55 protein-coding genes and 1 tRNA gene (2 of these 56 cut by a window edge) are annotated in these 56,021 nt (G+C 69.7%); 23 read left to right on the top strand and 33 right to left on the bottom strand.

Features of this window, described 5'->3' with window-relative positions; genetic code table 11:
- On the top strand, positions 1-410 hold the final stretch of the coding sequence (locus ACQPZX_RS48495; RefSeq protein WP_433371945.1) for a discoidin domain-containing protein. Its footprint begins 1,477 nt before the window's first position; 410 of the gene's 1,887 nt are visible here — the last part of the coding sequence; its start codon lies beyond the left edge, outside the window; it ends in the stop codon at positions 408-410.
- On the opposite strand, the gene ACQPZX_RS48490 is transcribed toward ACQPZX_RS48495, so the two are convergent.
- From ACQPZX_RS48490 to ACQPZX_RS48470, 5 genes are read right to left on the bottom strand one after another with little or no spacing between them, the layout of a single operon-like run.
- Complete coding sequence (locus tag ACQPZX_RS48490; protein ID WP_433371943.1) at positions 395-958, bottom strand: SDR family NAD(P)-dependent oxidoreductase; 564 nt, start codon at positions 956-958, stop codon at positions 395-397. The two genes, ACQPZX_RS48495 and ACQPZX_RS48490, sit on opposite strands and share 16 nt — an antisense overlap.
- Before the next feature lie 32 nt (positions 959-990).
- Positions 991-1,326, bottom strand: a complete 336-nt coding sequence (locus tag ACQPZX_RS48485) for a cupin domain-containing protein (protein ID WP_433371941.1) — start codon at positions 1,324-1,326, stop codon at positions 991-993.
- 14 nt (positions 1,327-1,340) lie between these two features.
- Complete coding sequence (locus tag ACQPZX_RS48480; protein WP_433371938.1) at positions 1,341-6,179, bottom strand: DNA repair ATPase; 4,839 nt, start codon at positions 6,177-6,179, stop codon at positions 1,341-1,343.
- Entirely contained in the window at positions 6,176-8,104 is a 1,929-nt protein-coding gene (locus ACQPZX_RS48475) for a flotillin family protein (RefSeq protein ID WP_433371935.1), read from the bottom strand. Before ACQPZX_RS48475 ends, ACQPZX_RS48480 begins: the two co-directional genes overlap by 4 nt.
- On the bottom strand, positions 8,104-8,601 hold the full coding sequence (locus tag ACQPZX_RS48470; RefSeq protein WP_433371932.1) for a hypothetical protein: 498 nt from the start codon (positions 8,599-8,601) through the stop codon (positions 8,104-8,106). The genes ACQPZX_RS48475 and ACQPZX_RS48470 overlap by 1 nt, the downstream gene beginning before the upstream one ends.
- Before the next feature lie 232 nt (positions 8,602-8,833).
- Between ACQPZX_RS48470 and ACQPZX_RS48465 the strand changes: the two genes are divergently transcribed.
- The gene (locus tag ACQPZX_RS48465; protein WP_433371929.1) at positions 8,834-10,054 is read left to right on the top strand and encodes an acyltransferase family protein; all 1,221 of its coding nucleotides are present in this window, start codon (positions 8,834-8,836) and stop codon (positions 10,052-10,054) included.
- Between the two features lie 118 nt (positions 10,055-10,172).
- Entirely contained in the window at positions 10,173-11,015 is an 843-nt protein-coding gene (locus tag ACQPZX_RS48460) for an SGNH hydrolase domain-containing protein (protein ID WP_433371926.1), read from the top strand.
- On the opposite strand, the gene ACQPZX_RS48455 is transcribed toward ACQPZX_RS48460, so the two are convergent.
- Positions 10,957-11,370 carry a phage holin family protein gene (locus tag ACQPZX_RS48455; RefSeq protein ID WP_433371923.1) on the bottom strand — a complete coding sequence of 138 codons (414 nt, stop codon included), beginning with the start codon at positions 11,368-11,370 and terminating at the stop codon, positions 10,957-10,959. The genes ACQPZX_RS48460 and ACQPZX_RS48455 overlap by 59 nt on opposite strands.
- 36 nt (positions 11,371-11,406) lie before the next feature.
- A complete protein-coding gene (locus ACQPZX_RS48450; protein WP_433371920.1) occupies positions 11,407-11,976 on the bottom strand; it encodes a DNA mismatch repair protein MutL in 570 nt (189 codons plus the stop codon).
- Between the two features lie 36 nt (positions 11,977-12,012).
- Here ACQPZX_RS48450 and ACQPZX_RS48445 point away from each other — a divergent pair, with 36 nt between their 5' ends.
- The 4 genes from ACQPZX_RS48445 to ACQPZX_RS48430 are packed head-to-tail and all read left to right on the top strand — an operon-like array spanning position 12,013 to position 15,378.
- The gene (locus tag ACQPZX_RS48445; RefSeq protein ID WP_433371919.1) at positions 12,013-12,699 is read left to right on the top strand and encodes a response regulator transcription factor; all 687 of its coding nucleotides are present in this window, start codon (positions 12,013-12,015) and stop codon (positions 12,697-12,699) included.
- 10 nt (positions 12,700-12,709) lie between these two features.
- Complete coding sequence (locus ACQPZX_RS48440) at positions 12,710-13,978, top strand: HAMP domain-containing protein (RefSeq protein WP_433371916.1); 1,269 nt, start codon at positions 12,710-12,712, stop codon at positions 13,976-13,978.
- Between the two features lie 54 nt (positions 13,979-14,032).
- Positions 14,033-14,797: a lytic polysaccharide monooxygenase gene (locus tag ACQPZX_RS48435; RefSeq protein WP_433371914.1), complete on the top strand. Its 765-nt coding sequence runs from the start codon at positions 14,033-14,035 to the stop codon at positions 14,795-14,797.
- Positions 14,794-15,378 (top strand): DUF305 domain-containing protein, encoded by a 585-nt coding sequence (locus tag ACQPZX_RS48430; protein WP_433371911.1) that lies wholly within the window; start codon positions 14,794-14,796, stop codon positions 15,376-15,378. The genes ACQPZX_RS48435 and ACQPZX_RS48430 overlap by 4 nt, the downstream gene beginning before the upstream one ends.
- Positions 15,379-15,647: 269 nt before the next feature.
- On the opposite strand, the gene ACQPZX_RS48425 is transcribed toward ACQPZX_RS48430, so the two are convergent.
- Both ACQPZX_RS48425 and ACQPZX_RS48420 read right to left on the bottom strand, forming a co-directional pair.
- On the bottom strand, positions 15,648-16,526 hold the full coding sequence (locus ACQPZX_RS48425; protein WP_433371908.1) for a YDG/SRA domain-containing protein: 879 nt from the start codon (positions 16,524-16,526) through the stop codon (positions 15,648-15,650).
- A gap of 44 nt (positions 16,527-16,570) precedes the next feature.
- Complete coding sequence (locus tag ACQPZX_RS48420) at positions 16,571-19,675, bottom strand: DUF3427 domain-containing protein (protein ID WP_433371906.1); 3,105 nt, start codon at positions 19,673-19,675, stop codon at positions 16,571-16,573.
- 126 nt (positions 19,676-19,801) lie between these two features.
- Here ACQPZX_RS48420 and ACQPZX_RS48415 point away from each other — a divergent pair, with 126 nt between their 5' ends.
- On the top strand, positions 19,802-20,641 hold the full coding sequence (locus tag ACQPZX_RS48415; protein ID WP_433371903.1) for a phosphoribosylaminoimidazolesuccinocarboxamide synthase: 840 nt from the start codon (positions 19,802-19,804) through the stop codon (positions 20,639-20,641).
- Here the strand turns inward: ACQPZX_RS48415 and ACQPZX_RS48410 are convergent.
- A complete protein-coding gene (locus ACQPZX_RS48410) occupies positions 20,628-20,927 on the bottom strand; it encodes a DUF3040 domain-containing protein (protein ID WP_433371900.1) in 300 nt (99 codons plus the stop codon). The two genes, ACQPZX_RS48415 and ACQPZX_RS48410, sit on opposite strands and share 14 nt — an antisense overlap.
- A gap of 123 nt (positions 20,928-21,050) precedes the next feature.
- Between ACQPZX_RS48410 and ACQPZX_RS48405 the strand changes: the two genes are divergently transcribed.
- Both ACQPZX_RS48405 and ACQPZX_RS48400 read left to right on the top strand, forming a co-directional pair.
- On the top strand, positions 21,051-21,794 hold the full coding sequence (locus tag ACQPZX_RS48405) for a potassium channel family protein (RefSeq protein ID WP_433371897.1): 744 nt from the start codon (positions 21,051-21,053) through the stop codon (positions 21,792-21,794).
- Positions 21,795-21,868: 74 nt separating this feature from the next.
- Positions 21,869-24,085 carry an LLM class flavin-dependent oxidoreductase gene (locus ACQPZX_RS48400; protein WP_433371894.1) on the top strand — a complete coding sequence of 739 codons (2,217 nt, stop codon included), beginning with the start codon at positions 21,869-21,871 and terminating at the stop codon, positions 24,083-24,085.
- Positions 24,086-24,283: 198 nt separating this feature from the next.
- On the opposite strand, the gene ACQPZX_RS48395 is transcribed toward ACQPZX_RS48400, so the two are convergent.
- Positions 24,284-24,472 (bottom strand): hypothetical protein, encoded by a 189-nt coding sequence (locus ACQPZX_RS48395; RefSeq protein ID WP_433371891.1) that lies wholly within the window; start codon positions 24,470-24,472, stop codon positions 24,284-24,286.
- Positions 24,469-24,807, bottom strand: coding sequence for a hypothetical protein (locus ACQPZX_RS48390; protein ID WP_433371888.1), 339 nt, complete (start codon positions 24,805-24,807; stop codon positions 24,469-24,471). Before ACQPZX_RS48390 ends, ACQPZX_RS48395 begins: the two co-directional genes overlap by 4 nt.
- Before the next feature lie 312 nt (positions 24,808-25,119).
- On the opposite strand from ACQPZX_RS48390, the gene ACQPZX_RS48385 reads away from it, so the two are divergent.
- A complete protein-coding gene (locus ACQPZX_RS48385; RefSeq protein WP_433371885.1) occupies positions 25,120-26,025 on the top strand; it encodes a Scr1 family TA system antitoxin-like transcriptional regulator in 906 nt (301 codons plus the stop codon).
- Between the two features lie 182 nt (positions 26,026-26,207).
- Here ACQPZX_RS48385 and ACQPZX_RS48380 read toward each other — a convergent pair whose 3' ends face one another.
- Positions 26,208-26,444 (bottom strand): DUF397 domain-containing protein, encoded by a 237-nt coding sequence (locus ACQPZX_RS48380; protein ID WP_378974874.1) that lies wholly within the window; start codon positions 26,442-26,444, stop codon positions 26,208-26,210.
- Positions 26,445-26,704: 260 nt separating this feature from the next.
- On the opposite strand from ACQPZX_RS48380, the gene ACQPZX_RS48375 reads away from it, so the two are divergent.
- Together ACQPZX_RS48375 and ACQPZX_RS48370 are read left to right on the top strand one after the other, a co-directional pair.
- The gene (locus ACQPZX_RS48375) at positions 26,705-26,959 is read left to right on the top strand and encodes a hypothetical protein (protein ID WP_433371882.1); all 255 of its coding nucleotides are present in this window, start codon (positions 26,705-26,707) and stop codon (positions 26,957-26,959) included.
- Positions 26,960-27,011: 52 nt separating this feature from the next.
- A complete protein-coding gene (locus ACQPZX_RS48370) occupies positions 27,012-27,338 on the top strand; it encodes a hypothetical protein (RefSeq protein WP_433371879.1) in 327 nt (108 codons plus the stop codon).
- 156 nt (positions 27,339-27,494) lie between these two features.
- Here ACQPZX_RS48370 and ACQPZX_RS48365 read toward each other — a convergent pair whose 3' ends face one another.
- The 3 genes from ACQPZX_RS48365 to ACQPZX_RS48355 all read right to left on the bottom strand — a co-directional run bounded on the left by ACQPZX_RS48365 (position 27,495) and on the right by ACQPZX_RS48355 (position 31,815).
- Entirely contained in the window at positions 27,495-28,259 is a 765-nt protein-coding gene (locus ACQPZX_RS48365; protein ID WP_433385973.1) for an SAM-dependent methyltransferase, read from the bottom strand.
- A 137-nt stretch (positions 28,260-28,396) separates the two neighbouring features.
- Positions 28,397-29,965 (bottom strand): diguanylate cyclase, encoded by a 1,569-nt coding sequence (locus ACQPZX_RS48360; protein ID WP_433371876.1) that lies wholly within the window; start codon positions 29,963-29,965, stop codon positions 28,397-28,399.
- A gap of 206 nt (positions 29,966-30,171) precedes the next feature.
- Positions 30,172-31,815, bottom strand: coding sequence for an MDR family MFS transporter (locus tag ACQPZX_RS48355; protein WP_433371873.1), 1,644 nt, complete (start codon positions 31,813-31,815; stop codon positions 30,172-30,174).
- Between the two features lie 108 nt (positions 31,816-31,923).
- Between ACQPZX_RS48355 and ACQPZX_RS48350 the strand changes: the two genes are divergently transcribed.
- A complete protein-coding gene (locus ACQPZX_RS48350; protein ID WP_433371870.1) occupies positions 31,924-32,523 on the top strand; it encodes a TetR/AcrR family transcriptional regulator in 600 nt (199 codons plus the stop codon).
- Positions 32,524-32,599: 76 nt separating this feature from the next.
- On the opposite strand, the gene ACQPZX_RS48345 is transcribed toward ACQPZX_RS48350, so the two are convergent.
- On the bottom strand, positions 32,600-34,054 hold the full coding sequence (locus ACQPZX_RS48345; RefSeq protein ID WP_433371868.1) for a cellulose binding domain-containing protein: 1,455 nt from the start codon (positions 34,052-34,054) through the stop codon (positions 32,600-32,602).
- 97 nt (positions 34,055-34,151) lie between these two features.
- Positions 34,152-34,709 (bottom strand): TetR/AcrR family transcriptional regulator, encoded by a 558-nt coding sequence (locus ACQPZX_RS48340; protein ID WP_433371865.1) that lies wholly within the window; start codon positions 34,707-34,709, stop codon positions 34,152-34,154.
- 58 nt (positions 34,710-34,767) lie between these two features.
- On the opposite strand from ACQPZX_RS48340, the gene ACQPZX_RS48335 reads away from it, so the two are divergent.
- A complete protein-coding gene (locus ACQPZX_RS48335; protein WP_433371862.1) occupies positions 34,768-35,523 on the top strand; it encodes a dienelactone hydrolase family protein in 756 nt (251 codons plus the stop codon).
- Here the strand turns inward: ACQPZX_RS48335 and ACQPZX_RS48330 are convergent.
- From ACQPZX_RS48330 to ACQPZX_RS48280, 11 genes are all read right to left on the bottom strand, one after another.
- Positions 35,516-35,953, bottom strand: coding sequence for a VOC family protein (locus ACQPZX_RS48330; protein ID WP_433371859.1), 438 nt, complete (start codon positions 35,951-35,953; stop codon positions 35,516-35,518). The two genes, ACQPZX_RS48335 and ACQPZX_RS48330, sit on opposite strands and share 8 nt — an antisense overlap.
- A 198-nt stretch (positions 35,954-36,151) precedes the next feature.
- On the bottom strand, positions 36,152-36,502 hold the full coding sequence (locus ACQPZX_RS48325; protein WP_433371856.1) for a hypothetical protein: 351 nt from the start codon (positions 36,500-36,502) through the stop codon (positions 36,152-36,154).
- A gap of 11 nt (positions 36,503-36,513) precedes the next feature.
- Positions 36,514-37,548, bottom strand: a complete 1,035-nt coding sequence (locus ACQPZX_RS48320) for a UDP-N-acetylglucosamine 2-epimerase (RefSeq protein ID WP_433371853.1) — start codon at positions 37,546-37,548, stop codon at positions 36,514-36,516.
- Between the two features lie 194 nt (positions 37,549-37,742).
- The gene (locus tag ACQPZX_RS48315; RefSeq protein ID WP_433371850.1) at positions 37,743-38,759 is read right to left on the bottom strand and encodes a hypothetical protein; all 1,017 of its coding nucleotides are present in this window, start codon (positions 38,757-38,759) and stop codon (positions 37,743-37,745) included.
- A gap of 92 nt (positions 38,760-38,851) precedes the next feature.
- Positions 38,852-39,481, bottom strand: coding sequence for a GTP-binding protein (locus tag ACQPZX_RS48310; protein WP_433371847.1), 630 nt, complete (start codon positions 39,479-39,481; stop codon positions 38,852-38,854).
- Positions 39,459-39,917, bottom strand: coding sequence for a DUF742 domain-containing protein (locus ACQPZX_RS48305; protein ID WP_433371844.1), 459 nt, complete (start codon positions 39,915-39,917; stop codon positions 39,459-39,461). Before ACQPZX_RS48305 ends, ACQPZX_RS48310 begins: the two co-directional genes overlap by 23 nt.
- A complete protein-coding gene (locus ACQPZX_RS48300) occupies positions 39,914-40,378 on the bottom strand; it encodes a roadblock/LC7 domain-containing protein (protein ID WP_433371841.1) in 465 nt (154 codons plus the stop codon). The genes ACQPZX_RS48305 and ACQPZX_RS48300 overlap by 4 nt, the downstream gene beginning before the upstream one ends.
- Positions 40,375-43,395, bottom strand: a complete 3,021-nt coding sequence (locus ACQPZX_RS48295) for an ATP-binding protein (RefSeq protein WP_433371838.1) — start codon at positions 43,393-43,395, stop codon at positions 40,375-40,377. The genes ACQPZX_RS48300 and ACQPZX_RS48295 overlap by 4 nt, the downstream gene beginning before the upstream one ends.
- The gene (locus ACQPZX_RS48290; RefSeq protein WP_433371835.1) at positions 43,382-44,479 is read right to left on the bottom strand and encodes a hypothetical protein; all 1,098 of its coding nucleotides are present in this window, start codon (positions 44,477-44,479) and stop codon (positions 43,382-43,384) included. Before ACQPZX_RS48290 ends, ACQPZX_RS48295 begins: the two co-directional genes overlap by 14 nt.
- 484 nt (positions 44,480-44,963) lie before the next feature.
- Positions 44,964-46,634, bottom strand: a complete 1,671-nt coding sequence (locus ACQPZX_RS48285; protein ID WP_433371832.1) for a DUF885 domain-containing protein — start codon at positions 46,632-46,634, stop codon at positions 44,964-44,966.
- 26 nt (positions 46,635-46,660) lie between these two features.
- Positions 46,661-47,719, bottom strand: a complete 1,059-nt coding sequence (locus ACQPZX_RS48280) for a PHP domain-containing protein (protein ID WP_433371829.1) — start codon at positions 47,717-47,719, stop codon at positions 46,661-46,663.
- Between the two features lie 32 nt (positions 47,720-47,751).
- Here ACQPZX_RS48280 and mtnA point away from each other — a divergent pair, with 32 nt between their 5' ends.
- Positions 47,752-48,696 carry an S-methyl-5-thioribose-1-phosphate isomerase gene (mtnA, locus tag ACQPZX_RS48275; protein ID WP_433371826.1) on the top strand — a complete coding sequence of 315 codons (945 nt, stop codon included), beginning with the start codon at positions 47,752-47,754 and terminating at the stop codon, positions 48,694-48,696.
- Here mtnA and ACQPZX_RS48270 read toward each other — a convergent pair.
- Positions 48,686-49,258, bottom strand: coding sequence for a DinB family protein (locus ACQPZX_RS48270; RefSeq protein ID WP_433371823.1), 573 nt, complete (start codon positions 49,256-49,258; stop codon positions 48,686-48,688). The genes mtnA and ACQPZX_RS48270 overlap by 11 nt on opposite strands.
- A gap of 26 nt (positions 49,259-49,284) precedes the next feature.
- The gene (locus ACQPZX_RS48265) at positions 49,285-50,241 is read right to left on the bottom strand and encodes a prephenate dehydrogenase (RefSeq protein WP_433371820.1); all 957 of its coding nucleotides are present in this window, start codon (positions 50,239-50,241) and stop codon (positions 49,285-49,287) included.
- Between the two features lie 125 nt (positions 50,242-50,366).
- On the opposite strand from ACQPZX_RS48265, the gene ACQPZX_RS48260 reads away from it, so the two are divergent.
- Positions 50,367-51,509 (top strand): PQQ-binding-like beta-propeller repeat protein, encoded by a 1,143-nt coding sequence (locus ACQPZX_RS48260; protein WP_433371817.1) that lies wholly within the window; start codon positions 50,367-50,369, stop codon positions 51,507-51,509.
- Between the two features lie 95 nt (positions 51,510-51,604).
- Here ACQPZX_RS48260 and ACQPZX_RS48255 read toward each other — a convergent pair whose 3' ends face one another.
- On the bottom strand, positions 51,605-52,300 hold the full coding sequence (locus ACQPZX_RS48255; RefSeq protein ID WP_433385970.1) for a M23 family metallopeptidase: 696 nt from the start codon (positions 52,298-52,300) through the stop codon (positions 51,605-51,607).
- A 131-nt stretch (positions 52,301-52,431) separates the two neighbouring features.
- Between ACQPZX_RS48255 and ACQPZX_RS48250 the strand changes: the two genes are divergently transcribed.
- The 4 genes from ACQPZX_RS48250 to ACQPZX_RS48235 all read left to right on the top strand — a co-directional run bounded on the left by ACQPZX_RS48250 (position 52,432) and on the right by ACQPZX_RS48235 (position 54,511).
- Positions 52,432-53,178: a hypothetical protein gene (locus ACQPZX_RS48250; protein WP_433371814.1), complete on the top strand. Its 747-nt coding sequence runs from the start codon at positions 52,432-52,434 to the stop codon at positions 53,176-53,178.
- 25 nt (positions 53,179-53,203) lie between these two features.
- Positions 53,204-53,437, top strand: a complete 234-nt coding sequence (locus ACQPZX_RS48245) for a hypothetical protein (protein ID WP_433371812.1) — start codon at positions 53,204-53,206, stop codon at positions 53,435-53,437.
- Positions 53,438-53,529: 92 nt separating this feature from the next.
- On the top strand, positions 53,530-54,048 hold the full coding sequence (locus ACQPZX_RS48240) for a tRNA adenosine deaminase-associated protein (protein WP_433371809.1): 519 nt from the start codon (positions 53,530-53,532) through the stop codon (positions 54,046-54,048).
- Between the two features lie 40 nt (positions 54,049-54,088).
- On the top strand, positions 54,089-54,511 hold the full coding sequence (locus tag ACQPZX_RS48235; RefSeq protein WP_433371806.1) for a nucleoside deaminase: 423 nt from the start codon (positions 54,089-54,091) through the stop codon (positions 54,509-54,511).
- A gap of 138 nt (positions 54,512-54,649) precedes the next feature.
- On the opposite strand, the gene deoD is transcribed toward ACQPZX_RS48235, so the two are convergent.
- Positions 54,650-55,366 (bottom strand): purine-nucleoside phosphorylase, encoded by a 717-nt coding sequence (gene deoD / locus ACQPZX_RS48230; RefSeq protein ID WP_433371803.1) that lies wholly within the window; start codon positions 55,364-55,366, stop codon positions 54,650-54,652.
- 115 nt (positions 55,367-55,481) lie between these two features.
- Between deoD and ACQPZX_RS48225 the strand changes: the two genes are divergently transcribed.
- Together ACQPZX_RS48225 and ACQPZX_RS48220 are read left to right on the top strand one after the other, a co-directional pair.
- A tRNA-Ser gene (locus ACQPZX_RS48225) sits at positions 55,482-55,571 on the top strand.
- Between the two features lie 390 nt (positions 55,572-55,961).
- A protein-coding gene (locus ACQPZX_RS48220; RefSeq protein WP_433371801.1) for a hypothetical protein crosses the window boundary here: on the top strand, positions 55,962-56,021 show its 5' portion. 150 nt of this gene lie beyond the right edge of the window; the window shows 60 of its 210 coding nt (coding positions 1-60); the start codon lies at positions 55,962-55,964; the stop codon falls past the right edge of the window.

Here is a 56,021-nt window from a genome sequence, read left to right as displayed (position 1 = left end):
GCCACAGCGACGACCGCACGATCGCGCCCACCGGCTGGACGGCCACCGCCTCCGGCTCGGCCGTGGGCGACGTGCCGGCCAACGCCGTCGACGACGACGCCAGCACCCGGTTCAGCACCGGCGCGGCCCAGCAACCGGGCCAGTATCTGCAGGTCGACCTGGGCCGGCGGCAGCCGATCGGCCGGATCGTCTTCGACACCGGCGCCTCGACCGGCGACTACCCGCGGGCTTACACGATCACCGCGTCGACTGACGGCATTACCTGGGGGCCGGTGCGGTCGGTCGGCGCGGGTCAGTTCGTGACCGGTGACCTGCGCGGTCGCTCGGTCCGCTACGTCCGGATCACCCTGACCGGGGAGTCCGGCAGCTGGTGGTCGGTGGCCGACGTGCGCGCCTATCGGAACTGGTAGAACTCACTCGGGTCGGACGCGACCGACGCCTTGACGGTCGCGCTCCACTCGTCGGCCAGCACTTCCAGCCGGTTCGCCTCGATCCCGTCGAGGGCCGCCGCCACGACGTCGGCCGGCGCCGCCTTGGGGCCGTCGTACCGGGCCATCATGTCGGTGTCGGCCGCACCCAGGTGCAGGCCGGTGACGAGCGTCTTCTGGGCGGCCAGCTCCAGGCGTACGCCATTGGTCAGATTCCACTCCGCGGCCTTGGCCGCGCCGTAACCCCCGGCGCCGTCGTAGGCGAACCAGGAGAGCGCCGACAGCACGTTGAGGATCGCGCCGCCGGAGAGCGAGGGCGCGAACGCGCGGATCATCCGGAGCGTGCCCCAGAAGTGCGTGTCCATCTCCTGCCGGAGAAGGTCGAGGTCGCCGCGCACGAGGTTCGCGCCGGTCGAGATCCCGGCGTTGTTGATCAGCAGGGTGACGTCGGAGGCGGCGCGCGCGGCCGCCTCCACGGACCGCGGGTCGGTGATGTCCAGCGGCAGCACCTCGGCGCCGGGGATCTCCACAGCCCGGCCCGAAGCGGCTGCGAGATCCGGAATTAGGCGATGTAGAGCTTGCGCAGCGGCGACGTGACCTCCCACGTCGTCGCGGTGCCCACGGTGAGCCGTACGAGATCACCCGCACCGACCGTGACGGACGAGCCGTCGACCGTGATCGTCGCCGAGCCCTCGAGCACGAGGAACACCTCGTCGATCTCGACGTCGCGGACCGCGCCGACGCTCATCTCCCAGACGCCGATCTCGACCCCGGAGTCGCCGAGCTCGGTGACCGCGGTGGTGCCGAGCGTCGGCGCGCCCGACACCACGTCGCCGGCGTCCGCGGCGGTGTGCTTGACCGCGACGTCGGCCAGCCGGAAGACCTCAACCCCATCCATGGAGAAAAAATAGATCAAGAAGGCCGCAGCCGCCCGATCGCCGACGACACATCGCTCACCCGATCGGCTAGCAACCCGACCGCGCCGACCGCCCGCGAGAGCGGGTCCTCACCGTCGCCACCCAGGGCCTGCGCCCGCAGATAGCCCGCCTTCACCTCGGCCCAGCGATTCACCTGCTCGGGCGTCATCCGTCCGCGCAGCTCGGCCAGCTTCAGCAGGTTCGCCTCGGCCCCGGTGGTGAGTGTCTGCGCCTCGCCCGCGTAGTGGTCGTCGATGACCACCTCGACCTCGTCGTCGTTCATGGCCGGCACGATCCGCTCGGCGAGCTTGTTCATGTTCCGGTACGAGCCCTGCAGCCGGAACGGCGGCTCGGTCCGGGCGGAGTCATCCTGCCCGGCCGACGCGATGTAGGCCTGGTTGTTGCGCAGCACGACGCGTTGGACCTGCCGCATCTTGCGCAGCACCGACAGCACCTGGCCGAGCTCGGCCGCCGAGTACGCATAGGACAGCCGATCGGGGCGTACGGTCTGGTCTCCGGCGGCCAGGCGCACGAGCAGCGGCAGGTCCTCGGCCGACCGGGTGGCCAGCGGCGCGAGCACCGGGTTCGAGGTGAGCGCGTTCTCCAGGTACGACATCTCGAACAGATCCGTCTTGCCGGAGAGGACATCGCCGAGGTTCCACACGTCGGCCCGGTTCGCGAGCATGTCCGGGATCCGGAACCGCTGCCCGCTCTCGGTGTACGGGTTGCCGGCCATGCACACCGCGAACCGCTTCCCGCGCAGGTCGTAGGTCTTCGTCGACCCGTCCCAGATGCCCTCCATCTGCCGCTGCGCGTCGCACAGCGAGATGAACTTCTGCAGCAGCTCGGGGGACGTGTGCTGGATGTCGTCGAGGTAGAGCAGGACGTTGTTGCCCATCTCCAGCGCGAACGAGATCTTCTCGACCTCCTGCCGCGCGGTCGCGTTCGGCGCCGCCGCCGGGTCGAGCGAGGTGACCGCGTGCCCGAGCGCCGGCCCGTTGACCTTGACGAAGACCAGGCCGAGCCGGTTGGCGACGTACTCCATGAGCGTGGTCTTGCCATAGCCGGGCGGCGAGATGAGCAACAGCAGGCCGGACTGGTCGGTGCGTTTGGCGTCGCCGGCCGCCCCGATCTGCCGCGCCAGGTTGTCGCCGATCAGCGGCAGATACACCTCGTCGAGCAGGCGATTCCGCACGAAGGCGGTCAAGACCGCCGGTTCGAACTCACCGAGGCGCAGGCGTGTGCGTTCGGCGGCGGCCAGGGCGGTTCGCTTTTTCTGGTACGAGCGGAAGGCCGGCACCCCGGTTTCCCGGAATGCGCGGGTCGTCGCCAGGAACCGGTCGAGCCGGATCGTCAGTTTGCCGGCGGAGATCCGCGGGTGAACGCCGAGCAGCCCTTCCACGGTGGCCTCCAGCGCGGCCGCCGAGTCGTAGCGGGTGAGCTGGGTGCCGGTGAGCTCGATCGCGACCGCTTCGACCAGGTCGTCCTCGGTGCCGCTCGCCGGGTTGGCGGCCCGGAACGCGGTCAGCCACCCGGTGATCAGTTGGCGGCGGGCGGCGACGTCGGGAAGGCCGGCCAGGTCGTCGAGGTAGCCGCGGCCGGTCCGGTGGAAGCGGTCGAGGAAGGTCCGCGCCCCGGCCGACGTGACAAACCCGGAAGTTCCGGTGGCCAGCTCCTCGGCCAGGTATTCACCAATGTGCGAGGCGAAGGCGGCCTGGGAGGCGGCGGCCTGGGAGGCGGCCGCTGCGGACAACTCGCGTGCCAGGTCGTCGAGCGCGTCCGAGGCGCCGAAGGCCGAGCGCGCCCGGGCCAGCGACGAAGCCCGCAGTGCCCAGGCGGCCCGCTGCTCGGCCGTCGTCTCGAAGGCCCAGAACAGCTGGGCCGCGACCCGCACCGAGGGCTCGTACCGGAGGAGTCCGGCCGCCGCGTGCAGGCGGATCACCGCCTCCAGGATCAGGGCCGCGTCGGCGTCGTGCACCCCGCGCTCGTAGCCTTCGTCGATGCGGGACTCTGCTTCCCGCCGTACGAGATCACGAATCGACCCGTCGGTGAGCGACGCCGCCGGATTCGCCGCGAAGATCGCGGCGGCGAGGTGCTCGGAGCGGTAGACCGCCCGGTTCTCCGAGATCAGCGGCTGCTCCCAGAACGGGCGGGTCTCGGCGACGAACGCGGCGTCGCGGATCGGCGCGCGATAGTCGGTGCCGGTGATCGTGAAGGCCAGCTCGGCGCCGTCCGGCACCAGCGTCAGGTCGATGGCCTGCGTGTTCACCGCGAACGTGTGCCGGCCCAGCCGGATCGTGGCGCCGCCGTCGCCGTAGAGGTCGAGCCGGTCCCGCAGCGAGCGGCCGGCCTCCTGCCGGGCCGCCTTGACCCGGCCGTCCAGCTCCTCGGCGCGTACGGTGTCGCCCAGACCCCGCAGCTCGTCGGCGACCGACCGCAGCTTGCCCACCATCGGGTCGGTCGCGAAGTAGGTGTTTACCTCGTCCAGCGTGGACAGCGACGCGACCCGCCGCTGCACGCTGGTGAGGGTCCGCTGCGCCGAGGCCACCAGCCGGTCGGCTCGCCGCGCCCGCTCGTCGAGCAGGCTCTGCCGCCGGCCCGCGAATGCCTCGTAGAGCTCGGTGCGCTTGGCCGTGAGCTGATCCACGAAGTCGTCGAAGTCGCCGAACCGCGACTCCAGCGACTCGACCTGCAGCATCAGCTTGGCCGACTGCTCGTCGCAGCGCTCGGGCGTCTCCGCCGCCGCGAGCCCGGCCGTGATCGCCTGTCCGAGCAGTGCGAACTCGGCCGCGAACGCCGCCCGTCCCTCGGCGGCGGCCAGGTCGCGGCGACGCGCGTCGAGGGTGGCCCGGGCCCGGTTGACCCCGCCCAGCACCTCGCCGATCCGCTCGAGGATCGCGACCCGCACGGTGGCGTCGGCGATGTCGAGGCCGCCCACCACGTCGATGACCACTTGCAGCCCGTCGGCCTGCTCGGCCAGGCGCGCCGACACCGGCGCGGCCGCGGCCACGGTCGGGATCCGCGCGGCCTCCTCGACCAGTGACGAGACCGCCTGCTGGTAGCCGGCGAACGCGTCCTCGCGGCGGAGGAACTCGACGGCCCGGCCCGCGGTGGCGTCGACCTCTTGCGAGAGCTGATCTTCCAGCGCCGTGAGCCGGGCCAGGTCGGCGTAGCGCATCTCGCGCACCGTGACCACATGTCCCTGCTGCGCGCGCAGTTCGGCGAGCAACGCGATCCAGCCCTCGGTCGCGGCCGGCGAGTCGTTGCGGGCGCGTCGGATCAACGCCTCCGCCGCCGAAGCGGCCTCGTCGACGGCCGCGACCGCTTGTGCCGTGAGCTCCTGCACCGACTCGAACTCGTCGAGCACCTGCTCGGCCGTCGCCCGCACCTCGTTCAGTGGCTCGGCCAGGTTTTCCAGCTCGGCCTCGCCGAGCCAGAAGTAGTGGTCGAAGAGCCGCCCGCAGGCCGCGATGATCGCCTCGAAGACCGGTCCCGACGGCGACATCTCGTCGACCATCCGCGCCACCGAGAGCGCGTCCGCGATGCCGCGCACCAGGTCGGCGTTGCCGATCCGCGGCAGCGGCCCCTCGCCAGCCGGTTGCGCCGCCGCGAAAGTGTCCGACACGTACGGCGTCTGCCACAGCTGCATCGCGTGCACCCGGCTCGGCTCGTCGCCGTTGTGCCGGAACGCGATCAGGGTCCCGTCGTCGAAGAGCGACCACCCGTGGCAGGTGATCGGGGTGGCGACCTCCTTGCGGATCACGTTGTAGGGGAGCAGGAGGTAGCGCCCCGATTCGCGGGCGTGGAAGACATAGAGCACGTCCTCGCCGTTGACCGAGCGCACCACCCGCTCGAACTCGAGGTCGGCGGTGTCCGCGTCGAACGTCCGGGCCACGCCGGTGGCCAGGTAGTACCCGCCCGGGAAGATGATCCCCTGGTCCTCGGGCAGCCGCTGGCAGGCCTGCCCGATGCCGTCGAGCCGCCGCACCTCCCGGGTCCGGGTGTTGAAGACCAGGTAGCGTCGCCGGGTCTCCTTGTAGGGCAAAATCCGAAGCAAGATCAAGGGACCGAGCTTCGCGTACGAGATCTCCGCGTCGGCCAGGCTCTGCAAGGGCTCGTCCACCGGCTCGGTGTAGATGCCCTCGCCGTTCTCGGTGTTGTTCTCCACCTTGATCGTGAGATCGCCGCCGACCGTCTCGACGAAGACCACGTCCTCGATCGAGACGTGCGGGTGCCGGCCCTGCACGTGCTGGTCCCGGGTGGTCGGCGTCCACTCGAAGTCGTGCGCCGGCGGGAAGACGTGATCGCGCTCGCCGCGATTGTCCACGTAGGACACCTCGCCGTCGGTCGCGACCCGCCAGCGCAGCACCTTGAGGTCGTCGCCGCGCGCGCCGGTCTGGAACACCGCGAGCAGCAGCCCCTCCAGCCGGCGCAGCTGCAGCAGCCTGGTGTCCTTGTAGTAGCGGTACAGCTCGGCGAAGTCGCGCTGGAAGCCGGGATCGTCGAGCAGCCCCGGCTTCTGCGCCCCGGCGAACTTGCCGCCCGCGAACTCGTGCACCGCGAAGACGTCCGCGATCGAGGTCTCGGCCTTGAGCCCGATGAAGACGTTGTAGCCGAACAGCATCGCGCCGCCCACGTGCGCGATGTCCCGCGGCACGCAGTTGTTCTCGGTGCGGATCCGCTCGGTGCCGGCCAGCGTCATCGGCCGGCCGCCGAACGTCTCCACCCGCCGGTCGTTGAGCGCCTCGGCGCGGGCGGCCAGCTCCTTGGCCTGCGCGCCCAGCCGGGCGCGCAGGACCTCGTAGGTGCCGGCGTCGAGGTTCTGCTCGGTCACTTGGCGTTGTTCTGCTTGGCGCTGTCCTGCCTGGCCAGCAGGGCCGCAACACTGACGTTGGCCACGTCCTCGGTGCTCATGCCGGCGATCGCCTTGCTCAGGTCGCCGACCAGGTCGCCTTCGCCGTCGAGATAGCGCGAGCCCAGCGCCTGCGCCACGCTCGAGTGCTCGACGAAGCCGTCCACGCTCTTGCCCAGCGTGATCGAGCCGATCAGCTTGTCGAAGAAGACCGACTCGCCGCCGACGATGTCGATGTCCGCCTTCTCCAGGCCGGCCGCGATGACCATGGCCTGCGCCTCGGCGATCTCCTTGTGCACGTTGATGCCGGCCAGCCGGATCTCCTTCTCCATCTCCAGCCGCAGGCGGTATTCCTCGTGCTCGCGGGACGCCTCGTCGAGCGCCGCCATCGAGGCCGCCTTGTCCTGCAGGCCCACCGCCTCGGCCAGCAGCTTCGCCTTGATCGCGTCGGCCGCGATCATCGCCTTCTCGCGGGCCACCACGTTCTCGGCCCGGCCGTGCTTCTCGACCACCTCGGCGTTGCGCTCGCGCACCTGCACGTCGGCGAGGCCGGCCGCGGCCGCCTCGGCCTGCAGGCCCTCGGCCAGCCGGATCTTGGCGCGGGCGTCGAGCTCGGCGGCCTGCTGCCGCGCCTCGGCCAGCACCAGCTCCTCGCGGGCCTTGAACTTGGCCGCGGCCTCGGCCGCCTCGGCCGCCTTGATGTCCTTGACCAGCGACTCCTGCGCCTCGGCCTCGGCGTTGATGATGACCGCCTGGCGGGTGCGCTCGGCCTCCTCGACGGTGCGCAGGCGCTTGATGTTCTCTTCCTGCTCGGCGACCGTCTTCTCGACCGCGATCCGCTCCCGGATCACCTCGGCGATCGAGCGCTTCTCCGCCTCGACCTCCTTATCCTTGGCGATCGTGGTCAGCTCGGTCTCGCGCTGGCGGGCGATGACCTCGAGCATCCGGTCCTTCTCGATCCGCTCGGTCTCGATCGCGATGACCCGCTCGCGGTTCTTCTCGGCCACCGCGATCTCGCGGGCCTTGTTCTCGCTCTGCACGCCCAGCTGCTGCTCGGTCTTGAGCTTCGCGCCCTCGGCCCGCAGCAGCTCCTCGGCGTGCGCCAGGGCGATCTCGGCCTCCTCGCGGGCCCGCATCGTCTCGATCTCGCGGCGCTGCTTGATCTCGGCGTCCGACTGCCGGCGCTGCAGCTCGAGGATGGCCTCCTTGGCCTCCACGTTCTGCCGGGTGATCTCCTTCTCCTCGTTGCGCCGGAAGTCGTTCGTCTTGACCGACTCGATCGCGGTGAGCTCGGTGATCTTCCGGATGCCCTGGGCGTCCAGGATGTTCTTGGCGTCCAGCGACATCAGCGGCGTCTGCTCGAGGAAGTCGATGGCCGCGTCCTCGAGGCTGTATCCATTGAGGTCGGTGCCGATGACCTCGATGATCTGGTCGCGGAAGTCGTGCCGCTTCGTGTAGAGGTCGACGAAGTCGAGCTGCTTGCCCACGGTCTTGAGCGCCTCGGAGAACTTCGCGCTGAACAGCTCCTGCAGCGTGGTCTCGTTGCTGGCGCGGGCGGTGCCGATCGCCTGGGCCACCTTGATGACGTCCTCGGTGGTCTTGTTGACCCGCACGAAGAACGTGATCCGGATGTCGGCCCGGATGTTGTCGCGGCAGATCAGGCCCTCCCGGCCGGTCCGCGCGATCTCGATGGTCTTCACCGAGATGTCCATGATCTCGGCCTTGTGCAGGACCGGGAGCACCACGGCGCCGGTGAAGGTGACGTCCACCCGTCGCACCTTGGAGATGATCAGCGCCTTGCCCTGTTCGACCTTGCGGAACATGCGGCTCAGGAAGAAGAGCACGCCGAGAGCGATGAGGACGATGACGGCGATCAGGATGCCAAGACCGGTGGAGATTACGTCCATCAAGATTCCTTCGTGGCGATGTCGGCGGGAACAACCCAGAAAAACTCGCCCTCTGGGTCGAAGTCGTAAAGCAGTGCGATCGTGCCGGTGCGCAGTTCGTCCTCGCCGGCCTGGCGGACCTGCACGATGGCGGAGGAGCCGTCCGGGGCGCGAACCTCGGCCTGACCGAACGTGCGGGTCACGCGCCCGGTGCGGATGACACACGTGCGGCCGACGAAGTCGGCGCGGGACTCGGGGCCGGGCGGCCCGAACCGTCCGATGAGGACGACGGCCAACCGGGTGAGCAGCCAGGCGACCACGAGCGCGGCCACCAGCGCGATCCAGGCCGGGAGGAAGACGGCGCCGGCCAGGCTGCCGAACCAGGCGAAGACCACCAGCAACGAGATCGGAACCGAGACCGGCACGCCGCCGAGCCCGGCGAAGCTCAGCAGATCGCCGCCGCCGTCCGCATCGGGATCCGCGCCGCCCGCGATGACCACGGCCCAGAACGCGATCACAATGATCAGAAGCGGCGTGAAAAGGACGGCGGGAAAGCTCAGCGCGGCCTCGATGAACCCGTTGATGACGCCCCCGTTTCGTCGTTCGCGGCATTATGGTGACAGGCATCGTCAATGCGCGGTAGCACGTATCCGACCCAGCGCGCAGGCCTTTCGCCAAACTCTCGCCGGACGCGTCGTAAATGATCCATTGCCCGGTTTCGGCCTATTTGCGCCGCTAGTGTCGTTCTCGATGACAGAGACGACGACAGAGGTACGTTCCCCGGCCGCCGTTGGCGCGGCCGGGCCGTCCCTCGCGTTCCGTCCCGACATCGAGGGGCTGCGCGCCGTCGCGGTCGCCGCGGTCGTCCTGTTCCACGCGGGCGTGCCCGGCATCGGCGGCGGCTACATCGGGGTGGACGTCTTCTTCGTCATCTCCGGGTTCCTCATCACTTCCTTGATGCTGCGCGAGGTCGCCACGACCGGGGGCCTCTCGCTACTGCGTTTCTACGGCCGCCGCGCCCGGCGCATCCTGCCCGCGTCGAGCGTCGTGCTGGTCACCGTAATCCTGGCCGGATACCACTGGCTCGGTTTCCTCCGCGGCGACGAGATCGCCTCGGACGGCCGGTGGGCCGCGCTGTTCGCTTCCAATTTCAACTTCGCCGCTCAGGGCGTCGACTACCTGGAGTCGCAGGCCGCGCCCTCGCCTCTCCAGCACTTCTGGTCGCTCGCGGTCGAGGAGCAGTTCTATTTCGTCTGGCCCGCGCTGCTCGTCCTGCTGATCTGGCTGGGCCTGCGGCACCTCACCCCGGGCGTGCTGGCCGTCGCGGTCGCCGCGTCGCTGGCCTGCTCGGTGTGGCAGTCGGGTGTCACCTGGTCGTACTTCTCCCCGGCGACGCGCGCCTGGGAGCTGGGGGCCGGCTGCCTGCTCGCGCTCGTGGCCGGCCGCCTGAGCCGGATCCCGGCCGGACTGTCCTCCGCGATGGCGGGCGTCGGGCTGGCCGGGATCGTCGTCGCGGCGCTGAGCTTCGACGACGGCACCCCGTTTCCCGGCTACGCCGCGGCGCTCCCGGTGGCGGCCACCGTGCTGGTCCTGGCGGGCCGCGGTGACGCGCTGCTGGGGGTCGCGCCGCTGCGCTGGCTGGGCAAGATCTCGTACTCGCTGTATCTCTGGCACTGGCCGGTCCTGATCATCGCCGGGCAGGCCTTCGGTCCGCTCAACGGGCTCACCCGCACCGGTTTGGTCCTGCTCAGCGTCGTGCTGGCGATCGTCACGTACGTGCTGGTGGAGAGCCCGATCCGGCGCAGCGGCCGGCTTCGGCGATCGCATCTGCTCACCGCTCTGCTCGCGCTGGCGCTCATCCTGGCGCCGGTCGCGGTCGCCCTCGTCAAATCGGCCACGTCGCCCGGGGCGGGCGACGGGCCTCAGTTCCAGCCCCGGTTAGGAGCGCCGCTCGCGCATGTGCAGCTTTGATTCCCGTACGCGTCTCCTGCCGGTCTTTTTGGTCTTGGTCCTGTTGTCGGCCTGTGGCGACGGCAAGCCGGCGCCGCGTTTCTCGGATCAACCCGTTCCCCGGATCGCGTTGGCCAGCGTGCTGGAGGCCGTCCGCAAGGCGCCGGCGGTCCGCAAGGTGCCGGCCGACCTGACGCCGTCGATCGCGGCCGCCGGTGCGGATCTGGGCTTCGACAACGTGAAGTGCGAGGTCGCGCCGGCCGCGGACCGGATCGCGGAGCCGTGCGTCTTCGGCGATCCGGCGGGCGCGGTGCGGGTGGTGCTCTACGGCGACTCGCACGCCGGGATGTGGCTGCCGGCGATGAAGGAGATCGCGCAGCGGCGGCACTGGCGGCTCGAGTTCTACGGCAAGCCGGCCTGCCCGACGCCCGAGTTGAGCTTCTGGAACCAGCAGGAGCAGCGGCCGTTCGCCGAATGCGGGCGGTTCCACGACTTCGTGATGGCCCGGATGCGGCAGACGCGGCCGTCCTTGGTGGTGGTGACCAACGAGAGCTTCTCGCAGAAGACCGGTCGCGGCGAGCTAATCACTCCCGGACAGTGGCGGGTGGGCCTTACTGCGACTTTGCGGCGGTTGTCTCTGGCAGCCTCGCGTGTGGTCGTGCTGGGCGACACCCCGGTGCTGGATCAGAGCACGCCGGACTGTCTGGCCGCGCACGGGTCGAACCTGGCGGTCTGCTTCACGACCCGGACAAAGGCGACGGCCCGGGTGTGGAACGCCGCCGACATGGCCGCCGCCCAGGCGACCGGCGCCGCGTACGTGTCGGTCCTGCCGTGGTTGTGCTCCTCGATCTGCACTCCGGTAATCGGAAATGTCATGGTTTATCGGAACAGGTTCCACATCACCGGGACGTACTCGCGGATGCTCAACGGCGTGCTGGAGGACGCTCTCGACCGGAGCGATCCTGGAGCGCGTGTGCCCTGACGGCGTCCTTCACCGCCTCGACGTCGCGCCGGCCGCTGGCCATCGCCTCCTCCGGCAGCGGCTTGGTGATCTGACCCTTTCCGGTCAGCGCGGCGGCGCCTGCGCCCGCGAACAGCAACACCGCGGTGATCAGGACGGCGGTCCAGACGGGCATGATCAGCGCCAGCGCGGCCGCTACCGTGACGGCGAGCGCGCCGATGCCGTAGACGGCGACCGCCCCGGCCGCACCGAACAGGCCGGCGCCGATCGCGGCCCGCTTGCCCTTGGTGGCCATTTCCGTCCGGGCGGACGCCAACTCCTCGCGCACCAGGGCGGTGGCCTGATCGGTCAGCTCCTGGACCAGGTGGGTAGCCATGCCTCGGACGTACCCGCTCAGCCCCGACTTATCCCATTATTGACCGATTTCGCTCACCTCGGCGAAGGGTTTGTCGTCCCACCAGGTCGCGTGAATGATGAAGCTGTGGTTCGTCTCGTTGAAGTAGACGGCCAGATTGTCCGCGGAATCCTGGAACTTCTGCACCGCGTACCCGTCGGCGGGTGTCGCCGTGACCAGCGAGACCACGCTGTCGGAGGTCATCTTGATGACCGCCTGCCCGCCCTCGACCTGGAACGTGCGCACGTAGGTCCGTAGCCCGTCGTCGGCCGTCGTCACCGTCCAGCCGTCCTCGGTCGTCGTCTTCGGCGGGGTTGTCGACTTGGTGGCCGGTTTGGTCGTCGTGGGGGGTTTCGACGTCGGGGTTCGCTGTGGTGGTTTCTTGCTGGTCTCCTTGGGCACCGGCGTGGTCACGGTCGGCAGCGGCGCGGGGAAGCTGCTCGCCGCCGCGGCCGGGAGCTGGGCGAGAGCGCCGTCCTGCGGCTCGCTGGCCCGCAACACGGGCAGGATGGCGACGCTGGCCAGCACGATGCTGGTCGCGGTGGCCGCAGCCCACCCCGCGATCGGAGTCCACCGGGAAGATCCCACGCGGCCATGTTCTCAGATGCACCTATGCTTCCCCGCATGGCGCTGATCCTGCTGGTCGAGGACGACCGCATCATCACGGCCGCGCTGTCCCGGGCACTGACCGACGCCGGGCACGTCGTGCGGCCGGTCGGCCGTGCCGCCGACGCCCTGAAGATCGTCAGCGAGGAGCGGCCCGACCTGGTCATCCTCGACCTCGGGCTGCCCGACATCGACGGCACCGACGCGCTGCGGATGATCCGCTCGGTCTCCGACGTGCCAGTCATCGTGGCCACCGCCCGCCGCTCCGAGGCCGACATCATCACGCTGCTCAGCGCCGGCGCCGACGACTACGTGACCAAGCCGTTCTCGGGCGGGCACATCCTCGCCCGCATCGCCGCCGTGCTGCGCCGGGCCCGCACCGCGCCCGAGCCGATCCAGCAGCAGATCGTCGTCGGCGATCTGGTCATCCACCCACGGCAGCGGCGGGCCGAGCTGCACGGGGAGGCGCTGCAGCTGACCCGGCGCGAGTTCGACGTGCTGGCGTACCTCGCCGAGCGGGTCGGCCAGGTGATCAGCCGGCGCGAGCTGATGAACGAGGTCTGGAACCAGGCCCGGATCGGCGAGGAGCAGACCATCGACGTACACATCTCGTGGCTGCGCCGCAAGCTCGGGGAGACGGCCGCGAAGCCGCGGTTCCTGCACACCGTGCGCGGGGTCGGCGTGATGATGGTCGATCCCCGATGAGGTGTTTATTTTGAGGTGGGCGCTCAACCGGCTCGCGCTCGCCATCACGTCGATGGTGGCGCTGGCCTTCCTGGTCCCGCTCGCCGTCGCCACCCGGCAGATCGCCCACGACCGGGCGGTCAGCGACGCCCGCCAGCAGGCCACCTCGCTGGTCACCGTGCTCGGCGTCGACGCCGACCCGACCCTGCTCACCAACGCCGTGGCCAGCACCACCGCGGGCAGCGCCGGCCGCCTCGCCGTCCACCTGCCGGAGGTCGACCCGATCGGCGTGACGCACACCGACGCCGCCCAGATCTCCCTGGCCGCGCAGGACCGCCGGTCCGTGCTGGCGCCCGCGCCCGACGGCGTCGCCTACCTCCAGCCCACGGTCCTCACCGACGGCCGCACCGTCGTGGTCGAGGTCTATGTGCCCGACGCCGAGATGCGCCGCGGCGTGTGGGCGGCCTGGCTGGTGCTGGGCGGGCTCGCGATCGTGCTGGTCGCCGGCTCGACGCTGCTGGCCGACCGCCTGGGGAGCCAGATGGTGCGTGCGACCCGGCAGCTGGCCAACTCCACCCGCCGCCTGGGCGGCGGCGACCTGGCCACCCGCGTCGAGCCCGTCGGCCCGCGCGAGCTGCGCGACGCCGCGAACGCCTTCAACACCATGGCCGACGACCTGCGCAGCCTCCTCGACAAGGAGCGGGAGCTGGCCGCCGACCTGTCACACCGATTGCGGACGCCGCTGACCGCCCTCCGCCTGGATGCCGAAGCGATGCCGCCCGGCCCGGTCGCCGACCGCATGCGGCAGGCCTGCGACCTGCTGGACGAGGAGCTCGAGGCGATCATCACCGGCGCCCGGCTTGGCGTCGAAGCCCGCGGCCAGGAGCGCACTGACTTGGTCGAGGTGCTCGCCGACCGCCTCGCGTTCTGGTCGGTGCTCGCCGAGGATCAGGAGCGGCCGTGGGAGGTCGTCGGCGGTGACGTGCCGGTCATGCTGCCGCTCCCTCGAAGCGAGCTGATCCTCGTGGTCGACGCCATGCTGGGCAACGTCTTCTCGCACACCCCCGAGCGCACCGCTTTCCGGGTCAGCATCTCCCCTTCGGGCCTGCTGGTCGACGACGCCGGCCCCGGCATCCGCGACCCCGCACACGCCGTACAGCGGGGCGTCAGCGGCGCCGGTTCGACTGGCCTGGGCCTGGACATCGTTCGCCGAGCTGCTTCTACGTCCTCGGGCGAGCTCGTCATTTCGCGGAGCCCGCTAGGTGGCGCCCGCGTGGGCATCCTGTTCCCGGTTTCATGATCCTTTCCGGGTCTGTTAAGGCTCCTTTATGGCGGCACTGCCTACCTTGCTGACATGCGTAGGAAGATCACATATCCCCTGGTAGCCCTCGGCGTGCTCGGTTCGAGCCTGGTAGTCGCCTCACCCGCGTTAGCCCACGGGTACGTCTCGACGCCGCCCAGCCGTCAGGCGCTCTGTGCTTCCGGCGCCGTCGCCGACTGCGGGCCCATTCAGTTCGAGCCGCAGAGCGTCGAGGCCCCCAAGGGTTCGCAGGCCTGCGACGGCGGGGTGGCGCAGTGGTCCGTGCTCTCCGATGAGTCGCGTAATTGGCCGGCCAAGTCGGTAGGCACTTCGGTGACCTTCACCTGGGTTTTGACGGCCAGGCATCGCACCGCTGATTTCGTCTACTACATCGACGGCGCGAAGGTGGCGACCTTCGACGGCGGCAACGCCCAGCCGGACGCCGTCGTCTCCCACACGGTCGACTTGAGCAAGTTCCCCGGCCGCCAGAAGGTCCTGGCCGTCTGGAACATCGGCGACACCGCGAACGCCTTCTACAACTGCGTCGACCTGAACGTGGGCGGCGGTTCCTCGTCTACTCCCACCACCTCGCCCACGACGACCGCTCCCACCGCGGCTCCTAGCGCCACCGCTACTTCTGCCGCTCCAACCGCGACCGCTACCGGCGGCTCGTCTTCGTCGTGGGCACCAGGCGTCTCGTACAAAACAGGCGAGGTCGTGACTTATCAGGGTAAGCGCTACCAGTGCCGCCAGTCCCACACGGCGATCAACAGCTGGGAGCCCTCCATCTACACCCTCGCCCTTTGGCTCCCCCTGTGAAGCGCCTGGTCCTGGCCGCCCTGCCGCTCCTCTTCATAGGCGCCTGCGGCACGGCCACCAGCCCCGCCCCCGCAGTCTCAGCCCAGGCGGTAGCCGAAATCCAGGCCGGCGACGACTTCAACGACACCGACGTGATGTTCCTGCAGATGCTGTCCTACCACCAGAAACAGGGCTTGGAGATGACCACGACGGCGGCCGCCCGAGCCAAGAACCCTTCGCTGAAGACGCTAGCCGAGGCCGTACAGGCCACCGAAAAGGACGAGCTGTCCATGATGCAGGCATGGCTGACCCAGTGGAAGAAGCCGGTAGACGTAGACACCACCAAGAGCCTCCACGCCGACCACGGCGGCCTGCCCGCCACCGGCCCCGCCGAGATCAAGGCGCTCAAGACCGTGTCGGCCGCCGGCTTCGACACCGCGTTCCTGAACTTGTTCTTGGCCCACCAGCACAACGCCATCGAGATGGCCCACCTGGAAACCACGAACGGCTCGAACGCAGAGGCGAAGGCGTTCGCTTCTCGCGTGCGGGAGTCCCGCCAGGGCGAGGTCCAGCAGATGCTCAAGCTGATGAACGGCGCATGACAAGGCGGCCCCTTTCCGGGCCGCCTTGCCCCGTTTCCCCTCGGGCGGCCTCGCCTCTGGCCGCCTCCGCTGGAGTGCCGACCTCGACATCCCCGTCTTTCGCCGACGGTCGCCGTGTCTATCGGGCGGCCTCCTCTACGTCGGCGGGACCGTCCTCTCCCCATCGACCGGCGCGATCCTCAAACCGACAACCGCCGGATCTCCGGTAATTGCTGGAGGTCCACCTCGTCACGGTCAGCCGGGGCGTTCTGTCGAGCTACGCGCCCTAGTTAGGCGACGTGGTGAGCTCGGTGGTACGCCACGTGCGCCCTATCGATGGTGTGTCGCGGACTGCGGCGTAGTTCGTTGATCGGCTCGTGGGTGGCGCTGGCGCAAACGATCCAGACTTCATTGATATAGATGACGCCCGTGTCGAACATGACATGGTGGTTGGGGCAGAGGCAGAGGACGTTGCTCTGCACATCCGGTCCGTTGTGCGGCCTTCCCAGGGCTCGAATGTGTGCCGCCTCGGCGTACGGACCGGCCGGCGTGTCGATTCGGAGATCACAGACCTGGCACACGTGCCGATGAATTTCCTTGACGCGTTGGGCCACCGCAGTGTTGCGAACGATCCGCTGAATGGTCGTTGACATACGCCGCGTGGGGTCGAGCTGTTCCGGCTCAAGCGCCTCCGCCCAGTCGAGCACGGTGAGCCCCGGCTCGTCCAACGCGACGAGTCGGAAACGCCAGATGCGGAAGCCATTGCGAGTTTCATACCAGAAGTCCGCGACCCGAAAGAGTCCGTCGTAGCGTAGGCCTCTGGTGGGCGAGTGGACCCGGTCGCCGCCCGCACCGCGGATGACACGCACGGGGTAACCCTCGACGCTGCTGCGCGCCAAGCCGGCATTTCCGAGGACGAGCTCCTGATCCGCGGTCTGCGCATGGGTGTTGGCGTCCTGGCCACCCTGCCCGGTATAAATCAGCTCGTTTCCGAAGTCTTCGTCGTCCGGGTATCCGCCGGATACGACAATGGACTCGGCGCCATCCCGACCGCCGCAAATGCCGCCCTGTGGTGGACGATGCACCCTGGATTCAGCGAGTTGACGACGGTTGACGAACGTTGCTCCCCACGGGAAACCCGCAATCTCACCGTAGGTCCGTTCGGGCATGCGCCCGATAGAACCTTGATCGTTTCTAGCCTCATGCCTAGTTTCTATGCGACCGCCGCTGCGAAGGCGGCAAACAGGTCGCCGGAGAGTGGTGTGTGCAGCCGCCATTTCACGGCCATCGGACGCTCGCCTTCATGCCCCTCGTACGTGGCCGGCCCGAGAAACCAGAATGCTCGGTCGTTCGTGCTGGCCCTCGCGAAGAGCAGGATTGTGCGCCCCATCGTCTCGTGGTTCTGGTACCGACGGCCGGTCGGGCTGTCGGCCGAGGTGGTCGACTGGCTCTCCCAATGAATGAGTTCCGGGCTAATCGCGTAGTCGCGATAGCGCGTCGTAGGCGAGAAGTCTCCGCTGGTCTTGTCGAGCGTGAAGGCGAGTAAGTCCGCACCGGCAGCTGACGCGTCGTAGACGCCCTCCCGCCACTCAGGGGTCTTGGCTCGCTCTTCCTCGCCGACCGCGGCCAGCATCTCGAGCCGGGTGTAACGGCTGTGCACCTGCAACGGGATCTCGTCGAAGACCGCATGCTGGAGGTGGTTAGGCGCGTCGTCCAGCGCGGTCACGAGTTCGCGAAGCTCCGAGACCACCTGCGGATGAGTCCACACCATGTCGGCGGCACGTTGGAGTGACGCGTCCTTGAGTGAATTCTTCTCGGTGAGAACCTGATCAGAGAGATTAGCGACCAGCATGCGTAGCAGCCGCCGCTCGGTCTTGCTCATCGAGCCCGTGTCTGGTCCGTCGCCTGTTAGTAAAGTTCGATAGCCGTCCAGCCGCTGCCGGTCATCGATGTGCTGCATGCGACCGACCGCTCGACGCAGCGACTGTTCGTGCGGTCCGGACTGCGCTACCGGTAGCTTCGCCGCGTCGAGCATGTCCGACCAGGCGCGGTTGTTGGCATAAACGTCCGCAAGTTCCAGTCCGGTCTCGTGCAGGTACTCGGCGAGCGAAATGGCGCCACGATCGCGATGTAGCGTCCGCAACTCCTCGACCTTGGACCTCCAGGTCGACGGCACGGCCTCTCGAAGGCTGCGGAGCACGATGGTCTGCGCGACGCGGTCCAACTCCATGTGGCAACCGGCGGGCAGAAACGGGAACCCATTCTCGATCGCCTTCTCCAGGTCTCGGCGAGTGCCGCCGAGCAGGGCTCGATAGCGCCAGTCGAAGCGGAACTCGCGGCGGTGCTGGCCAACGAAGTCGAGCACCGTGCACGCCGACTTGTTCCGGGCTTGCCGAAGACCACGACCAAGCTGCTGGAGGAAAAGCGTGGCGCTCTCGGTCGGACGCAACATGAGCAACGTATCCACGGCCGGGATGTCGACGCCTTCGTTGAAGAGGTCGACCGAGAAGACCACCTGGACGTGACCAGCCTCCAGGTCGGTCAGCGCGTTCTCTCGTTCCTGACTCGAAGACTTGCCGGACACCGCGACTGCCGCCACACCGAGCGCTCGGAACTGGTCGGCCATGTAGTGGGCGTGCGCGATGCTGACGCAAAACCCTAGGCAGCGGATCCCAGCGATGTCGTCGACGTGATCGATGAGCTGCTTGTAGACGAGTCGTGCCCAGCTGTCATTTCCGGTGTACTTCTCGGTTAACGCCTCGGTGTCGTAGCCCTGACCGCGTCGCCATGGCACGTCGCGCAAGTCGATGCCGTCGTGGATTCCGTAGTAGTGGAAGGGCGAGAGTCGGTGCTGTTCGATGGCATCCCACAGGCGGAGTTCGGCCGCGATGCGGTCGTCAAACCAATGCAGGATCGGCAGTCCATCGGCCCGCTCCGGCGTGGCCGTCAGGCCCAACAACTCTCGAGGTTCGAGCCGCGAGAGAAGAGCCTCGTAGGAGGGTGCGCCCGCGTGATGGAACTCGTCAATGACGACCACGTCGAAGTGATCGGCAGCGAGTCGATCGAGCCGGGCGTTCGTGAGGCTCTGCACCGAGGCGAAGACGTGGTCAAAGTCTTGCGGGCGCGATCCGTCCACCCACATTTCGCCGAACGCGTGGTCGCGGAGGGCCTGCCGGAAGGTCGCCCGACTCTTCTCGAGGATCTCCCGACGGTGGGCGACGAAGAGCAGACGCGCTCGCGGCAGCGTCTCCCGGAGTCGCGCGTACATGACCGCGGCCATCACGGTCTTTCCGGTTCCGGTGGCGGATACCAGGAGGTTCCGGTGGTGTCCCTTATTCCGCGACACGTCAATCAGCTCGAGCAGTCGTTCCTGGAACGGCTCAAGGCGAATCTCGACCGGACTGAGCATCGTCGTGCCGCGGTCGGCGCGCCGTGCGCGACTAAGGGATTGCTCGAACTCCTCTCTGGCGTACTCGACGAAGTCGACGCTCTCCCAATACGTATTGAAGACCGCCTCGATCTTGGAGATGACGTCGGGATTCCGAGCGGCGGAAACCCGAATGTTCCACTCCATGCCGGAGTTCTGGGCCGAGTGGGTCAGGTTGGACGAGCCCACGTACGCGGTGCTGAACGAGCTGTGTCGGTGGAAGAGCCAGGCCTTCGCATGCAGGCGCGTGGTCGAGGTGTCGTAGGAGACCCGCACGTCGACGCCCAACTCGGCTAGCTCCTCCAAAGCCGCTGCCTCGGTCGAACCGGTGTATGTGGTGGTGAGCAGCCGAACGGGCTTGCCCTGTTGGAGGTGCCTTCGAAGCGCCTCGCGAAGGGGTAGCAGTCCGCTTTTCCGCACGAACGCCATCACGATGTCGATCGCGTCGGCCGACTCGATCTCCCGGAGTATCTGGCTGCCGACTCGAGGCTCACCCGGCGCGTTGGTGAGCAGAGTCGTGTCCAACAGAGGAATCAGTGGTCGGCCGGGGAAGCGAACGGTGTCATCCGCCTGCCATGCGCCGATCGCGTCGAGCAACTCGCCAGGCGCGGTGGGACGGTCGCTTTTGACGTTGGCCTTCGGGATCCGAGCATGGAGTGCATCCGTCAGCAGTTGGGCAACCTCCACGCCAACGGTGACCCGCTCCGCTTGAGGCACGGCTTCGAGGGCGCGGATGACCTGCCGAGCAAGGTGTTGGGCGATGCGATCCGGAGCCTCGGCGTCGCGAAGCCCGACCCGCCGGACAAGCTCGTCGTCGACGGTTGAAAGTCTCGTCTCGAGAGCGTCGGTGAGAACCGTCTCGTAGAGCCCTGCAACAAGGTCGTCACTCACCGCGTCAGTGTGCCCTATTGATCTTGACTGTCCGGGGAACCGCCTGCGGACACCCGGCGGTCTGGCGCGGCCGGGTCAGATAGCGTGAGACCGGCAAGCCGGATAGTCACACGCGAAGGGGAGCACGTGGAGCTGTTACACAGCGGCAAGGTTCGTGACGTCTACGCTGACGGCGATGACCTTCTTCTGGTCGCCTCCGATCGGATCTCGATCTACGACGTCATCCTGCCCACGCCCATCCCCGACAAGGGCAAGATCCTCACCCAGCTCTCCCTCTGGTGGTTCGACCAGCTCTCCGACCTAATCCCCAACCACGTCATCTCCGCCACCGACGTGCCTGCCGAGTGGTCCGGCCGCGCCATCCGCTGCGAACGCCTCGACATGGTCATGGTCGAGTGCATCGCCCGCGGCTACCTGGCCGGCTCCGGCCTCAAGGAGTACGAGCGCGACGGCGCCATCTCCGGGGAGAAGCTGCCGGAAGGTCTTATCGAGGCCTCCAAACTCCCCACCCCGATCTACACCCCCACCACCAAGGCGCCGGTCGGGGAGGGCCACGACGAGTTCATGACCTACGCCGACGTGGAGGCCAAGGTCGGCAAGGACGCGGCCGCCGAGCTCAAGCGCATCACCCTGGAGGTCTACCGGCGGGGCCAGCAGGTCGCCGAGACCAAGGGCATCATCATCGCCGACACCAAGATCGAGCTGGGTACGGCAAGGGACGGCACCCTCAAGCTGGGCGACGAGCTCCTGACCCCCGACTCGTCCCGCTTCTGGGCGGCCGACGAGTGGAAGCCGGGCGGCACCCAGCGCTACCTCGACAAGCAGTTCCTCCGCGACTGGTCGTCGAGCCTCACGGACTGGGACCGCACCGATCCGGGGCCGGCCGTCCCCGACGAGGTGGTCGAGGCCACCCGCAACCGCTATATAGAGGTATACGAGCGGTTGACGGGGGTCAGCTGGAGCTAGTGCGCGGGCGGCGCGTCGACGACCACAGCGTCTGCAGCGTGCCGCCACCTCGCTTGTTCATCAGGTGCGCGCCGTACAAAGAGCCCACGACCGCCATGATCACGCCGGTCCACCCGCCGAAGGCGATGCACAGCGGCGCCATCATCCACAGCAGAATCGCCATCGCCATGTAGAGCCGCCGCTTCGGCCGGCACATCCGATCAACGCGCTGCGAGAACCGTGGATCATCCGTACGCAGCTGGGTCACCATGCCGTCGAAAACGGCCTTCTCGTTGGGCTCTAGCACGGGGGACCACCTCCGCGCTTTGGCTACCCGTCGATTACCAGGCGAAAACTGTTGCCTGCGCCATGTGCCCATAAAGATCTAGATCAAAACCACACGGCAACGTTGATCCGGCAAGCTGCGACCATGACCTCCGACCGGCCCGAGGATCGCCTGCGTGCCTGGGAGCAGGCGACCGCCTACCCGCTCACCGCACTTTCCCTGCTTTTCATCGCGGTTTACGCGTGGCCGATCCTCGACCCCGGCATGCATCCGCTCTGGCGCCACCTGTGCGAGGCCGTCGACATCGCGATCTGGGTGCTCTTCTGCATCGAGTACCTCATTCGCCTCACCCTCGCCCGCCAGAAACGCCGCTTCGTCCGTACCCATTGGTTTGATCTGGCGGTCTTGGTCCTTCCCGTGCTCCGACCATTGCGGGCTTTACGTCTGCTCAATGCCCTCCGCGTGATCAACCGCCACGCCGTCGCCTGGACCCGCGGCCGCCTCGCCGTCTATGTCATAGCCGCCACCATCTTGATCGTCCTGGTGGCCGGCCTGGCCGTCCTGGAGGCCGAGCGGGGCCACCCCGACAGCACCATCCAGACCTACCCGGAGGCGCTGTGGTGGGCGGTCTGCACGATCACCACGGTCGGCTACGGCGACCTCTACCCCGAAACGCTCGAGGGCCGCATGGTTGCCGTGGCCCTCATGATCGGCGGCCTGGGCCTGATCGGCTTCACTACCGGCTCCCTCGCCAGCTGGATAGTCGACCGCGTCTCCGACGCAGAGCGCCCGGCCGGCACCGCCACCCGCGCCGACATCGCCGTGCTCCTGCGCGAGATCCGCAAGCTTCAGGCCGAGGTGAACGCGCTGAAGTCGGAGAAGCAGTGACCCAGCTCACGATCGGCTGATCATGTGGTGCGGACCTCAAGTTGACGCCGCAAGCAACCACCTACGCTCGAAATGTGGATTACGGCCACCCGCTTGAATTCGGGACCTTCATTACGCCCGTCAATGACCCGCCGCAGGCCGCGGTCGCCCGGGCGCAGCTCAGCGAGCAGCTCGGCTTCGACCTGGTCACCTTCCAGGACCACCCGTACAACGCCGGGTTCCTGGATACGTGGACGCTGCTGAGCTGGGTCGCCGCCCAGACAACCAAGATCCATTTCTCGGGCAACGTCCTGAACATCCCGATGCGTCCGGCCCCGGTCCTGGCGCGCGCGGCCGCCAGCCTCGACCTGCTCTCCGAGGGCCGGCTGGCGCTGGGGCTGGGCGCCGGCGCGTTCTGGGACGCCATGGTCGCGATGGGCTTCCCGCGCCGCACGCCGCCCGAGTCCGTCGATCAGCTGAGCGAGGCGATCGACGTGATCCGCGAGGTCTGGCGGGCCGACGAGCGCGCCCAACTCCGCTACGACGGCAACTTCTACCAGCTCAAGGGGGCCAAGCGCGGCCCCGCCCCGGCCCACGACGTGCCGATCTGGCTGGGCGCCTACAAGCCCCGCATGCTGCGCCTGATCGGCGCCAAGGCCGACGGCTGGCTGCCCTCGCTGAGCTATTTCAAGCCCGGCGACCTGAGAAAGGGCAACGCGATCATCGACGAGGCGGCGGCGCAAGCGGGCCGGGACCCGCGCGAGATCCGGCGGCTGCTCAACATATTCGGCGACCCGTCGAAGTCCGCGGCCCAGTGGATCGACGAGATCCTGCCGCTCGTGCTCGAGGACGGCATCGGCACGATCATCATCGGCTCGGACGATCCGGGTGAGCTGCAGCGGTTCGCCGAGGAGGTCATTCCCGCGGTTCGTGAGGAAATCGCGAGGACGCGCACCGCTGCCCCACTGAAAAACAGCGCCGCCAAGCTCGCCAAACGGCGCGAGGGCATCGATTACGACCAGCTTCCGGCGTCGCTCACGGCCGTCGAGCCGGGCGATCACACGTACGGGAAAGTCCGCTCGACCTATATGCGGGGCGGCTCGCCCGGCCTGGTGATCCAGCCGAAGAACGCGGACGAGGTGGCCGAGGCGCTCGCCTTCGCCCGGGACCAGAAGGTCCCGCTCGCGGTGCGCAGTGGTGGCCACGGGATCAGCGGACGGTCCACGAACGACGGTGGCATCGTGATCGACCTGTCCTCGATGCGCGAGATCACCGTGCTTTCCAAAAAAGATCGTCTCGTACGGGTCGAGGCCGGCGCCCGCTGGAAGGATGTCGCGGCCGCGCTCGCCCCGCACGGTTGGGCGCTGTCGAGCGGCGACTACGGCGGCGTGGGCGTCGGCGGCTTGGCCACGGCCGGCGGCATCGGCTGGCTGGCCCGCGAGCACGGCCTCACCATCGACCACATGCGCGCCGCCGACCTGGTCCTCGCGGACGGCTCGAAGGTGCACGTCAGCGAGGCCGAGCACCCCGACCTGTTCTGGGCGGTGCGCGGCGCCGGCGCGAACTTCGGGATCGTCACCGCCTTCGAGTTCCAGGTCGACGAGGTCGGCGACGTGGGCTTCGGCCAGTTCGTCTACGACGCGTCGGACGCGGCCGGCCTGCTGGAGCGCTGGGGCGCGGCGATGGAGGCCGCCCCACGCGACCTCACCACCAACCTGATCATGGGTCCGCCGCGGCGCGGGCAGGCGCTTGCCCAGGTGTACGGCGTGGTCGACTCGTCCACACCGGACACGATCATCGACCGCCTCACGCCGATCGCCGAGATCGCGCCGCTGCTCGACCAGCAGGTGCAGCTGCTGCCGTACGCCGGCGTGATGAACGTGCCGGACGCCGCGCACGAGGGCCAGGGCGAGCCGGTCGCGCGCTCGGGTCTGATCGAGCATCTGACCCCGGAATTCGCCGCCGCGGCCGCATCCCTGATCGCCTCGGGTGTCGTCTACTTCTTCCAGGTGCGTTCCGTGGGCGGCGCGGTGGCCGACGTGCCCGACGATGCGACGGCGTATTCGCACAGATCGGCAAACTTCTCGGTGGTGGCATTCGGTGCATCAAAGTCGAGATTGGACGCAGCATGGGAGGTACTTGCCACCCATTTCCGGGGTTTGTACCTCTCCTTCGAAACGGACCAGAACCCCGAGCGAATCGAAGAGGCCTGGCCAACCTCGGTTTTGAACCGGTTGCGCACCCTCAAGAAGCAGTACGACCCCGCCAACGTCTTCCGTGACAACTTCAATATCGACCCTTTGGGGGAATAGTTCCCGGTCGTCCGTGATCGACAACTACGGTCGGTTACCGAATTTGGGTGGTCGAAAAGCGGGAATTCACCCGTTCGGGGTGGCGTGTCCGCTCATTGGTAACCCGCTGGCCAATTCCCGGCCGCCGTGTCCGTGCGTGACGACAAAGGAGGGGCCGGCGCATCGGCGCCAGCCCCTCTATATATATCTGGAAAGCCGTTATCTCTGGTGCGTCGTCGCCACCGGCCGCTTGGGCCAGGCTGCTCCCGCTCCACACCCCTCGCAGGACAGTTGGTCGCCGCAGGCGGGACACCAGTCGTTGGACCGTCGCAAATACCAGCCGAGGGCCACGCCGGCCAGCAGGCTCAGCAGGCCCACGAACGCCGCGACGGCCACGGCCCCGGTCATGCCGCCGAGCCTCGCACCGGCAGGCCGGTCGGCGTCATCCGCGTGCCCCGGGCCGTCGAGCGCCGGTCGAGAGCGGGATCCTCGGACGAGCGAGCCGTCACATAAGGAGCAGTGAAGGTGTCGACGCCGGTGCCGCGGTGTGCGCCGGGCCGGTAGGTCACGGTCACCGCCCGGGGGGAAGCTGCCTCGATCACGCCGGCACGCCAGCCATCGCGGTAGACCCAGACCGGATCGGCGGGGTGATAGCTGTCGGCAGGCGCCACATCGGCAGGGTCGCGCTGCGGAGGGGCGACGGTCGGCGAGGTGGACGGAGGCGGGACCGGTGCCGTGGACATCGAGATGACCCTCCCAGATCTCGGAGACTCGGTCGTCAGGGTGACGTTGACCGCCATCCATCCCGTACGCGTCGGCCGAGAAGCCGAACTGTGCTGCACGCCTCGCCAACCAACACGGTGTGTCAGCGAGTGGTGCGTGTCTGTCAGCTATCATCCTCGCGAACGGTTGCAACCGCAAGGCCGTCTGCACGTGCATCCGCACCGAGCGAATGCTTCGGGCGTCACGCTCCGGAGATACGCTGGTGCTGTTTCGTTGTGGACGATCTCCCCTTTAGGATGCTGGGGGACTGCGGCCGGCAGCCCCAGACAGCGATGACGAGGAGTCAGGTGAGCGCGGGTTCGCAGGAGGAGGCACCGGGCAGCGGCCCCACGGTGCTGCGCATCCTGCTTGGTGCCCAGCTTCGCCGTCTGCGGGAGTCCAAGGGGATCACCCGTGAAGATGCCGGGTGGGAGATCCGAGCCTCGGGTTCCAAGATCAGTCGGATGGAGCTCGGCCGAGTCAGCTTCAAGGAGCGCGACGTCGCCGATCTGCTGACGCTCTACGGCGTCAGCAGCGAGCAGGAGCGCGAGGCCCTGCTGGTCCTGGCCCGCCAGGCCAACAACCCCGGCTGGTGGCAGCAGTTCAGCGACATCCTGCCCGGCTGGTTCCAGTCGTACCTGGGCCTGGAGGCGGCCGCCTCCCTGATCCGTACGTATGAGATCCAGTTCGTTCCCGGTCTGCTCCAGACCCCGGACTACGCGCGGGCCGTCATCATGCTCGGCCACGCCGGCGTGACGCCGGAGGAGATGGATCGCCGCGTCGAGCTCCGGCGGGCGCGGCAGCAGGTCCTCGATCGGCCCGAGGCGCCGCAGCTGTGGGCGGTCATCGACGAGGCCGTGCTGCGCCGCCCGATCGGCGGCGTCGAGGTGATGCGGGCGCAGATCGAGGCCCTGATCGAGGCGGCGAAAAAGCCGAACGTCCGGCTGCAGATCATCCCGTTCAACGCGGGTGGCCACGCCGCCGCGGGCGGCCCGTTCGCGATCCTGCGCTTCCCCGAGCCGGAGCTTCCCGACGTCGTCTACGTCGAGCAGCTGACGAGCGCGATCTACCTGGACAAGCGCGAGGACGTCGACCAGTACGCGATGGCGATGGAGCGGGTCTGCATCGACGCCGAGCCGCCGAACCACACGCCCGAGATCCTCGGCAAGCTGCTGCACGAGGTCGGACGCCCCGCGTAAAGCGGTCTGAACACCAAAAGAGGGCCGCGGTCGTCATGGGGTGACGCGGCCCTCTGTCGTCTGCGCGGCAAGGGCTGGTGAGGGGGCCTTGCGCCGCGCGTAGGAATTAATCGGCCCGGGCGTGACGTGGACATGATCACGTCACGCCCGGCGCCCTTCGTCATACCGCTCCGGACTGGAAATCAGCCGAGCAGGTTGTCGAAGTCGCCGTCGCGAACGCCCAGGATGAAGGCCTCGATCTCGGCCGGCGTGTAGATCAGGGCCGGGCCCTCGGGGTCCCGGGAATTGCGCACGGCGACCTCACCGGTGGGCAGCGCGGCGCACTCGACGCAGTTGCCGCTGGGGTTGCTGCGCCGGCTCTTCTGCCAGGTGACACCGTCCAACTGGCCGGCGGGGGTGCCGTTGACCGCGTACGACATTTGAAGCTCCCTTGGTTGGCTCCGGTCGGGGATCGCCCGGAGGTCGTCTCTCGTGGCTACGGCCGCATCACACGTTGTGCAAATGCACGTGCATTTGGCCTTGCGTACTCACGGGATTGTGAGCATGATAACGCACGTACACCACTGAAGGGGTGTCACTTACGGTGACATCTTTAAGTGACGGGTCGGTCGCGGAAACGGCGTCTGCGGCCTCGGCGCGAGGCTCCCTGGCGGGGGCGGTCCGAGCGAGAGGTGTCGAGATGTCCATTCCCAACATCGGTCCCGAGCATGCGGAACCGGGCGACCCCGATGGAGTGGAAACACATCGGAGGGGGAACCCGCCGCTCGTCTACCGAGACGAGCCACTGACCGACGAGGTGTCCGCCGCGACGGCCCGGGCCAGCGTGGTGACGCACCGATTCGGCGGCGTCAGGTATGCCCTGACCCGCCCCGATGCGACGGTGGCCGACGCCGCGCCACCGGCCGAGGAGGGTGATTCCGACGCGCGCGAGTGACCTCGTCAGCTGCGCGCGGGGCCGACGTGCCGGGCTTCTTCCCGGCCCACCGGTGCCCGTGCCGACGGCGTTGACCTTCCGCGGTGGCCGCCTTCTCGAGCGCCTGCCCCGCTGGCCCGATCATGAGTTTGCGGCGTCGGACTATCGTCATGGAAACGGCACGCTCCGGTTACGCATCGTGTGCGTCGAGTGGGAGATCGCGATCGTCCGCGACGGGTCCACGTGGCTCGCGACGGACGCCATAGAGATCGATTCGGCCGGCAATCTCGTCGGCCGGCGCCAAATTTTCATCCGGGCGGAGCGTCTTCCGGCTCCGCTGGCGCGGAAGAGGCCGCGATTGCGCGCGGACAAGACCGCGAGCGCGGGTGTGACGCCGTAACACCCGCACCCCGACGCCGGTCGGGCGGTCCGGTTCCCCCGTGCCAGATCGCCCGGCCGGTCCACCCGCTGCCGAGCGCCACGCCCGCTCGGTGGGAGGGGGTACTGATCGGGGACCGCTACCCAAGGGCGGTCCCCGGTCTGCCTCAATGAGGGCTCAGGGCTTGCGCGCGACCCCGGCCCAGTAATAGGCGGCCTCGGGATCGTCGACCGGGGCGTCGGGGCGCCAGCTCGACACCGGCACCAGCCCCGGCGTGAGCAGCTCCCAGTCCCCGAAGAAGCGCCGCACCGCCGCGCGGTCGCGGGCCACCAGAGTCATTCCCGCGCCGATGGCCGCCTCGACCGCCCGGTTGACCTCGTCGGGCGCGAAGTCGGCCGTCGGGTGGGTGATCGCCAGGCAGCTGCCCGACGGCATGGCGTCGCGCAGCTCGTCGACGCGCGCCCACGGGTCGTCGGCATCCGCGAGCAGCATCAGGATCGCGATCAGCGTGAGCCCGATCGGCTTGTCGAAGTCGAGGGTCTCGCGCAGCACCTTGTCGTCCAGGATGGAGCCGGTGTCGCGGATGTCGGCCGAGATGTACTCGCTGCGGCCCTGCTCCGAGCTGATCATCAGAGCGCGGGCGTGCACCAACACGATCGGGTCGTTGTCGGCGTAGACGACGCGCGCCGACGGCTCGATCCGCTGGGCGACCTCGTGCAGATTGGGCGAGGTCGGAATGCCCGTGCCCACGTCGAGGAACTGCCGGATGCCCTCGCCGGCGACGAGCGCCTGAGCGGCCCGGTGCACGAACTTGCGATTCTCCCCGGCCATGTAGCGCAGCCCGGGGATCGCCTCGATCATGGCGTCGCCGACGCCCCGGTCCACCGCGAAGTTGTCCTTGCCGCCCAGCCAGTAGTCGTAGATGCGGGCGGAATGAGGCACGTTGATGTTGACGCCCGGCGGCGCGACCTCATTGCCCTTGACCACAAGCTGCCCCCGCGAAGGATTCGATGTTCATCAGTGCCGCAAGGGTAGCGACCGATCCGTGAATCTTCACATCGAGTGCAACTACGCAGCGCTCATGCCGCCGACGCCCGCCCACGCCGGGTGCGCGACCACACCACCCGGTCGCGTCCGCCGTGCTTCGCGGCGTACAGATGCCTGTCCGCAATTGACAAAAGCGCCGGTTGGGTCGCCTTGGCGGCGTCGGCGACGCCGGCGACCCCGACGCTCACCGTGACCGGAACGCCCGCGGTGAGTGCTTCCCAGGAAAAGCTCTTGATCGTACGGCGAATCGCGTCGATTTCCTCGACGGCCTGCTCGACCGGGGTCTCGGGCAGAACCATCAGGAACTCCTCGCCGCCGAGCCGGACCACGAACCCGCGCGGCGCCACCGCGGCCAGCCCGGTCTCGAGCAGCTTGGCCGCCTGCACGAGCACGCGGTCGCCCACGTCGTGCGAGAGCTCGTCGTTGATCCGCTTGAAGTGGTCGAGGTCGACGATCGCCACGGTCAGCTCGGGGTCGGTCGCGATCATGCCGGGCAGCTGCTCGTTGAGGTACCGCCGGTTTCGCAGCCCGGTCAGCGGGTCGCGGCGGGCCTGCTCGCGGAACCGCTCGGCCTCCTGCCGCGCCTCCTCGGTCTCGAACATCACCTGACGGGTGCGCGCCTGCGCCTCCCGCTGGAGCGAATGCTGCTGGGTGTAGGCGGCGAAGAAGTCCTTGTGCGCGGCGTACGCCTCGGCGAACTCGCCCCGGGCCGCGTGCAGCTCGGCCTGCTCCTGATGCACCCGCACCAGGACGTGGCCGAGCTCGCGCTCGACGCAGAGCCGGCGGGACGCGTCGAGGCTGCGCTGGGCCCGCGCGTACGCCCCGAGGCAGCGCTGCGCCCGGGAGAGGGTCAGAAAATATTCGGCCAGCGCGTCGGCGTCATCCTGGCTGCCGTCGTTGTGCTGGTCGATGCAGGCGAGCAGGGTCTTTTCCGCCTCGGCATGCTGCCCGTTCTCGATCTGGATGGCGCCGATGGTGTCGAGCAGCGAGGCGTCCAGCTCGAACCCGAAGGTCTTCGCGACGTCCTGCAGCTGCCCGGCGACCTGCTGCGCCCGATCGTGGTGGCCGGCGGCGTACTCGGCGTACGCGAAGTTGTTGAGCACCGCGAGCAGCAGGTCGGGCCGCCCGAGCCGGGAGGACAGCTCGGCGGCCTGCCGGTAGCGCAGCCGCGCCGCCTCCATCGTCCCGCTCAGGCTCAGCGCGTCGCCCAGCTTGACCCGATGCCAGATGCGCATGTGATCGGTCGCGGTCTCGTCGAGCAGCTCGACGCTGAGCACGGCGTGCTCGAGGCACTGCGCCGCGTCCCCGAGGAGGCGGTGGATGTTCGACCAGACCAGGTGGGTGCGCGCGGTGAGCTGCCGGGCGTCGTGCTCGACCGCCCACTGGTGCACCTTCCAGATGCGCCGGGCCGCGCCGGCCACGTCGCCCGCGCGCATGTGCAGGTTGGCCTGGCTGAGCCGGGCCCGGGCAACGAGCAGCTCATCGCCGAGCGCAAGCGCCAGCCGCTCGATTAGAACGGCCCGCTCGAGCATCGCGGCGGCATCCCAGTTGATCTCGTCCTCGAGCTCGAGCAGGGCTGCCGATAATCGCTCGCCGTCCAACCCGTCCCACCCCTCCCACAGCACTGCGTGCTTTCAAAGGCTAGCTCTGGGTAAGCGGAAGATCCGAAGCCCACCCGCGTGATCCATCTCGCCCCCGGTAAAGCTCCGAAGAGCGAGGGGCCGCGCGCTGAGGCCCACCCCCGTTTGGGTGGGCCTCAGACAAGCAGCCGGGTGTGACATTTCCGGGCCGCTGTCCACAGCGCGGGTCAGCGGGTCAGTCCCTCGGCCGCCAGCGGGACCGCCAACTCGCCGGCGGAGTTCCCGGCCGCGGGACCGACGGCCGCGGAGGCGAGAGCTGCGGGCGCGGGGGCCGCGGAGGTCTCGGCTGCCGGCGTGGAGAGGTCGACCGTCGAGCGCAGGGCGGTGGGCTTCATCAGCAGCGCCGCGATCACGCCGACCACCGCGATGGCCGCGGAGATCAGGAAGATGTGGCCGGTGGCGTCGCCGTACGCGACGCGGACCAGGTGCTGGACCGCCTCGGGGAGGACCGACAGGTTCAGTGAGCTGGACGCCGCCGCGTCGCCGCCGGCCGGCATGCCGGCCGCGGCCAGCTCGTGGGTCAGGTTGTCGGTGACCCGGTGGGCCAGCACGGCGCCGAGCACCGAGACGCCGATCGTGCCGCCCAGCGAGCGGAAGAACGCCACCGTCGACGACGCCGCGCCGATGTCTTTCAGCGAGACCGTGTTCTGCACCGAGAGGACCAGGTTCTGCATCGACATGCCGACACCGATGCCGACCAGGGCCATGGCCCCGCCCACGTACCAGAGGCTGGTGTCGTGGTCGAGCATCGAGAGCCCGGCGAAGCCGCCGACCAGGATCAGGGTGCCCGCGACGATGTACGGCTTGATCCGCCCGCTCTTGCTGATCAGGCGTCCGGCGACCGTCGACGAGACCAGCACGCCGGCCATCATCGGGATCGTCAGCAGGCCGGCCTCGGTGGGGCTGTAGCCGCGCCCGATCTGGAAGTACTGGCCGAGGAAGACCGCGCCGCCGAACATCGCCATGCCGACCGCGAGGCTCGCCACGATCGCGAGGGCGGTGCCGCGCTGCTTGACGATCTGCAGCGGGACCACCGGCTCGGCGACCCGGGTCTCGACCCAGACGGCAAGGGCAAGGACCAAAAGACCAAGACCGACCATCGCGTACGTCTGCCAGGAGAGCCACGCGAACGAGCTGTTCACGAACGACACCCAGACCAGCAGGGTGCTGACGCCGATCGCGATCAGCGTGGCGCCGACGTAGTCGACCTTGACGTTGTCCCGCTTGACGACCGCGAGGTTGAGCGTCTTCTGCAGCACGACCAGGGCGATCACCGCGATCGGCGCGCCGATGAAGAAGCACCAGCGCCAGCCGAGCCACGCGGTGTCGACGATGAGGCCGCCGAGCAGCGGGCCGCCGACGGTGGCGACGGCCATCACGCCGCCGAGGTAGCCGTTGTACTTGCCGCGCTCCCGCGGCGGGATCATCGCGGCGATCGCGACCTGGACGAGCGCCTGCACGCCGCCCATGCCGAGGCCCTGGAAGGCGCGGGCCGCGATGAGCTCGCCGGCGGTCTGGCTGAAGCCGGCGATGATCGAGCCGAGCACGAACACCACGATCGAGATCTGGACGAGCAGTTTCTTGCTGTACAGGTCGGCGAGCTTGCCCCAGATCGGGGTGGACGCGGTGGCGGTGAGCAGGCTGGCCGTGACCACCCAGGTGTACTGGGTCTGCGACCCGTCGAGCGCCCCGATGATCTTCGGCAGCGCGGTGGAGACGATGGTCGACGAGGCCATCGCGACGAAGAGCACCAGCAGGAGGCCGGACAGGGCCTCCATGATCTGGCGGTGGTTCATGGGTTTCGCGCTCATCGCGCCGGACCTCCTCGATGTGGTTGCCACATACAACCATCGGCCAAGCTTGCGCATTGCGCAATCTTTCGCATTGAGAAGCAAGTCACAGGCCGGTACGCTCAAGTCATGAGCACGACGGCGGAGCCGGGCCTCCGGGAGCGCAAGAAGGCGGCGACCCGGCAGGCCCTGCACGATGCGGCGGTCCAGCTGGCTACCGAGCACGGCCTCGACCGGATCACCGTCGAGGCGATCGCCGACGAGGCCGGCGTCTCCCGGCGTACGTTCTCCAACTACTTCGGGAGCAAAGAGGAAGCGCTGATGTACGGCGACTTCCGGCGTATCCAGGGTTTGCTCGAGTCGGTGCGGGCCCGCCCGTCCGACGAGTCGCCCTGGTCGGCCCTCACCGCGGCGGCGGCTTCCTTCAACCGGGAGGTGGGCGAGCTCGACCCGGAGCTCGTGGCCCAGGGCCGTCTGCTGCGCACCCATCCCACGCTGATCGCCGCCCAGGTGCAGACCTTCGCCGGGGTCGAGCGCGAGCTGGCCGCCGAGATCACGGCCCGCCTCCGCGAGGACGATCCGCGGGGGATCCGCGCGCGGATGACCGCGGCCACCTTCCTGGTCGCGCTGCGCGTCTCGCTCAACATGTGGCTGGACGCGCCGGCCGGCACCAAGCTCTGGGACATCGCCGAGGAGGCGCTCGCCAACGCGGGCCGAGGCTTCGAGTAAAAGAAGACGCGCGACTCCGGGTGGGGGCCCGGAGCCGCGCGCTTCCTACCTTTTGGGGATGAGAGCAAAGCCCTGACTAGCCGGTGAAGCCGGCGAAGATCTTGCTGAACTCGAACGGCGCCTGCGTGACGTTGGTGCACTGGAAGAGCGCGCCCGAGCAGGCGTTCTTGTCGCGGTTCAGCTCCCAGAACGAGACGAACCCGATGTGATTGGCGTTCGCGAAGGCGACCAGGTCCTTGGCGTCGCTCTGGGTGAACTTCCCCTGATCGTCGTTGACGCCCAGCATCGGGGTCACGCCGACCATCTTGAACGCGGCCGCGTCGCTGTTGCCGTACACGGACCGGATCTGGTCCTTGGTGCTCTTGACCGCCTGAATCGCGAGGTCGCCGTAGTCCTGGCCGGCGCGTCCGTAGTCCATCGCCATGATGTTGACGAGGTCGAGGTCGACGCCCGCGTTCTTGGCCGACTTGACCACGTTCACGCCGTCCGCGGTGAGGCCCTCCGGCAGCACCGGCAGCGTCAGCGAGATCTTCAGGCCGGGATTGGCCTTCTGCAGGGCGGCCAGCGCGGTGGAGCGGCGGGCGATCGTGGTCGGGTCGGCCACGGCCGCGCCCTCGATGTCCAGGTCGATGTACTTGAGGTTGTAGGCCGAGACGACCGCCTGGTACTCGGCCTGCAGCGCCGTGACGCTGGTGCAGGCCTGGGCGAGCTCGATGCCGGTCGCGCCGCCGAAGGACACCTTCACGTCACCGCCGGCCGCGCGCACCGCCGCGATCTGGTCGGCGAACTGCTTCTGCCGCGGGTCGAAGGCGTTGAACCAGCTCGCCTTGCAGCCCGCGCTGGTCACGAAGGCCAGGCTGAAGGACTTCAGGTTCCCGCTGCTGCCCAGCTGGGCCAGCGTGGTCGAGCCATTCGAGAGCAGACCCATGTCGACGTACGGGGCGACGAGCACGTTCCCGCCGCTCGGGGCGGAGGTGGCCGGCGGCGCGGTGGTGGGCGCCGTCGTCGGCTTCGTGGTCGGTGCGGTCGTCGTCGGCTTCGTGGTGGGCGCGGTCGTCGGCTTGGTGGTGGGCGCCGTGGTCGGCTTGGTGGTCGGAGCGGTGGTCGCCGTGCCGCCCGCGCAGGACGCGCCGTTGATCGTGCAGCTGGTCGGCGCTCCGCTCCCGGCCACGACGAACCCGAACTCGGCGCTGCCGCCGGCCGGGATCGTGGTGGACCAGCTCGGGTTCTTCGCCGTCGATACCCCGCCCGAGGTGGTGACCGTGGCGTCCCAGAAGCTGCCGAGCTTCGCGGTCGACGGCAGCCCGAAGACCAGCTGCCAGCCGTTCACCGCCGTGCCGGTGCCGTTGGTGATCGTGTACTTCGCCTGATAGCCCGTGCCCCAGTCGCTGTCCTTGCTGAAGGTGGCGGTGAGGACGCCCGCGGCCTTGGTGGTCGGGGTGGTGGCCGCGACGGCCGCGCCGACGCCACCGGCCACGGCGAGGACGGCCGCCGAAGCGTAGATGGCGAGACGCAGACGGCTGCGTTGCATGGGATGACTCCGATCGCAGGGGTTGACGACGGGAGTCGATTCTTGGCCGGTAGGCGTGAAGACGACCTTGTACCAGCCTTAAACAACCTTAAAAGTCTTACCGACGGGCGAGGCCGTCCAGAAGCAGCACGAGCTGGCGTTTCCACGCGTCCGGCTCGAGCGACGCGCGCACCACGCCCGCGTTGGCCCGCATCAGGATGCTGAGGTCGCGCCGGGTGAAGTCGGCCCGCAGCGCGCCGGACTGCTGGGCCCGGACGATGACCTCGCTGGCGCCGCGCTGGGCGGCCGCGCGCAGTGCCGAGAGCCGCTCGTCGTCGTCGAAGGTGGTCGAGACCAGCAGCTCGGAGAGGCCCCGGTCGGTGGCCTGCAGCTCGAAGAGGCGGGTGAGGTAACCGACGAACGCGGCCCACGGGTCGGGCTCGTGCAGGGCGAGCTCGGCCAGCTCCACGTACTCGGTCATCTGGCCGGCGAAGACCTCGGCGATCAGGTCGCGGCGGGTCGGGAAGCGGCGGTACAGGGTCGCGTTGCCGACGCCGGCCCGCCGGGCGATCTCGTCGAGCGACGCGTCCAGCCCGTGCTCGCCGAAGATCTCCCGCGCCGCGGCGAGAAGCGCGGTGCGGTTGCGCTCCGCGTCCGCGCGCAGTCGATTGGCCATGGAGGACAGGGTACGACGAGACCGGGGAACCATCCCCGGTTGGTGCTAGGTTGCGCACATGCAGACCACGACTGTGCAGGTGCCGACCGCCGACGGCACGGCGGAAGCGTACCTGGTGAAGCCGGACGGAGACGGCCCGTTCCCCGGCGTGTTGATGTTCATGGACGCGTTCGGCCTGCGGCCGCGGCTGGCCGAGATGGCCCAGCGGATCGCCGAGCGCGGGTACGCCGTGCTGGTGCCCAACCTCTTCTACCGCAGCGCGAGCGGGCCGCTGGTCACCGCGCAGGAGCTGAGCGACCCCGAGAAGCGCGGCGCCGCCTTCGGCCGGCTCGGGCCGATGATGCAGCAGCTCACGCCCGCGCGGATCGCCGCCGACACCGGCTCGTACCTCGACTTCTTCGGCGCGCAGCCGGGCGTCGCCGCCGGGCCGGTCGTGGTCATCGGGTACTGCATGGGCGGGCGCAACGCGCTGCGGGCCATCGAGGCGCACCCCGATCGGATCAAGGCGCTCGGCAGCTTCCACGCCGGCGGCGTCGTCACCGATGGGCCGGACAGCGCGCACCTGGCGGTCGGCAACATCACCGGCGAGGCGTATTTCGCCCACGCCGACAACGACCGCTCGATGACCGCCGACCAGATCAAGACGCTCGAGTCGGCCCTCGAGGACGCGGGCGTCACCTACACCTCGGAGCTTTACGAGGGCGCACCGCACGGATTCACGATGAGCGACACCGCGTCCTACGACGCGGGGGCCGAGGAGCGGCACTGGGTCAACCTCTTCGCCCTGCTGCACCGCAACCTGCCGGTCAGCTGACGCAGAACTCGTTGCCCTCGATGTCGGTCAGGGTGTGCCACGAATGCGGGCCCTGCGACTGCGAATAGAGGAAGGTGGCGCCGCGCGCGACCAGGGCGTCGCGCACGGCGTCGCGCCGCTCGTCACCCACCCAGAAGTCGAGGTGCACGCGGTTTTTCACCGTCTTGGCCTCGGGCACCTGCTGGAAGAGCACGCGGCGCGGCTTGCCGCTCGAGTAGGCCTCGGGGTGGCGGATCGCCGCCCCGGTGCGCCACACCAGCTTGCCCTGGTGGGTGGCCGTCTCGTCGTCGGTCGCGAAGCCGCGGGCCACCATGTCCTTGATGAAGGCCTCGTCCTGCTCCTCGACCGGCCACTCGAGCGTCTCGGCCCACCAGTCGGCGAGGGTGTGCGGGTTGACGCTGTCGACGACTACCTGGAAGTCATATGCCATGTCCCGCACGCTATCCGCGGGGTACGACAGTTTTCAGGGCCTGTGTCGAAGTAGGAGACGGGCTGCGGCGTGGCCCAGCCGCCGCCTGGCCGCACGCCGCGAACACCCGAATACAACCCCGGTATTCGGGCGCCCGCGTCGCACGCCCAGACGACACCTGGACCTCGCCTCGCTCCGGCCCCTACTTCGACACAGGCCCTAGTTGTCGTACAGGCCGGGGAAGTAGCGGTCGGTCAGCGTCACGTCGTACACCTGCCGCACCTCGGTGATCCGCCCGCCCGCGACGGCCAGGAACTCCACCATCCGCGCGGTGCCGAACGGCGCGACCATGTCGTAGACGAGCGTCGCCCCGTCCTCGGCGAGCGTCTCGCCGGCCACCGTGACCTTGTCGGCGAACGCCGCGATCCGGTGCTGCACCTGCAGGAGCTCCTCGTCGTCGACCGGCGCGTCCAGGTTCCACTCCACCTCGACGTCGGGCGCGAGCAGCTTGCGGACCGCGGCGCTGTCGTCGTTGATCCACGACCGGGTCCAGAATCCGATGACGTCCATCTGGTTGTCTCCTAGAAGCGGGCGACGCCGGCTTCGGGCCGGGCGGGCATCGGGTCGGGGAACTGGCCGTGGCCGAGCAGGGCCGCGGTGGCTTGCGCGATGCGGGCGGCGGCCAGGCCATCGCCGTACGGGGTACCGGCCGCGCCCAGCGAGTCGCGGCGTACCCGGCTCTCCAGCAGCTCGGCCATCGCCGCCACGATCTCGCCGGCCTCGGAGTCGACCAGCCGGGCGCTGCCGGCGTGGATCGCCTCGGTCAGCCCGCCGCCCTCGCCCGGCACCAGCAACGCCGTCCCGGCGGCGAGCGCCTCCTCGGCCAGGTCCACGTCGTCGGTGACCACCACGTCGGCCACCGCGATCAGGCGGGACCGCTCCGGGTACGGCATCGGCAGCCCGCCGATCACGTCGACGTCGTGGTACTGGGCGGCGACGGCGAGCATGGCCGCCCGTACCGGCTCGTCCAGCGCGGCGCTCGCGCCGGCCACGACGACCCGGTTGGCGCGGCGCTTGGCGGGCCGCTTCGTGCGCGCGGCCATCAGCCGGGCCGCCTCGACCGCGGTGCCGCCGGTGAGCAGCACGTCACCGGGGACGACCCGCTCGTCGAGCAGGTTCATCGCGGCGAGCGGCGCGGCGGCCAGGTGCACGGTCGCGACCTGGGCGAGCAGGCGACGGTCGGCGTCGGCGTCGTCGGCGACGAGCGAGCCGGAGCGTCGTCCCGCGTCCATGTGCATGACCGGCACGCGACGCCAGTACGCGCCCAGCGCCGCGCCGAGGTTCTCGCCGCGGACGACCACCGAGGCCGGGGTGCGCACGGCCCACAGCTGGTCGTACCGGCGGATCGCCGCCGCGTGGTCGGCCGAGGCCGGAAGGGTGACGTCGGCGGCCAGCCCGCAGGCGATCCAGGTGCGCGCCACGGCGGTCGGCTCGGCGCCGGCGGCGATCAGCACCGGGGCGACCAGGCCCTGCTCACGCATGGCGATGGCGACCGGGGCGAGCCGGAGCGCCTCGGCGCGCGTGCCACCGGCGAGGTGGACTTCGGGCAGCGTCATGTCTTCTCCGGACTGCGGGGGTCAGCGACTCGTTGGACGCTATGCAGTTACGGAGTGTGAGACAAGCCGTCGCCACTCATTGTGGCCGAACGGCCCAACCCAGACATCCCAGACCCGGTATTACCGCCGTAAACTTCCCGAAGCGTGGCTACGCACTGCAATGTCTGGCCGCGAACGAATGGTGACTCAGAGTGTTAGTCGCGGGGTGTGTTGTTGAGCAGCGAGGGGTCGTCGCGCAGCAGGGCGGCGAGCCGCCGGGCCGCCAGCTCGGTCTCCTCGGGGCGCTCGACCTGCAGTGGGATCGGCTTGGGCAGCGGGCTCGGCATGGCGCCGCCACGCTGCGGAGCCATCCGCTCGTGGGCCGCCGGCTCGGCGGGCACACGGTACTGGTCGGCGTGGATGCGGTGCGTCTGCTCCGGCCCGAGGGTCTGCGGCGGCACGGGCGGCGGCGGGGTGGCCGCGAACGGGTGCGGCGGATAGGCCGTCGGAGCCGGGCCACCGGACATCGGAGGACCGCCGGAGAGGGGGCCACCGGAGACGGGGCCACCTGGGACCGGGCCGCCCGGGCCCGGGCCACTTGGGACCGGGCCGCCGGGGGTCTGGCCGCCCGGGCCGGCGTCGCGCGAGGCCATGCCCAGGTCGCGCATGCGGGCGCCCAGGTCACGGGAGGTCTCGCCGGGGTCGTGCGACGGGTAGCGCGGGTCGGCGGCCGGCGGCGGGGAGTCGAACGACCCGTAGCGGCGCTCGGCCGTGTCGGAGTCGGCGTAGTACCCGTCGTGGGCGCCCGCGTCCGCGTACCCGTAATGAGCCGGACCGTAGCGATCCTGGTCGTCGTAGCTCATGCGGCGCGTCTCGCCGGCCGGCGAGACGGGCGGCGGCTGGTACAGATCCTCGACCTGCGGCTCGTCGAGATCCATGTCGACTATGTCGGCGTGCCGGGGGGCGGGGGCCGCCGGCTCGGGCGGCACCGGCGTGTCGGCGGAGACCTGCACCTGACCCTCGGCGAAGAAGAAGTGCAGCAGGACCGGATCGCCCGAGCCCTCCGCGCCGACGGTCACGCCCAGCTCCGGATGGCGTGCCACGACCCCAGCGATCGCCTCGACCAGCTCCGTCACAGCGGGTGAGGTCCCGGTGGCCTCACTCGCGGCGCGCCTGCGCAGCTCATCACGGCGCGCGAGCTTGTCGAGCGCGTCGTCCAGTCCGCCTCGCACGTCACCGTCCTTCCTCTACGGGTGGTTCGCATCCACTCTGCCCGCTGGAAGGCCTATTTGAAAACCTCGATCTGCGCGACGCCGCGCACACCCTACGTGGATTTGGCCCGGATCGCCTTGTCGAGAGCCTGGTCGAGCACCACGAGCAGGGCATCTCTGACCGAGGCGCGGAACCGCGCGTCGAACGAGAGAACGGGCACATCGTCACGCACAGCGAGCGCCCAGCGGACCTCCTCGAGGTTGTAGTTCATCTGCCCGTTGAACGTGTTGACGCCGACCACGAACGGCAGGCCGGCCCGCTCGAAGTAGTCCACGGCGGGGTAGCAGTCGTCGATCCGAGCCGTGTCCACCACTACCAACGCGCCCAGAGCGCCCTTGATCAGGTCGTCCCACATGAACGCGAAGCGCGACTGACCCGGCGTGCCGAAGATGTAGAGCTTCAGCGTCTGGTCGATGGTGAGGACGCCGAAGTCCATCGCGATGGTCGTGGTCGTCTTCATGGTCGCCTGGCCGGGATCGTCGATTCCGACCGACTCCGAGGTCATCTCCGCCTCGGTGGTGAGCGGGGAGATCTCCGAGATGGCGCCCACGGTTGTCGTCTTTCCGACACCGAAGCCACCGGCCACGATGATCTTTACCGGGACCGGCGCCTTCTTCGGCTTGCCGCCGCTACCCACTCGGGCGGTGCCGACGTAGTGGTCAGGTGATTGCTCGAAGTCCACGGATCACTCGCATGATGGTTTCGGGGTCGGGGGTCTCGTTGTCCAGCACGTGGACGTCCAGCTGGCCCGCGGCGCGCAGGTCGCCGACGAGGATCCGGGTGACGCCGAGGTGCAGGCGCAGCCGGGCGGAGATCTCCGCCACGGACAGTGGTTCGCCGCAGAGCGCAACGATGGCGCGCATCTCCGGCGAGAGCCGCATGGGCATCGCGGCGTGGTTGACGGTCACCTGGGTTTCCATCCCGATGTCGGGATCGGCGCCGTCGGTGCGTCCGGACGTGATGACGAACGGGCGCAGTGTCGTGGCCGTGTCGTCGGCCGGCGGTTCACCCAGGGATGTCGGGCGGTAGCCGCCGGCCGGCGGAAGGCCAGACTGCAGGAAGGGCCGGACACTCGGGCGAGCCGGGTGGGCCGGGTCGTCAGGGTCCGGATAGGTCATTGCTGGACGGCGTTCTTCAATTCCGCGATCAAACGCGGGCTCAGGGCGCCGCCGGCGCGGGTGGCGAACAGCGTCATCTCGTACGCGAGGGTGCCCAGGTTGGCCGAGCGGTCCGCGATGACGCCGAGCACCGAGCCCGCGCTGATGGCGGTGACCAGCAGGTAGCCGTCCGCCATGTCGATGATGACCCGGTTCAGCGCGCCCAGCCGGTACCAGCTGGCGGCGCCGCCGGCGAGGCTGGTCAGACCGGAGACGACCGCGGCGAGCCGCTCCGCGTTCGGCCGGTCCTTGATCGCGGACATCGCCATCAGCAGGCCGTCGGAGGAGACGGCGATTGCCTCGATCACGCCTGCGGTGCCGGAGGTGAACGAGTCCAGGAGCCAGTTGAAGGTCTTCGCCTCGGCACTTAGCTGGGCCTGGCCGTAGCCGTTGCCGGTTTCCGTGGAGTAGGGGCTAGTCATCGCGGTTGTCCCTCGGGTTGTGGCTGAGTTTCGTTCAGTGCGAGTGCGACTCCGTACTCGAACTGTTCCATCAGTGCTCGTGCGGCATCCGGATCTAGCGGAGGCGCCGGAGCGGGCGGGGGCGGGGTGTTTTGCACGTCCCGCGGCAGAGTGGCACCCGGAACCCGGCGGGCGAGGGGTGCGTGACCGGCCGACGGCGGGGCCGTCATCTCGGTCTCGGCGACGTCCCACTGGGCACGGCTGACGCCGGCCTCGAAGGCGTCGAACGCGGCGCGCGCGGCGGCCGCGTCGTCCTGCGACGGTGCGGCGATCGTCGGCCGGCTGGCCGGCTCCTCCGGCAGCTGGCTGCCGGGCACCCGGCGGCGGAGCGGTCCGCCACCCGTCGTTCCCCGCTCGGGAGCCACCGTCGGCTGGGCCTGGGCGTAGGGGTCCGGCTGGGCGTACGGGCCCGGCTGCGCGTAGGGGTCCGGCTGCGCCGGGGTCTCCGGGTACGCGGGCTGGGCGTATGCCTGCGGCACCGGCGCGCCGTACCGGGGGTCCTCGTCGGTGCGCTGGTGCGGGATGGCCGGTGCCTCCGGGTGCGGAGAGTTCCAGGTCGGCTGGGGCGCCTCGATCGGCTGCTGGTTCCAGGCCGACGGACCGGCCGCGGGCAGCTCCGGCAGCGAGGCCGGCACCCGGCCGGCGACCGGCGCGCCCAGGTCGTACCCGGGCTGCGGCGCCACCGGCGGCTCGTAGTACTGCGCGGACTGCTGCTGGTACGGCTGCGCGGGCTGCTGGTACGGCTGCTGATAAGGCTGGGCCGGCTGCTGGTACGGCTGCGACGGCTGCTGGTAGACCTGCGCCGGGGCCCACACCGGCTCCGCCTCGTACACCGGCTCGGCCTCGACCGGCGCCGCCGGCAGTGCCTCGACCACCGGCGCCGTGAGGGCCGGGCCCGCGTCGGCGCGCGGGGCCGCGAAGGCGTTCCACGACCCGCCGGACTCGAGGGTGCGGGTGGCCCGCTCCAGCACGTTGGCGTCGAACGGCAGCTGGCTGCCGGGCACCGAGGCGCGGGCCGCGGAACCGGCGATCACCTGGGCGAACTCGGCCGTGTGGTACGCCGGCGGGAGGGACGGCCCACCCGCGAACGCCGGCATCGGCGCACCCATCGTGCTGCTGGGCACCCGGGAGATCAGGTGCGCCGGGGTCAGGTCGACCCAGACCGAGACGCCGCCGCCGGGGGTGTCGGTCAGCGTGACCTCGATGCCGTGCCGGCGGGCGAGGCGGCCGACCACGAACAGGCCGAGCACCTCGGTGGGCACCAGGTCGAGGCGCTCACGGCGGGTGAGCCGGGCGTTCTCCTCGGCCATCCGCTCGGGCGTCATGCCGAGGCCGTTGTCGATGATCGCCAGGCGGGCGCCGCCGCGCAGCTCGGTCGCCGTGATCAGCACCCGGGTGTGCGGCGGGGAGAACGCGGTGGCGTTCTCCATGAGCTCGGCGAGCAGCAGGGTCAGGTCGGCGAGGACGGCCGGCACGACCACGATGTCCTCGGGGACCTCGACGTCCACCCGGGTGTAGTCCTCGATCTCACCGAGGGCCAGGCGGACGACGTCGGACAGCGACAGCGGCGCCATGTGCTCGTTCGCGCCGGCCCCACCGGAGAGCACGACCAGCGAGGACGCGTTCCGGCCCAGACGGGACGACATGTGGTCGAGCCGGTAGAGCTCGCGGAGCCGATCGCTGTCGGTCTCCTTGCGCTCCAGGTTGTCGATCAGGGCGAGCTGGCGGCCGACCAGGTTCTGCGTACGACGCCCGACGTGGCCGAACATCTGGGCCACGTTGCGCCGGCCGAGCACCTGGCGTTCCACCAGCCGCACGGCGGTGGTCTGCACCCGGTCGAACGCGCGGGCCAGGTCGCCGATCTCGTCCTGGGCCTCGACGTCGACCGGGTCGAGGCGGATCGGGCGTACCGTCTCCGCCTCGTCGTCGGCGACGCGTTCGAGCTCGGCCTCGGCGGCGCGGGCGATCCGGTCGGCCGAGACGGTCAGGCGGCGCAGCGGCCGGGCGACCGCGCGGGCCATGAAGATGCTCAGCGAGACCACCAGGAGCAGCAGGAGCAGCGAACCGCCACCGATGAGGAAGGCGTCGCGGAGTGCCGTGTCCCGGTTGTTGGTCACGATCAGGTCCACGTCCGCGGCGACCCGCTTCTCCACGAAGCCACCGAGGACGAGCACTGAGCGCAGTGACGGGAACAGCGTCTTGATGTTCAGCGAGTTGACCGCCGTGCCCGGGTCGATGGCGGCCTGGGTGAGGAAGTCGGCGCCGACCCGGGACGAGAACGCGTCCTGGGCGCCGAGGTACAGCTTGTACTGTGCGTCGGTGAAGAACGCCTGCGCGTTCAGGATCACCTGTTGCAGCTGCACCAGCGTCGAGTAGAAGAGGCTGATGAAGCCGGGCTGCTTGGTGATCGTCGCGGCCACCAGGTACGCGGACGCCTGACTGATCATGTCGTCGGAGCGCAGCGACTGCTCGAGCGCGAAGACCTGCTTGCCGACGCCCGTGGTCAGGTCGGCGCTCGAGGAGAGCGCGAGCCCGTTGATGAGCGGCGTGATCACGTTGGTGAACTCGGTGACCAGCACATCCGGGCGGATCGCGCCCGGGTTGAGCACGTTCTGCCGGGTGTTCTCGAGCCGGGACGCGCCGCGGACGGCCTTGCGCAGCTCCTTGCTGATCGGCTGATCGCCGCCGTCCTCGATGCGGGCGACCGCGTCGGTGGCCTTGGCGCTCTGCACGACGAGCTCGGGCTGCTGGATGAGACCGAACATGAAGCCGATCGAGAGCAGGCGCTCCTCCTGGAGCTCCTGGATCGCGGTGCTGACGCGGGTGGCGAGCTGGACGGTGTCCGAGGTCTTCTGCGCGTCCTGGGCGTCACTGATACGCGTGACGATGATGGGCACGCTCAGCGCCACGACGCCGAGCAGGGGAACGAGTACGAGCAGGGCGAGCTTGCCCAGAATGCGGAACTTACCGAAGAGCACCGGACCGCTCCCGCCGTGTCGGGTCGTTGTCGCCGTAGGCCGGGGCGATGTCGTACGGCCCGCCGTACGCGGCCGGGGCCGGGGACCGGCTGGCCGGGATGTCCCGGGTGGACTCGCCGATGCCGGGCGCGGCCGGCACGTTGTCGCGCCGGCGGCCGAGGGCCGGCCAGATCAGGGCGCCGAGCACCAGCAGGATCGCGAGCAGGCCCATGACGACCGCCTCGGCCCGCCGATAGGAAAGTGTGCTCGACCTGTCCTCGAGCAGCTTCGCCATCTCCTTGAGCGTGACGCCCGCCAGCGCGTTCAGCGCGGTCTGCAGGGCGGTCTGCGCAGTGGACATGGTGGCCACGTTCGGGGAACCGCCCGGGTTGGCGCCACGGGTCATCGACTCGACGCCGCGGCGGAACGAGTCGAGCGTGGTGACCAGCGAGCCGCTCAGCGTCGGGCTCTTGGTGTTGTCGACGGCGGCCTGCAGGCTCTCGGTCAGGGAGTTCACCGAGTCCTGCACGGCGAGCACCTCCTGACCGAACTGCACCGCGACGGTGCCCTTGGTCTTGGCGGGCGCGGTCTGCAGGATGTTCGCCAGGTCGCCCATCCGGCTCACCCGCACGACCGTGGCCGGCATGTCGACCGCCACCGCCTGCTGCAGGTTGGAGATGTCGCTGTCCGGGTCGCGGTTAAGCTCGGAGTTGCGCCGGACCGCGCCGTAGAGGGCGAGCGCCAGGTCGGAGACCTCGATGTGCGCCTGCAGCACCGCGAGGGAGCCGCCGGTCGCCTTGGGCAGCTTGGCGATCTTCGTGTTGAGATCGGCCCAGCGCTCCTTGGTCTTGAGATCGTCGCCGAGGCTGGCATCGGCGGCCGCGACCTTGGCGACTGCGGCGTTGAGCGAGTCGGGCGGCGCGGACACGCCCTGCACGGCCGAGGACTGGGCCTCGGCGAGGGCGCTGATCAGCGGAGTGAGGGCGGTGATGTACTCGATGCCCTTCTTCTCCAGGTCTGTCTGCGCCCGCTGATGCGAGTTCTCCTGCCAAACTCGTCCGAACAGGACCGCGCTCGGCACAAGCACCAAAACCGTCAGAATCACCGCGAGAGCGGAGCGTAAACGGGTTCGCCGGCTGTTCATTGCTTTCGTCCTCCGCCATGCAACACGCGATGAGCCGTTGGTGACGGCTACTGTCCGTAGCCGGTTGGGCGCACGGATCCGGGCCAATCTATCCGAGAAATCCTCGGGAAGCCCCTTTCCAAGGGGCAGAATTCTCTCGGCTGATCGGGGGATGCCACCGGGCCCCGCGGAGCGTTGTCGGCGCGCGTTTCGAACTCGTTATGTCGGCCCGAAGTCGCAGCGCACAGCGCCTGTGGAGTCGGTTGGCCACCGCGGAGATGGTAACGGCAGGGCGGGCCTTGAGAAAGATACAAGATTCGCAATAGGTAACGATTATGCTTCGAAGGCCTATTGACGCTGCGTAGTCGTACGATTGCTCAATGGAATGGAAATTGCACTGCGTAATGACGGGCGTTGCGCAAAACGGGCTTTTCCCCGGTTTTCACCGAGGAAAAGCCCGAAGCGGTCACAGTCGGGCGAGGGCCTTGCGCAGCGGGTCCAGACCGAGCGAGCCCAGGTTGAGGGCGTCGCGGTGGAAGGCTTTGAGGTCGAAATCGGCGCCCTTGCGCTGCTTCGTCTCCTCACGCGCCTGCATCCAGATCCGCTCGCCGACCTTGTACGACGGGGCCTGGCCCGGCCAGCCGAGGTACCTCTTCCACTCGAAGCGCAGCACCTCGTCGGACATCCGCACGTGGCCGCGCAGGAACTCCCAGCCCAGCTCCGGCGTCCAGCGCTCGCCGGGGTGGAAGCCGAACGGGTTGTCGCGGGGGATCTCGTACTCCAGGTGCATGCCGATGTCGACGATCACCCGGGCCGCGCGCAGCGCCTGGCCGTCGAGCATGCCGAGCCGGTCGCCCGGGTCCTCCAGGTAGCCCAGCTCGTCCATCAGCCGCTCGGCGTAGAGCGCCCAGCCCTCGCCGTGCCCCGAGCACCAGCAGAGCAGCCGCCGCCAGCGGTTGAGCAGGTCCTTGCGGAGCATGGTCTGGCTGACCTGCAGGTGATGGCCGGGCGCGCCCTCGTGGTAGACCGTCGTGACCTCGCGCCAGGTGGAGAACTCGGTGATCCCCTCGGGGACCGCCCACCACATCCGGCCGGGACGGGAGAAGTCCTCGCTCGGGCCGGTGTAGTAGATGCCGCCGTCGCTGGTCGGGGTCAGGCAGCACTCGATCTTGCGGGCCGGCGGCTCGATGTCGAAATGCGTGCCGTTCAGCTCGCTGATCGCCTTGTCGGCGAGCGCCTGCATCCAGTCGCGGAACGCCTCCTTGCCCGGGATGCGGCGGGCCGGGTCGGCGTCGAGGACGGCCACCGCCTCGTCGACCGTGGCGCCGGAGCCGGCGATCGCCGCCGAGACCACGGCCATCTCACGCTCCAGCCGGTGAAGCTCGGCGAAGCCCCAGAGGTACGTCTCGTGCAGGTCGACCTTGGCGCCCAGGAAGTACTGCGAGGCGAGCGCGTACCTCTCCTCGCCGGCCGCCTCCTTGTCGCGGCCGACCGGGGCCAGCTCGTCGCGCAGGAACGCCGCGAAGCCGGCGGTGGCCGCGGTCGCCGCCGCGGCGCCGCGCTCGAGCTCGGTGGCGAGCGCGCCGCTCGCGCCGACCCGCCCGGCCAGGCCGTGGAAGAAGTTGTCGCGCGCCGGGTCGGTCCAGGCGTCGCACTGCTCGGCGACGGCCAGCAGCTGGGGGCGGGCGCTGACCCGGCCGGCCGCCGCCTCCTCCCGCAGGGTCGTCTTGTACTGCTCTATCGCGGGGGCGAAGCCGTTGAGCCGGGCCGCGATGTTGGCGACCGCCTCCTCGCCCTCGGTGGGCATGACGTCGAAGACCCCGCGCAGGCCGTGCAGGCCGCTGGAGATCACGCTGACCGCGCTCTTGGTGTAGCCCGCGTCGTAGGTGGCGAGCTCGAGGCCGAGGCGCTCGATCATGGCGTCTTTCGCCACCTGCTCGATCTCGTGCTCGGGCTCGATCCCATCGAGGTCGTTGAGGGTGCGCCGCACGTGCTCGGCCTGGGCCGCGAAGCCCTCCGGAGAAAGGTCGTCGGTCTTGTCGTCATGCCCGGCGATGCCCACGTAGGTCGCGCCGGTCGGGCTCAGCTCGGCCCACTCGGTGACGTAACGGTCGGCCAGGTCGTCAATTCGTCCCACCCTCGCGACCATACGGGACGTCGTCCCTATTTGTGACCCGCGGTCCACTCCAGCAGGCGTTCCATGGGCCAGGTGTTGACCACCCGCTCGGCCGGCACCCCGCACAGGGCGGCCCGCTCGCAGCCGTTGCGCAGCCAGTCGAGCTGGCCCGGCGCGTGCGCGTCGGTGTCGATGCTGAACAGGCAGCCGGCCTCGACCGCGACGGTCAGCATCCGCTTGGGCGGGTCGAGCCGGTCCGGCCGTGAGTTGATCTCGATCGCCTTGCCGTGCTCGAGGCACGCCTCGATGACCTTGTCGAGCTCGAAGGTGCTCGGCGGCCGGGTGCGGCCGGCCCGGTGGCCCCGGTCGCCCTCGCCGGCCGCCGACACCTTGCGGCCGGTCATGTGGCCGAGGATGTCGAGGTGCGGGTTGGCGATCGCGTTCACCATCCGCCGGGTCATCCGGGGCGACTCGTCGCGAAGCTTGCTGTGCACGGAGCCGACCACCACGTTGAGCCGGGCCAGCAGATCGTCCTCCTGGTCGAGCGACCCGTCGTCGAGGATGTCGACCTCGATGCCGGTGAGCACCCGGAAGCCGTCGGGTAATGCGTCGTTGAGCCTGGCGACCCGGTCGAGCTGCTGGCGCAGCCGGGCCGGGGACAGGCCGTTGGCCACAGTCAGCCGCGGCGAGTGGTCGGTGAGCACGAGGTACTCGTGGCCGAGCTCGACCGCGGCGAGCGCCATCTCCTCGATCGGCGAGCCGCCGTCCGACCAGTCCGAATGGGAGTGGCAGTCACCGCGCAGCGCCTCCCGCAGCGCGGCCGCGGCGACCGGCAGGTCAGTGCCCTCGGTCGTGCGCACCCGGCGCAGGTAGACCGGCTCCTCGCCGGCCAGCGACTCGGCGATGCAGCGGGCCGTGACGTCGCCGACCCCCTGCAGCTTGGCCAGGGTGCCCGCGGCGGCCCGCTCGGCGAGTTCCTCGGCCGGGACCTTGGCGATCGCGGCGGCGGCCGAGCGGAACGCGCGCACCCGATACGTCGCCTCGTTCGCCCGCTCCAGATAGAAGGCGATGCGCCGGAGATCGTCGACCGGATCACGAGAAGCCATGACCGCTAGGTTAGGCGGTTACGCTCGGGCTCGTGCGGACGATCGACTGGGTGGACGGGGCCGTCGAGATCATCGACCAGACGGTGCTCCCCAAAGAAGTACGTGTGCTGCGCCTGCACACGGTGCCGGAGCTGGTCGCCGCGATCCAGTCGCTGGCGGTCCGGGGCGCGCCGGCGCTCGGGGTTGCGGGCGCCTTCGGCGTGGCGCTGGCCGCCCGGGTGCACGCGGACGATCCGCAGGCGCTGGCCGCCGCGGTCGCGCGGGTCGAGACCGCCCGGCCCACCGCGGTCAACCTGGCCCGGGGCGCGCGGCGGGCGGCGGCGCTGCTGCCACGCGGGCCCGAGGCGGTGCTGGCCGAGGCCTGCGCCATCCGCGACGAGGAGGCCGCGGCGTCGCGGGCGATGGCGAGCCGCGGCGCCGACCTGATCCTCGAGCTCTGCGGCAACCGCCCGCGGCTGCTCACCCACTGCAACACCGGCGGGCTGGCCGCGGTCACCCTCGGCACCGCGCTCGGCGTCGTCTTCGAGCTGCATCAGCGCGGCACGCTGGCGGGCGTGATCGCCAGCGAGACCCGGCCGCTGCTGCAGGGCGCTCGCCTCACCTCGTGGGAGCTGTCCCAGTGGGGGATCCAGCACCGGGTCGCGGTCGACTCGGCCGGCCCGTTCCTGATGGCCCGCGGCGAGGTCGACGCCGTGATCCTCGGCGCCGACCGGATCTGCGCGAACGGCGACGTGATCAACAAGATCGGCACGTACTCGCACGCGCTCGGCGCCCAGCGGGCCGGCATCCCGTTCGTCGTGGTCGCCCCCGAGTCGACTGTGGACGTCGACACGCCCAGCGGCGACGCGGTCCCGATCGAGGACCGCGGCGCCGCCGAGATCACCCCCTGGTCCGACGCGGTGAACCCGGCCTTCGATGTCACCCCGCGCGACCTGGTCACCGCGATCGTCACCGACCGGCGGGTGATCAGACCTTAGGCTTCCAGGGGCTCAACCACGGGGTCTCCGGCCAGCCCTCGGCGGCGGCCATCAACGGATACGCCGTGGCGCCGTCGACCGACTCGCGCACGATGTCGGCGTGGCCCGCGTGACGGGCCGTCTCCTCGATCAGGTGCAGCAGGATCCAGCGGATCGTCCAGTGGGTCAGGTCTTTACGGTTCCACGGCACGGAATGGTCGATCTCGATGCGGAAGTCGAGGTCGCCCAGCTCGATGACCGACTTTTCGGTCTGCTCGGCGACCCGGTCGTAGCGGGCGAACACGTCGTCGATCGACTCGCCGTCGGCCAGCTTGAAGTCGTCGGCATAGCGCTGGTAATCCACCGACTGCGGCTCGCGCCGGATCGTGGACAGCCAGTTCTCCTCGGTTGAGGCGCAGTGCTTGATGATGCCGCCGACGCTGAGCTCGCTCGCCGAGGGCGTGGCGCGCAGCTGCTCGTCGGTGAGGCCGTAGGCGGACAGCCGCACCACGTACCTCATCTGGGCGAGATAGGCGAGCAGGCCCTCCTGCTCGTTGTGCACGGGACCGACCTGACCAGGCATGTCATCTCCTTGGGCTTTTCTCGAGCCTAGGAATCAATGCGGACAGTTTCGGGCCGCATTGTCGTGACGCTGCCATGATTTTCGGCGACCGCGGTGACCCAGCCGCCGCCCCGGCCGAGGTCGAGGAGACGGTCGGCCTCGGCCGGCATCTCCTCCGGGGCGCCGCCCCGCGCGGGCCAGTGCTGCCGCAGCTCCGCGCCGATCGCCACCAGCGGGGTGAGAAAGCGGACCGGGTCGGTGGCCAGCGCCGCGTCCATCCGCTCGAGCCCGTCGAGCAGCCCGCGCAGCACGTCGCGGACGGCGGTCGCGTTGCCGCCGCACATCGCCACGATCAGCTCGGCCCGGGTGGCGGCGACCCGGGTGCCGTCCCGGAACGATCCGGCGGCCAGGGTGCCGGCCAGCGGGTTTCCCTCGAGCTGGCGGGCCAGCGCGCTGGCGAACAGGTGCGGCACGTGGCTGATCTGGGCGACGGCCCGGTCGTGCTCGGCGGCGGTGACCGGCACGACCCGCGCGCCTATCGCGGTGAACAGCGCCGCCAGCGTCAGCCAGTCGCCGAGATCGGTCTCGTGCGGCTCGAGGCAGAGCACCCACGCGCACCCCTCGAACAGCGCCGGCTCGGCCGCCGCGAATCCGGAGGTCTCCTTGCCGGCCATCGGGTGCCCGCCGACGAACCGTCGCAGGCCGTGCTTGACGGCCAGGTCGCGCACCGGTCCTTTGACCGAGGTGACGTCGGTGATCAGGCCGTCGTGACCTGCGAGCTGGGCGATCAATTCGGGCAGGACCGGCATCGGTACGGCGAGAGCGACGAGCTCCGCGTCCGCGACCGCCTCGGCGACCGACCCCCGCACTGTCCAGCCCGCGTTTTCCGCCAGGTCACGGGTCGCCGGGTCGGCGTCGTACCCGATCACCCGGTGCCCCGCCGCGGCCAGCGCTTGCAGCAGCGAGCCGCCGATGAGCCCGAGTCCGATCACCGCCACGTCCACCCCGGAACTCTCCCACACCTGCCAAGATCAGCCGTTCGGACCAGGAGGGGATCACCCGTCCCACCTGCGCATTCTGTCCGTTTTGCACCTGCCAAGCAGGCCCGCCTGGACATTACGGTTTCCTCGTGACTTACCGGGGGAAAACACTCAGCATCGGACTTTCCGCGGCGGCGCTCGCCCTCGCCGCCGCGGCCGCGCCCGCCCAGGCGCAGTCCTCGGACAGCATGCCCAGCTTCAACGGCGCGGTGCTCGCCATCGCGTACTCGGGGAATGTCGCCTTTGTCGGTGGCGATTTCACCGCCGCCATCGTCCGCGGCAAGCAGGTGGCCCGCGGCCACCTCGCGGCCGTCGACGCCCGCACCGGAAACCTGCTGCCCTGGGCGCCCGCCGCCGACGGCCGGGTCAAGGCGATCGTGGTCAGTGGAAGCTCGGTCTACCTCGCCGGCGACTTCGGCACGGTCGGCGGGCAGAAGCGGGACAGCCTAGCCCGGGTCGACGCCACCAGCGGCACGCTCTCCGCCACCTTCAAGCACGCGATCAGCGGACGGCCCTACGCGATCGCGGCCGGCGGCAACCGCCTCTACCTCGGCGGCGCGATCACCGCGGTCGACGGCCAGGCGCGCACCCGGCTGGCCGCCTTCAACCTCAGCACCGGAGCGCTCGACGCCCGCTGGCGCCCCACCGCCGACGACCAGGTAGAGACGGTCGCGACCGGCGGCGGACGGGTCTACGCCGGCGGCAAATTCCACAAGATCAACAGCATTTCCGGGTACGACCGGCTGGCCGCCCTCGACCCGGTCAGCGGCGCGATCATCACCGCCTTCAAGCCGCGGCCGCCCTTCATCACGTACGCGATCGCCGTCACCGCGGACGGCATCTACTCGGCCCACGGCGGCCAGGGTGGACGCGTCAGCGCCTACACGCCTGGCGGGACGCTGCGCTGGTCGGCGACCTTCGACGGCGACGCGCAGGCGGTCACCGTGCTCGGCGATGTGGTCTACGCCGGCGGGCACTTCGACCGGGCGTGCAGCACCGCCCGCACCGGCACCCAGGGCTTGTGCGTCGACGGCTCCGACAACCGCGTGAAGCTGGCGGCGCTCGCCGTCGGCGACGGCCACCTGCTCGACTGGACCGCCGACGCCAACGGGGTCGAAGGGGTGCTGGCCCTGGCCAGCAACGCCGCGACCGGCACGGTCGCGATGGGCGGCGCCTTCACCACCGTGGACGGGCGCGCCCAGAAGCGGTTCGCCCAGTTCAGCGAGGGCTAGAAGCTTTCCTCCGCCGGGAGATCGCATTCGGCAGCGACTTTTCTCCCGGCAGCGCGGGGCCGCACCTTTGGGCGAGGGTGTGGCCCCGCGCGCTTTCAGGCCTTGCAGTTGTGCGAGCGCTTCCAGGCGGCGACGGTGGCGACCGGGCTCTTCTGGCCGCCGCCGCGCCACGAAGTCAGATAGGTGGCCGGCCAGACCACACCGCGGCGGACCTTCCAGTCGCCGGTCTTGGCGCACGGCGGAGAGATGCCGTAGTGGAGGTGGCAGACGCCGCTCGAGTTGCCGGTCTTGCCGACCTTGCCGAGCTGCTGGCCGGCCGTCACCTTCGTGCCGGCCCGGATGCCGTCGAGCACCTTGCTCAGGTGCGAGCCGTAGTAGCGCACGCCGTCGTCGCCGAGGATCGACACCGACAGGCCGCCGTTGTTCGGGCCGTCGGGGGCGCCTTCGACGTACGCGTCCTTGAGGCTCACCTCGAGCACGACGCCGCTGGTCGTGGCGACCACCGTCTCGCCGCAGTCGGCGAAGATGTCGGTGGCGGGATATTTCGAGTGGGTCGGGTGGAACGCCACGTTCGACGCCTTGACCGGGAAGACGTACTTCACCTTGGCCTTCTTGGAAGGCGTGGGGGACGTGCTCGGCGTCGCCGGCGTCGCGCTGGTCGCGGGCGGGGGCTGAGCCGAGGTGGGCGGCGCCGGCACGGAGGACCCGCCGGTGGCCTGCGGCTCCACGAACTGCGGGGTAGCCACGTTCGACACGCCGCCGGCCGCGTCGCCACAGGCGGCCACGGTCATGGCCGCGGCGGTCAGGCCGGTGAGGGTACGAAGCAGGCGCACCGCGCCATCCTGGCAGAACTCGGCGGGTCGTGCCGTCCCGCGCTCGCTAGGCTGGCCTTGGCGGGTGAGGCTACGCAGGAGGAGGCGCCGTGACCGAGAGGGAGCCGTCCTGGCCGGGTACGCCCCCGTCCGGGCCCCCGCCCGCCGCCGACCCCCCTGCTGGCGACCGTGCCGCTTCCGACCGCGCTGCCACCGACCGGGCCGCCGCCGACCCCACCGACTTGGCCCGGCCGGCCGACGTGCTCCCGCCGGCCGTCTATATGCGCCCGGCGCCTCGACCGGGGCCGCCCGCTGTGCCGCAGTCGGTCATGCATGCCGCGCCACAGCCAGTCCCGCACGGTGGGCCGCACCCTGTTCCGCACGGCGGGCCGCAGCCGTTCCTGCACGGTGGGCCGCAGTCTGTTCCGCACGGCGGGCCACACCCTGTTCCGCACGGTGGGCCGCAGTTCGCTCCGCCGGCGGTGCCGATGTATGCGCGGCCGCCCGGTGGTTACGTGCCGCCGCCGGCCCGGCCGCCGTCGGGGCTCTTCCCGGGGCCGACCCGGCCGGTCTTCCGCGAGCCGCACCCGGTGGCGGCGGCGCCGGTGCTGTCCGGGTTCGGCGCGGCGCTGCTCTGGTTCGCGCTCTTCGGCGGCCTCGCTCACGACCTCGCCGCGTACGCGTGGTGGACCCTGGTGGCGGCGATCACCGCATGGGCCGTGGCGATCGTCCTGACCGTCCTCGGCGATCGCGGCGCCGCGGTCGGCGTGGCCCTGGCGAGCGGGCTCGGACTATCGATAGCCATGGCCTTCGTGGGCGCCCGGTGGATCGCCACGTACGACTGGCCTTTGTGGTGAAAAGCACGGTTTAGAAGGCGACCCGATGTGCCGTCCTGATCGCCGTCCGCACTGGGCCTTGACGGGCGACGCGGCGGTGGGCACGCTCGGCTTCATGGCCCCCTCACCGCCACGGCTCGACCCCGATCGTCGCCGTCGCCGTCTGGAGTTGCTGGCAGCTCTCGCCGATGCGAAAGCGCGGGAGTCCGCCCAGCCGCAGCGGCTTCGCGGGGCACGTCTCCGCGAGCTCATCGCCACGCGCCGTCGCCTGGCCAACTGACTTCCAACCCTTTTGGGGGCGTGGCGCGCCGCGCCCGCCGTTCTTCCCGCTACCGTCACTCGCTGAAGACAAAAGTCGCGTGGGGGGAAAACTTGTCGACTTTCGCAGCCGCCGTCGCACGGGGCAAGAACGGGTGGACGGCGTCCGAGCTGGACCTGACCGGCCTCGCCGACATCGACGAGGTGGTGGACGCGCTGCGCGACGTCGAGCCGGACGCCGACGTGGCGCTGCTCTTCGTCGAGAGCGACGACCAGTACCTGGCGATCGTCCGCCTCGACGAGGGGGAGGACCTTCGGGTCTTCGGCTCCGACTCGGCGTTCGTCGAGGAGTCGCGGATCGGGGCGGTGCTGCTCGGCGAGATCGAGGCGCCGGCCGCGCTCGAGATCGACGACCTGACGTCGGGGGACGAGGAGGAGGACTCGGACAGTCCGTCTCCCGATCCCGACGCCGACCCGGTCGGTGACGCCGATCTGCTGAACGACCTCGGGATCAACTCGAAGCGCCTGCTCGCTCTCTGCGGCCAGGAGGGGATGCTGCCCTCCGACGTGACCGCCGAGATCTGCCAGCGGATCGGCTGCGGTGACGAGGTGGAAGAGCTGCGCGAGGCGTGAGCGCGTGAGTCTCGCTCCGACTGCCCAGCATGTGACCTGGATGCGACGGGCGATCGCGGTCGCGTCGGCGTTTCCGGAGGACGTTCCCGTCGGGGCGGTGGTCTACGGCCCCGACGGGATGGAGCTGGCCGCCGCGGGCAACGAGCGGGAGGCGACCGGGGATCCGACGGCGCACGCCGAGATCCTCGCGCTGCGCCGGGCCGCGGTGATCCTCGGCAGCTGGCGGCTCGAGGGGTGCTCGCTCGTGGTCACGCTGGAGCCCTGCACGATGTGCGCGGGGGCGCTGGTGCTGGCCCGGGTGTCGACGCTTGTCTTCGGGGCGTGGGAGCCCAAGACGGGCGCGGTCGGGTCGCTCTGGGACGTCGTACGGGATCGCCGTATCAATCATCGGCCGGAGGTCTATTCCGGCGTTCTCGAGTCCGAGTGTGCGGCATTGCTGAGGGACTTCTTCAGCCGAGAATGACGGCGCTCAGCCGACCGGCTCCGTTTTGCTCCGCGGGGATCGCCTTGTAACCGGGTTACAAGGCGATCGCGGGAGCGGGCCCCCTTCGTACCGGATCGGGGTTGCCCTATGCGCGAAGAGTGACGGCGCGGCAGTGAGCTAGGCGGCGCCGGCGATCGCGGTCTCGAGGCCGATCCGGACCATGTCGCCGAAGCCCTGCTCGCGCTGGGCCGAGTCCATCTTCTCGCCGGTCTTGATGTGATCGCTCACGGTGAGGATTGTCAGCGCCTTGGCGCCGTAACGCGCAGCGATGGTGTAGATCGCCGCGGACTCCATCTCGACGGCGAGCACCCCGTAGTCGGCCAGGGCGTCGTAGAGATCGGGACGGTCGGTGTAGAAAGCGTCGGCGGCCAGGATCGGGCCCACCCGCATCGCTGTGCCGTGCCGCTCGGCCACCTCGACCGCGGTGCGCAGGAGGTCGAAATTCGCGACCGGCGCGTAGTCGATCAGGCCGTCGAAGCGGGCACGGTTCATGTTGGAGTCGGTGGCCGAGCCGATCGCCGCAAGCACGTCGCCAAGGCGAAGATCGGGCGCGAGCGCGCCGCAGGATCCGATCCGGATGACCGACTCCACGCCGTACTCGTTGATCAGCTCGTGGGTGTAGATGGACGCCGATGGCATGCCCATGCCGGAGCCCTGCACCGAAACCCGGACGCCCTGGTAGGTGCCGGTGAAGCCGAGCATCCCGCGGACCTGGGTGTAGCACTTCGCGTCCTGCAGGAAGGTCTCGGCGATCCACTTCGCCCGCATCGGGTCGCCGGGGAGCAGAACCCGCTCGGCGATGTCGCCCGGCTGCCCGCCGATGTGCACGCTCATGCTTCGTGCTCCTCTCGCTTGGTCATGCCGCCGATCCTGCCAGGTCAGCGCCGCTTCACGGGGCAATGGGTGACCCGGCGGCAAGGTCCGGCAAGCGTCCGGTAACCTTCTTCCCGGTGGTGTGTCCGAGCGGCCTAAGGAGCACGCCTCGAAAGCGTGTGAGGGTTTACGCCCTCCAAGGGTTCAAATCCCTTCACCACCGCCACTGCCCGGCGGCTCCGTTCTTCGCGGACCGCCGGGCTTTTTCATGCGCGCGTCGCGCCGGTTTGTCCGTGCTTTCGGTTACCGACAAGAGTCACGCTCTGTGCCTAAAAACCGGTCCACCGTACGGGTCGGGGGGCACTCGGCCGAACGGGTGTTCTCCATGATCAGATGTCATGCACGTAACGCGGTCGTTTCGGCGTCCGAAGGCCCTCGGCACTAGCTGGGTCGATTACCCGAAGTGACGATGACGGGACGGCCCTAATACCGGCACTGTTGCGCAAGTCACGTAGCCAAAAACCACCGGATCAGACAATGCGCTCCAACCGCCTGGTGAGAACTTTTCACAAGATTGCTCTACACCGATCTCGTGGGTCTGTCCTAGATTTGACATGTGAGAGTTGAGCATCACTGGTGGAATGGTGACATGCGGCTTGCTCGCCGCGATGTCTAC

Origin of the sequence: Actinoplanes sp. CA-142083 (genome assembly GCF_050942195.1) — a bacterium.
In the GTDB taxonomy this organism is placed as follows: Bacteria; Actinomycetota; Actinomycetes; order Mycobacteriales; family Micromonosporaceae; genus Actinoplanes.
Note: the sequence above shows the minus strand (reverse complement) of the source record. Positions and strands in the feature narration are given on the sequence as shown.

What these genes read in the sequence shown, in the direction of transcription:
- ACQPZX_RS48485 (WP_433371941.1), bottom strand. Translation starts at nt 1,326, where the DNA reads ATGGATGGGGTTGAGGTCTTCCGGCTGGCCGACGTCGCGGTCAAGCAC.
- ACQPZX_RS48475 (WP_433371935.1), bottom strand. Translation starts at nt 8,104, where the DNA reads ATGGACGTAATCTCCACCGGTCTTGGCATCCTGATCGCCGTCATCGTC.
- ACQPZX_RS48465 (WP_433371929.1), top strand. Translation starts at nt 8,834, where the DNA reads ATGACAGAGACGACGACAGAGGTACGTTCCCCGGCCGCCGTTGGCGCG.
- ACQPZX_RS48455 (WP_433371923.1), bottom strand. Translation starts at nt 11,370, where the DNA reads ATGGCTACCCACCTGGTCCAGGAGCTGACCGATCAGGCCACCGCCCTG.
- ACQPZX_RS48445 (WP_433371919.1), top strand. Translation starts at nt 12,013, where the DNA reads ATGGCGCTGATCCTGCTGGTCGAGGACGACCGCATCATCACGGCCGCG.
- ACQPZX_RS48435 (WP_433371914.1), top strand. Translation starts at nt 14,033, where the DNA reads ATGCGTAGGAAGATCACATATCCCCTGGTAGCCCTCGGCGTGCTCGGT.
- ACQPZX_RS48425 (WP_433371908.1), bottom strand. Translation starts at nt 16,526, where the DNA reads ATGCCCGAACGGACCTACGGTGAGATTGCGGGTTTCCCGTGGGGAGCA.
- ACQPZX_RS48405 (WP_433371897.1), top strand. Translation starts at nt 21,051, where the DNA reads ATGACCTCCGACCGGCCCGAGGATCGCCTGCGTGCCTGGGAGCAGGCG.
- ACQPZX_RS48395 (WP_433371891.1), bottom strand. Translation starts at nt 24,472, where the DNA reads ATGACCGGGGCCGTGGCCGTCGCGGCGTTCGTGGGCCTGCTGAGCCTG.
- ACQPZX_RS48390 (WP_433371888.1), bottom strand. Translation starts at nt 24,807, where the DNA reads ATGTCCACGGCACCGGTCCCGCCTCCGTCCACCTCGCCGACCGTCGCC.
- ACQPZX_RS48385 (WP_433371885.1), top strand. Translation starts at nt 25,120, where the DNA reads ATGACGAGGAGTCAGGTGAGCGCGGGTTCGCAGGAGGAGGCACCGGGC.
- ACQPZX_RS48380 (WP_378974874.1), bottom strand. Translation starts at nt 26,444, where the DNA reads ATGTCGTACGCGGTCAACGGCACCCCCGCCGGCCAGTTGGACGGTGTC.
- ACQPZX_RS48375 (WP_433371882.1), top strand. Translation starts at nt 26,705, where the DNA reads ATGTCCATTCCCAACATCGGTCCCGAGCATGCGGAACCGGGCGACCCC.
- ACQPZX_RS48355 (WP_433371873.1), bottom strand. Translation starts at nt 31,815, where the DNA reads ATGAGCGCGAAACCCATGAACCACCGCCAGATCATGGAGGCCCTGTCC.
- ACQPZX_RS48350 (WP_433371870.1), top strand. Translation starts at nt 31,924, where the DNA reads ATGAGCACGACGGCGGAGCCGGGCCTCCGGGAGCGCAAGAAGGCGGCG.
- ACQPZX_RS48345 (WP_433371868.1), bottom strand. Translation starts at nt 34,054, where the DNA reads ATGCAACGCAGCCGTCTGCGTCTCGCCATCTACGCTTCGGCGGCCGTC.
- ACQPZX_RS48340 (WP_433371865.1), bottom strand. Translation starts at nt 34,709, where the DNA reads ATGGCCAATCGACTGCGCGCGGACGCGGAGCGCAACCGCACCGCGCTT.
- ACQPZX_RS48335 (WP_433371862.1), top strand. Translation starts at nt 34,768, where the DNA reads ATGCAGACCACGACTGTGCAGGTGCCGACCGCCGACGGCACGGCGGAA.
- ACQPZX_RS48330 (WP_433371859.1), bottom strand. Translation starts at nt 35,953, where the DNA reads ATGGCATATGACTTCCAGGTAGTCGTCGACAGCGTCAACCCGCACACC.
- ACQPZX_RS48325 (WP_433371856.1), bottom strand. Translation starts at nt 36,502, where the DNA reads ATGGACGTCATCGGATTCTGGACCCGGTCGTGGATCAACGACGACAGC.
- ACQPZX_RS48320 (WP_433371853.1), bottom strand. Translation starts at nt 37,548, where the DNA reads ATGACGCTGCCCGAAGTCCACCTCGCCGGTGGCACGCGCGCCGAGGCG.
- ACQPZX_RS48305 (WP_433371844.1), bottom strand. Translation starts at nt 39,917, where the DNA reads ATGACCTATCCGGACCCTGACGACCCGGCCCACCCGGCTCGCCCGAGT.
- ACQPZX_RS48300 (WP_433371841.1), bottom strand. Translation starts at nt 40,378, where the DNA reads ATGACTAGCCCCTACTCCACGGAAACCGGCAACGGCTACGGCCAGGCC.
- ACQPZX_RS48280 (WP_433371829.1), bottom strand. Translation starts at nt 47,719, where the DNA reads ATGGCTTCTCGTGATCCGGTCGACGATCTCCGGCGCATCGCCTTCTAT.
- ACQPZX_RS48270 (WP_433371823.1), bottom strand. Translation starts at nt 49,258, where the DNA reads ATGCCTGGTCAGGTCGGTCCCGTGCACAACGAGCAGGAGGGCCTGCTC.
- ACQPZX_RS48255 (WP_433385970.1), bottom strand. Translation starts at nt 52,300, where the DNA reads ATGACCGTGGCCGCCTGTGGCGACGCGGCCGGCGGCGTGTCGAACGTG.
- ACQPZX_RS48245 (WP_433371812.1), top strand. Translation starts at nt 53,204, where the DNA reads ATGTGCCGTCCTGATCGCCGTCCGCACTGGGCCTTGACGGGCGACGCG.
- ACQPZX_RS48235 (WP_433371806.1), top strand. Translation starts at nt 54,089, where the DNA reads ATGCGACGGGCGATCGCGGTCGCGTCGGCGTTTCCGGAGGACGTTCCC.
- deoD (WP_433371803.1), bottom strand. Translation starts at nt 55,366, where the DNA reads ATGAGCGTGCACATCGGCGGGCAGCCGGGCGACATCGCCGAGCGGGTT.